The sequence below is a fragment of the Bradyrhizobium sp. SZCCHNR1051 genome (assembly GCF_032489615.1).
In the GTDB taxonomy this organism is placed as follows: domain Bacteria; phylum Pseudomonadota; class Alphaproteobacteria; order Rhizobiales; family Xanthobacteraceae; genus Bradyrhizobium.
This window is the reverse complement of record NZ_JAUEYJ010000010.1, coordinates 168,812-226,482: the sequence shown is the minus strand read 5'-3', so window position 1 is coordinate 226,482 and position 57,671 is coordinate 168,812. Positions and strand designations below refer to the sequence as shown.

The window sequence follows — 57,671 nt, the reverse complement described above, 5'->3', positions numbered from 1 at the left end:
CTCGCCGAGCGTGCCGGCATGAGCACGCGGCATTTCACCCGCGCCTTCGTCGCCGAGACCGGCACCACGCCGTCGAAGGCGATCGAGCGTCTGCGGCTGGAAGTGGCGCGCGATCGGGTGCAGGCCTCGCATCAGCCGATCGAGCTGGTGGCGGAAGCGACCGGCTTTCGCGATCCTGAGCGGATGCGTCGCGCCTTCATTCGCGCCTTCGGCCAGCCGCCGCAGGCCCTGCGGCGCGCGGCACGCGTCACCACCTGACCTGCATCAGTGGACGAGGAGCCGCGGGCAGAGATCCTCGTCGGCAATTGAAACAATTTAAAGTTGTGTCACATGCAGGAAACGCTCATAGTGAGCGCATTGCCACTGTTCATGGAGGATACGATGCGCGTATTGCTTTACCTGATTTTATTCGTTGCTGCCGCGGTCGGCGGTCTCGACAGCGCTTTTGCGGCGAAGGCCGAACTCACCGGAATGTGCGTCTGCAAGAAGGGCGGCAGCGTGCTGAGCACCTATAGCGAGACGCAATGTGTGAAGAACGATCATGCGGGCTGCACGTCGGTGAAGGTGGCCTGCGTGAACGCCAATGCCGCCGCATGCCGCACGGCCGGCGGCACGATCTCCCAGTCGACCAAGACGTGCAGCGTCGGCGCCAAATGCTGAGCAACTGATTTTATCAGCTTCGCTCGGACGGTTCCGAACGTCTGAGGTAACAGGCAGTCCCGCGCGGCGGACATCGGCGCATGTCCGTCCGCGTGTTGGCATCGGCAGGTCCGGGACCTATAGTCCGCCCCGCGAAACGAGGGGCAGACCAGGGCGCGATGCGTGTCACCATCATCACCGGCAGCGGGGCCGGCATCGGCGCTGCCGTGGCGCGCCGCCTGGCCGCGCCGGGGCAGGCCGTGATGCTGCACGGGCAGGGGGCTGACGAACCGGGTCTCGCGCGTCTGCGGGACGTCGCCGCCGCGTGCCGGGAGGCCGGCGCCGAAGCCGAGTTTCATTGCGGTGACCTGGCCAGGCAGGGCGTTGCCACCGGTTTGGCGGCTGCGGCACGAACGCGTTTCGGCCGGATCGACGCGGTGGTGCATGCCGCTGGCTTTGCCGACCGCCGCAGCTTTCGCGATCTGCCGTGCGACGGGCTCGACCGCTCACTCGCAGTGATGCCGGCGGCCTTTCATGAGCTCGCCAGCGCCGCGCTCCCTGACCTCGTGCAGAGCACTCATGCGCGCGTGGTCGCGATCTCCAGCTTCGTCGCGCACCGCTTCGTGCCGGGCGGCATCTTCCCGGCCTCGGCCGCCGCCAAGGCGGCGCTGGAAGCGCTGGTGAAATGTCTGGCCATCGAGCTGGCTGCGTGCGGCGGCACGGCGAATGTCGTCGTGCCCGGCTATACGCGCAAGGATGCGGGACGGCTCGGCTCGCTCGATCCGGCCGCGTGGCAGACGGCGGCGTCTGCCAATCCGCAACAGCGCCTCGCCGAGCCCGACGACATCGCCGCGGCTGTCGCCTTCTTGCTGTCGAAAGATGCCGGCCACGTCACCGGCGCGGTGCTGCCGGTCGATGGCGGCCTGACCCTGATGTAAACGGCGGATGGATCGAGAGACGATGGAGCGTGTGCAGCAGACAGCCGACGTGGTCGTGCTGGGAGCGGGGATCGTCGGCGTCTCCTCCGCCTACGCCATCCGGGAGCGTGGGTTCTCGGTGGTGCTGGTCGACCGCAAGGCGCCGGGCGAGGAGACATCGTATGGCAATGCCGGCATTCTCTCCTCCGGCTCGATCCTGCCGCTCAACAAGCCCTCGCTGTTCTCGGCGCTGCCGTCCTATCTCGGCAATCGGAGTGCGGCCGTGCGCTGGGACCCATCGTGGACTCTGCGCAACCTCGAATGGGTGCTGCGCTTCCTCGCCAATGCCGTGGAGTCCCGCGTCAAGCCGCGCGCGACCGCGCTGCATGGCCTGATCGGCGCGTCGCTGACGCTGCATCGCGACTGGATCGTCCGGTCTGGCGAGCCGCAGCGCATCCGCGAGACTGGCTGGCTCAAGGCGTGGCGCAGCGATGCGATCGCAGCCGCCAAGGCCGAGCAGGCGTTCCTGGCCGAATACGGCATCAAGAGCGAGCTGCTCGACCGCCAGGGCATCTCGGCGCTCGAGCCGAATTTGCTGCCGGTCTACAAGGTCGGCCTGCTGCATAGCCAGACGGCGTCGGTCGATTCGCCCGGCAACGTCACCAAGGCCTATGCGCGCATGTTCGAGGGCGCGGGCGGCGTGCTGCGCCAGTCCGAGATCAGGGCCTTGCTGGCCGACGGCGATGGCTGGCGCGTCGTGCTCGGCGACGGCGAGATCCGCGCCCGCCAGGTCGTGGTCGCGCTCGGGCCGTGGTCGCCGGACATTCTCAGGTCGCTCGGCTACCGCGTGCCGATGGCGTTCGAGCGCGGCTATCACCAGGAGTTCACACCCAATCCGGCGCGCATGCTGCACCGTCCGATCCACGACGCCGAAGGCAGCTTCCTGATGACGCCGATGGAGAACGGCGTGCGCGTCACCTCCGGCGTCGAGCTGACCGATCGAGATGCGCCGTCGAATTTCGCCCAGCTCGAACAGGTGGTGCCGCTGGCGCGCGGCGTGGTCGAGTTCGGCGAGGCTGTGGCCCAGCCCTGGCGCGGCGCGCGGCCGACCTTGCCGGACTCGCTGCCGATGATCGGGCCGGCGCCGCGCCATTCCGGCCTGTGGCTTGCATTCGGCAATCAGCACATCGGCTTCACCACGGGGCCGGCCACGGGCGCGGCGATCGCCGCGATGATCGCGGGCGAGACGCCGTCGTTCGACGCCTCCGCCTTTGCTCCGAGCCGGTATCTGTGAGGGGCCGCGACCGCGTCACGCCGGAGCTGCGATGAACTATACCTGGGATTTCGCCATCCTCGCCAAGTACAGCCATCTGTTCTGGGTGGGGCTCGGCTGGACCATGGCGTACACGCTCGGCACCATCCTGCTCGGCTCGGTGATCGGGCTCGTCGTCGGCATCGTCAGGCTGCGCCGTCCGGTCGTGATCGACTGGCTGCTGATCGGCTATATCGAGCTGTTCCGCTGCACGCCGCTGCTGGTGCAGATCATTTGGTTCTACTACGCATTCCCGGTGGTGATCGGCATCAACATTCCGGCGCATGTCGCCGCCGTCACCGTGCTGTCGCTCTATGCCGGGGCGTTCTATGCCGAGATCGTGCGCGGCAGCATCGAGAGCGTGCCGCGCGGGCAGTGGGATGCTGCACGCGCGCTCGGCTTGCGTCCGTGGCGGATGATGCGGCTCGTGATCCTGCCGCAGGCGCTGAAGCCGATGCTGGCGCCTTATGTCAACCAGTCGGTGACGCAGTTGAAGAACACCTCGCTGGTGTCGGTGATCGCGGTGCCGGATCTCGTCTACAACGCGACGCTGATCAATGCCGACACCTACCGGCCGCTCGAGGTCTACACCATCATCGCGCTGATCTATTTCGCGATCCTGTTTCCGGCGACGCTCTTGGGCCGCCGCTTCGAGCGCGGCATGACCTACGACAAGGCGTGAGGCGATACACCATCGAATGCCTCCGTCATTGCGAGCGAAGCGTAGCAATCCAGGGCGGCACGCGCGGTCCTGGATTGCTTCGTCGCTGCGCTCCTCGCAATGACGCTAGGAGAGAGCGTGGCTTCGCTTAGATATTCACCTCGACCGGCACGTCCTCGGCCTTGACGCCGGCCAGCCCCAGGCCCTTGACGAACCATTCGCGCATCTGGCCGATGCCGCGGTTGTAGTCGATCCACACCGCGAGGAAGTCGCGCCAGCGCTTGTCGGCCTCGCGGCGCACGCCCATGCTGGAGGGGATCGCGACCGAGGGCGACTGCAGGATCTTGTAGGTGCCGAGATTGGGGTTCTTGGCGATCGCGGTGAGGCCCAGGATCAGCGCGTTGACGACGACGTCGACGCGGCCCGAGGCCATCTCCAGCATCACCTCGTCGCGCGACTTCAGCGACTTGATGGTCGCGTTCGGCGCAAAACGGCGCGCCACCGCCTCGTTGGCCGAGCCGACGTCGACGGCGATCTTCACTTCCGGCTTGTTGATGTCGGCCCAGGTCTTGGCCTCCATCCCCTTCTTCAGCATCGCGCCGAACGGATGCGGAAACACCGTGCCGCAGAAGTCGATGACCAGCGCGCGCTGCGGCGTCGGGTTGAGCGCGAAGCCAAGATCGATCTTGCCGGCCTGCAGGTCGAGCACCGAATTGCCGTAGGTCGACTCGACATATTCGAGTTTCACGTCGAGCAGCTTGGCGATGTCGTTGGCCATCTCGATCGAGAAGCCCGACCACGTGCCGGAGGCGAGGTCCTTGTTGAAATAGGGCAGCTCGCCCGGCAGCACGGCGATGCGCAGCACCTTGTTGGCGCGGACGCGGTCGAGCGTGTTGTCGGCCGCTTGCGCCGAGGCGGGCGTCGTCGTCATGGCGGACGCGAGCGCGGCACCGGATCCGATGGCGAGCGCGTAGCGCAGCGCATCGCGGCGGTCTTCGGAAATTTTCTGATCGTCTGACGTGGTCACATAATCCTCCTGCACCAACAGCCACGGAGCGTAGCGCTGGCCTTGCACGCCAGCAACAACCATGTCGGCCTTGATAGTAAGCGGCTGGCCGTCGCGTCATGCCGAAGCGGCCGCATGCCGTTGCTGCTTTGCCTCATTCCGATGCAGGGCTGGTCAAGCCGTGATCGGTCCCGCCAGATGGAAGCGCCTTGGGACGCAGGCGCTCGGCGAGCGGCCGCAGCAACTGCGGGGCAAGGTGAATCGGGAACTGGCTCATCGCGAAATACAGCCAGGTGGTGCCCGGGATCGCGCCCTCGGTCGCCGCCAGCATCAGCCCCATGTTGCGCAGCGACACCATCATGCCGAGCGCCATGGCGCGTTCGCGGCCCGCGCCGCGAAACAGCAGCATCGTGGTACCAAGCAACAGCAAGAACACGGCGAAGGCGAGCAGCGCCAGTCCCAGCATGCGGAACGGGCTCGCGGCCAGGTCGGCCAGGAAATGAGCCATGATGGCGGAGGCGAACACGAACAGGATGAGGACGTTGAGGCCGTCGATCGGCGCGCGATGGCGGCGGATCGTATCGATGCCGAAGGCAAGGCGGATCGCGGCGGCCGCAGCCAGCGCGCCCGCAAGGATGGCGGCGAGCTTCAGCCCGAGCGCGGCCGGAGACAGTGACAATGTCTCGCCCAGGAACACATAGGCGAACAGCGGTGCCGTCAGCGGCACCAGCGCGGTCGAGGTCACCAGCGTGATGAGAACGAGCGTCGCGTCGAGCCCCATCAGCGCGGCGAGCGCGGGCGAGGCCATCATCGGCGAGGCCGTCCCCTGCAGCATCAGCGCGAGATACAGGTCGGGTGCTGTGGCATCGACGCCCGTGATGCGCCCGATCGAGCCGACCAGCGCCGGCACGGCGATCGTGGTCCAGGCCGTCGCGGCCACCACCAGCAGCGGGCGGCGCAGATGCGCTGTTAGCATCGCGACGTCGACGCGCATGAACGAGATGCAGAGCAGCAGGAAGATCGCGTGCGTGACGTAGGGTCGCGCCAGCTCGCCGAGCGGCGGCACGGCGATCGCCAGCAGCAGCACCGCGACGATGGCGCGGGTGCCCTGATTGCCGAGCCAGCTCAGGGCCTGCAGAGGAAAAGCGAGAGGCCCGAAGGACGGCATCTTTATCCGAACGCTGTGAATCAATGAACGCGCGAACCATGCGTTGGCCGCGCGTTCATGCAAAGTCACATCTGGTTACGGACGATGTCGGCGCCTGCTCATCACTGCGCGCTGGAGCCGCCGACCACGATCTTCTCGTTGAGCTTGAAGTCGACGGTCTGCACCGTCTGGTCGATCTCGGCATTGGGCATGCCGAGCTGCTGCGAGATCAGCTTCACCAGAAGGTCGACGCGCTCGATGAACGGCGCGCCCGCGGCGACGGCGCGCGCGGCCGACGACGGCTTGAGCAGGCTCTCGGCCGCCTTGGCGTATTTCTCGAACGGCACCTGGTCGCTCGGATCTGCGCCGAGCTTGCGCGCGATGGCATCGACGTGCTCGTAGATCGATTTCGACTGGGCGAGATTGCCATGAACGGCATCGCGGATCGCCTGCGGCTCGCCGCGCGTGATGCAGCGATAGTTGCCGGTGAGCAGCATCGACCACTTCGCCAGCGGCACGAACAGCGAGTCGAACACCTTCAGCTTCACCGGCACGTCCTGGCCGTCGAGCTTGACCGCGTCGATGTCGCGCTCCAGCTCACGCAGCAGCGCGTTGTGCTTTTCGTCCTCGAAGGCGGCGGCCTTGAAGTTGGTCGGCAGGCCGACATGCAGCACGTTGGCGGCTTCCTCCGGCGGACGGAAGGCCTGCGGATCCGGTGAGCACAGCGTGACCAGCCCGGGCGTGAAGCGTTCCCACACCGCGGGGTTGGTGTAGGCCTCGTCGAGGTCGACGTTGGCGAGCGCCGGGATGCGCTTGAGATAGGGCAGCGGCGGCATGTTCATGATCGACAGGCACGGCAGCCTGGCCTCGGCGATCTTCACCATCAGCACGCGAATGGTGTGGTTGGTGTATTGCGGCTCCTGCATCGCAAGACCAACCAGGTCGTAGCGCGACAGGTCGACGCTATCCGGCGTGGCGGCGTCGAGCTTGCCGGGCAGGTCGCGCGAGAAGATCGAGCGATGCGCCGGCTCGTCGCGCAGCTTGATGCGGACCTCCGTGCCGTCGCGGTTGATCAGCTCGGCGGTCTTCTTGCGGCAGACCAGCGTCACGTTGTGGCCGGCCATCAGCAGCTTGGTGCCGAGGAGGGAGCCGTAGGAGGCCCCGAGAATGAGAATGTTGCGTGCCATACCTTGGTCGTCCCCAGAGATCGGTTCGAGATTTTGCGTTCGCGTTTCTTGTTGGCGATCCAGCCGCACCGAAGAGCCCGTCAGGCGCCCCGGACGGGCGGACGGAGGCGGTAACCCATTGCCTCGGTTGCTGGCATACCAGAGCTTTCATCCCACGGAATGCGCCGTCTGGCAAGGTGCAGCGCACCCATGCGGCATCCGGCGCGTGTCACGGTGGGGGCTATCCGAGCGCAGATCGACCTTGCGGTTGGAGCTCGGCCGCTCAGCTCAGCGCCATGTAGCGCCCCGGCTTGTGGTTGATCGCGATGATGACGTTGACGATCACGATGCCGATGATCGACAGCGCCAGCCGGTTCACGGGGATGACGAAAAAGGCGGCGATCATGATCAGGACGTCGACCGCGAGCTGGAAGTAGCCGGCCCTGATCTTCCAGTGCTCCTGCAGATACAGCGCCAGGATGTTGATGCCGCCGAGACCCGTGCGATGGCGGAACAGCATCAGCAGCCCTGTGCCGGTCAGGCCGGCGCCGATGATGGTGGCATAGATCGGCTCGATCCACGCAATCTCCACCCAGGACGTCGTCAGGCGCGAGAACAGCGCCACAAGCCCGACCGCCAGGAAGGTGCGGATCGTGAACGGCCAGCCCATGCGCTTCACGGCCAGCACGTAGAAGGGCAGGTTGAGCAGGAAGAAGCTCAAGCCGAAGCCGTAGCCGCTGATATAGCTCAGCAGCAACGACAGGCCGGCGGTGCTGCCGACCAGCAGCACCGTCTTGCTGTAGATGAGCATGCCCAGCGAGACGAACAGCGTGCCGAGCGTCAGGGCCATTGCGTCTTCGTAGAGCTTGTGCCGTTCCTGGACGATCTCGGTCACGCTGTCATTCCTCGCCCGCGCTCGCTCAAAGCGACTTGAACAGGCCGGCGACGCGCGTCACGTCTGACAGCTTCAAGCCGGCGACATTGATGCGGCCCGAGGTGGGCATGTAGACGCCGCTCTTCTCACGCAGGGTCAGCACCTCCGCCGGGGTAAGTGGCAGCAGCGAGAACATGCCTTCCTGCACGCCGATGGCGACGGTGTTCGACCAGCGGCCGCCGAGCGCCTCGGCAAAGGAGCGGCGCAGCGTCGCTAGGCGCAGCCGCATCGACTCCAACTCCTCGGCCCAGTCGCGGCGCAGATCGGGGCTGCCGAGAATGGTCTTCACGATCGCCGAGCCATGGTCCGGTGGCATCGAATAGCTGGTGCGCGCGATCGCGACGAGATTGGAGCGCGCGGTGTCGGCCGCCGCCTGCGATGCCGCGACGGCGTAAAGAGCACCAGTGCGCTCACGATAGAGTCCGAACGACTTCGAGCAGGACACTGCGACGAGCGCTTCGGGGGCGGCCGCGATCAGCATCCGCAGACCGGCCGCATCGCCGTCGATGCCGGCGCCGAAGCCCTGATAGGCGGAATCGATCAGCGGCACGAGGCCGCGCGCTGTGATCATGGCGGTGATCCGCGTCCAGTCGTCGGCGCTGAGGGGAGCGCCGCTCGGGTTATGGCAGCAGGCATGGATCAGGACGGCATCGCCCGGCTGAGCGCGCCGCAGCGCGTCGAGCATGCTGTCGAGCTGCAGGGTCTGCGATGGCACGTCGAAGTATGGATAGGTCTCGACCTCGAGCCCCGCCGCGGCGAAGATGCCGGCGTGATTGGGCCAGCTCGGCAGGCCGAGCCAGATCTTGCCGGTGCCGGCCTGCCGGATCAGATCGGCGGCGAGGCGGAGCGCGCCCGAGCCGCCCGGAGTCTGCACGCCTGCGGCATGGACCGATGGCGCGGGGCCGCCGACGAGCGACCACAACAGGTCGAGGAAGCGCTGGTCGCCTTCCGGCGCCACATAGCTCTTGCTGTCCTGGCTCTCCCAGATGATGCGCTCCGCAGCTTTCACAGCGCGGAAGATCGGCGAATGGCCGGCCTCGTCGCGATAGACGCCGACACCGAGATCGACCTTGTCCGGCCTCGGATCGGCTTTGAAGATGCCGATCAGAGCGAGCAGGGGATCATCGGGCTGGCGGGTCAAGCGGTCGAACATCGGGGCGATCCTATCGGAGGAGGGGCCTGCCAGACGGCCATAAGCCGTCCTTGGGGGCGACGGGACACTATCTCGGTTGCAGCGCAAAAACAGCGGACATTTCGGCGATGCTCCGCTTCGTCCGCTGCATGGGCGGCCGCTGCGCCCTCAGAACTGGCCGTGGCCCGCCTGAGCGAACTGAGCGACAAGCGTCAGCGACTGCCTTCTGAGCCAGAACGGGGCTCGGGAGCCGGCTGTGGGGGCTCGTTGGGGATCTTGCGCGCGCCCCTGGCGGCAAGCTGTGAGCGAACCCTGCCATCGACTTTGCGCCCGGTCGCACGTTGCCATTTCCGAAGCTCGGCCGCGGTCAGGATCATTTTCACGATCCGCTCGTCCGGGCGACTGCCGATCGTGTCGATGACCTCCTGAGCGCTGGCCAGCCATTCTTCGTAGGTGTCGTGCAGATCTGGGCAGATCCGCCTGATATCCTCCCACTCTTCGGGCTTGAACCAAGCCAGCGCAATCTCCAGAGTTGGCTCCATGTTTATCCTGCTCACCTGTCCGCTCTGGATGATATCTCAAGCTCGCGGAGTCCCGAAGCTCTGACGTCTTCTGGCGAGTCAGATGCGCGGCTTGGGCGCGGGCACCCGGTCGGAGTCGCCGGAGTTCGGTTCGCCTTTGGGTTCGATCAGGAGCACCTTGACCTCTTTGGCCGCGCGCGGCCGGTGGACGACCCCTTTGGGGACGATGAACAACTCGCCGGCCTTCACCGTCCGCGAAGGCTGCCCCTGAATGTCCATCTCCATCTCGCCTTCCAGGACCAGGAAGAAGTCATCCGTCGTGTCATGCTTGTGGAACGGGAATTCTCCCATGAACTTCACGACCATCACGTCATTGTCGTTGTAGTCCGCGATCACGTGCGGGTCCCAATGGCCTGAGAATTGGCTCAGCTTGTCGGCGAGGTTCACGGTCTTCATGCGGGAGTCTCCTGCTGCGAGGAATGAGATGTGAGCTGTCCAGTCGTCCCGCCCGGCTTGCACGAGATGTAGCTGCTGCTCGCGCGCGAGCAAGCCGATCTCACACGAGACGACTTCGGCCGCATGTGAGCACGATCCGCGAACTCGCGGGTCGTTGCGTTCTGAGCTCAGCGCGGTAACGCTCAGATGCCGCCGGGCCGGTCGAGCTGCTTCAGCCAGGCGCCGATGTCGCGCGCCGCGACATTGGCCTGGTCCAACAGCTTGCCCATCGTGAAGAAGCCGTGGAACTGGCCGGGATGCGTTCGGTAGGTCACCGCCACGCCGGCCTCGCGCAGGCGCCGCGCGTAGTCGTCGCCTTCGTCGCGCAGCGGATCGGCGCCGGCGGTGAGCACATAAGCGGGCGGTAGCCCCACCAGGCTTTCCGCCTTCGCCGGCGAGGCACGCCAATCGTGAATGTCGGCGACGCTGTTGAGATAATGGTCGCGAAACCAGCGGATCACCGAATGCGTCAGCAGCACGCTGGTCTCGGGCTCGCTGTGGGAGGGATGGCCCATCGAAAAGTCGGTGGCCGGATAGATCAGCACCTGGCCCGACAGCTTCGGCCCGTGGCCGTCGCGTGCCGACAATGCGACCACGGCGGCGAGATTGCCGCCGGCGGAATCGCCGCCGACGCTGAGCCTGGCGGCATCGATGCCGAGCGCGGCGGCATTGTCGGCGATCCATCGTATGGCCGCGACGGCGTCGTCGACCGCAGCCGGAAACTTGTGCTCGGGCGCGAGGCGGTAGTCGACCGAGATCACGATCAGTTCGCCTTCGTGCGCCAGCGCGCGGCATACCACGTCATGCGAATCCAGATTGCCGATCACCCAGCCGCCGCCGTGATAGAACACCAATCCCGGCGCAAGACCGTTGGTCTGCCGCACCGCCCTTGGCCGATAGAGCCGTGCCGGGATTGCGCCATGCGGGGCAGGGATGGCGAGGTCCTTGACGTCCGCAAGCTCGGGCGGCTCGGGATTGCTCACGACGCGCGCGGCCAGATAGTAGTCCCGCGCCTCCTGCGGTGTCAGCGTCTCATAGGCCGGCCGACCGCCCTCCTGGAACGCCTTGTAGACGGCGGCGGCATCGGCATCGAGCTGAACGGGCATTGCAATCGACCTGTGCGTTGAGGGGACGTCAAGCGGCGGTGCGGCCACCATCGACGGTGTAGGCGGCGCCGGAGACGTAGCTGGCATCGTCGGAGGCGAGGAAGGCGACGATCGAGGCGACCTCTGCGCCCTGGCCGAGTCGGCGTGCGGGGACGCGATCGACCACCTTGTCGGCCGGAACCGCGGCGCCGCTGCGCCCTTCGATGATCGCGCTCAGCATGCGGCTCTCGATCAGCCCGGGGCAGATGCAGTTCACACGCACATTAGTCCCGGTGCACTCCCAGGACGCGCTCTTGGTCAAGCCGATGACCGCGTGCTTGCTGGCGCTGTAGACGGCGATCTGCGGCGAGCCGATCAGGCCGGCGATCGAGGCGGTGTTGATGATCGAGCCGCGGTTCTGCTTCAGCATCACCGGAAGCACGTGCTTGAGGCCGAGGAAGACGCCGACGACGTTGACGTCGAGCACGCGACGGAACGCCTCCAGCGGATACGCGGTGATCGGCTTGATCTCGCCTTCGATGCCGGCGTTGTTGAAGAACACGTCGATGGTGCCGAACCGATCGCACGCTTGTCGCACATAAGCCGCGACCTGGTCCTCGTCGGTGACGTCGGCGGCCACGGCGAGCGCCTCGGCGCTTGCGGGCAGGGCGGCCGTCGCGGCGGCGAGATCGGCCTCGCGCCGGTCCACCGCGACGATGCGGGCACCGCGTGCGGCCAGCAGCCGCATGGTCGCGGCGCCGATGACGCCGGCCGCGCCGGTAACGACGGCCACCCTGCCGTCGAGACGGATCGATTCAGACATCGGTTTCCTTCCCTTTGACGCCGGTTCCGATCCGGCTCTTGATCACGACTATCTCATTGGATGAACCGGCTGACCAGCACGCGGAGCGCTGGCAGCTCGCCCTTCCCCCGCCGTATTCGACATGTTAACGGGAGGGCTGATCGAGAGCGGCGGATGGGTCATGACGCGATTTGATTGTCCCGAACCCCGATTCGCCTGATAAAGCCGCGCGAGATGCACCGAACAATCGTCCTGACCGGTATCGTGGCATTGCTGGCCGCCACATCCCTCACGCTGTCCGTGCCGGCGCGCGCGCAGATCGGTACCATTTTCTCCGATCCCGTTCCGCGCCCGCCGGGCAACATTCCGCGCCGTGGCGAGCCGATTCCGCCTCCCGAGGAAGAGGAGGAGGTCCCGGAGCTGCCGCAGGGTCGGGTGCTGCCGGCGCCGACCCGTCCGCCGCCAGGGCAGGGCGCCGCCCTGCCGGGCCCGGTCCAATCCCAGCCGCTGGCGCCGCCGCCGGGAACGACGATCCTGCCGCAGAACAATCCCCCGGTCGCGGCCGTGCCGCCGCCCGGCCAGGCTGCGCCCGGTCAGCGGCAGGCACCGGCACGCGGCGCCCCCCAGAATGCGGCGATCCCGCCGAACGGCGCGGTGCCGCAGACGCCGGCCACCATCCAGCCGGGTGACGAGGTCGTGACCGAGCCGCCGGCGCAGAAGATCGTGAACAAGAAGGCGAGCTTCTCCGGGCTCGACAAGATCACCGGCCGCATCATCAATTTCGACGAGGACATCGGCGAGACCGTGCAGTTCGGCGCGCTCCGGGTGAAGACCGACGCCTGCTACACGAGGCCGGCCACCGAGGCCGCCAACACCGACGCGTTCGTGCAGGTCGACGAGATCACCTTGCAGGGCGAGGTGAAGCGCATCTTCTCGGGCTGGATGTTCGCGGCCAGCCCCGGCCTGCACGGCGTCGAGCACCCGATCTACGACATCTGGCTGGTTGACTGCAAAGAGCCGCAGACCACGGTCGTCAGCGCCGCGCCGGATCAGAAGCCGACCGCGGCGCCGCAGCCGGCACAGAAGCGGCCGCCGCAGCAGAGGCAGGCGGCTCCCAGGCCGCCATCGCCGCCGCAGCAATATCAGACCCAGCAGGTGCCGCCACCGCCGCCGCCGCCCCAGGCGGGCGGACCGTTCGGCGGAGTGTTCAGATAACCGGGCTCAGCCGCGCGCGGCGACGATCGCCAACGCTTCGGTACCCGGCATCGGCCGATCAACCGCCAGCCTGGCGAAATTGGCGGCCGGTCCCCTCAGGGCCTTTTCGAGCAGCACGGTGTAGCGCCGGCGCGGGATCTCGACGGCGCCGAAGGTCTTGAGGTGCTCGGTGACGTATTGGGTGTCGAGCAACTCGAAGCCGCCGGCGATCAGCCGCGCGACGAGATGCACCAGCGCGACCTTCGAGGCGTCGCGGGTGCGATGAAACATGCTCTCGCCGAAGAAGGCGCGGCCCAGGCTGACGCCGTAGAGGCCGCCCACAAGCTCGCCATCCTGCCAGCATTCGACGCTGTGGCAATGGCCGAGCGCGTGGAGGCCGCTGTAGAGCTCGCGGATACGCTTGTTGATCCAGGTGTCCTCGCGGCCGGGCTGCGGCTCGGCACAGCCATCCATCACCGCCTTGAAGGCCTGGTTCACGGTCACGGTGAAGGTGTCCGATCGCACCGTGCGCGCAAGGCGCGAGGCGACGCGAAAGCCGTCGAGCGGAATGACGCCGCGCAGCTCCGGCTCGACCCAGAACAAGGTCGGGTCGTCGGCGCTTTCGGCCATCGGGAAGATGCCGCAGGCATAGGCACGCAGCAGGACCTCGGGCGTGATCTCGGACGCTGCAGAGTCGCGCGTATTCATGGGATCAGCATAGCAGGCCGACGTCGGGTGCGCGATGGTCGCGTGCCGCCTGCGTCGGCTCAGCCGACCCCAGCAGCCGCGGGCTTGGGAGCATCTTTTTCGAGGCGGAAGCGGACCACGATCTTGGTGCCGGCATGGCTCGGATCGGGGCCGACGGTGGCATCGAGCTTGGTCGCCATGGCGCTGACGATGCGCTGGCCCATTCCGGTCGAACGCGGATCGCTGGTTGCGTTGAGGCCGACGCCGTCGTCGGCAATCGACAGCACGATGTCCTCGCCTGCAAGCTTCAGCTCGACATGGATCGGGCCCGGCCCATCGGGGTAGGCGTATTTGACCGCGTTCATGACCAGCTCGTTGACGACGATGCCGATCGCGACCGCGCGATCCGGGTCGATCTCGACCGGCTCCGCCTTCAGGGTCAGCCGCGACATCCGGTTGCCCTCGGCCGAGCGGCGCAGGTCGTCGAGCAGCGAATCCAGATACTGGTTGAGCAGCACGCTCTTGAGATCCTGAGACGTGTAGAGCCGGCGGTGCACCTGCGCCACGGCGGCGACGCGGCCCATCGCATTGGTGAGCGCGGCCTTGACGTCGTCCTGGGTGCTGGAGTTGGCCTGAAGATGCAGCAGTGAGGCGATGATCTGCAGCGAATTGCCGACGCGGTGATTGACCTCGCGCAGCAGGACCTCGCGTTCGGCCGCCAGCGCCGCGTAGCGGTCGCGTGACGCCCGCACTTCGGCCTCCGCCTCGTCGCGGGCCTTCTGCAGCCGTGCCTGCCGCACCGCGCCTTCGGCTGCGACCTGCAGCAGCGGGACGAACTCGCCCTGCACGTCCTTGACGAGGTAGTCGGCTGCGCCCGCCTTCAGGGCCGTGACCGCGATCTTGGAATCCTGCGAGGCGGTGACGAACACCACCGGCGGCGGTTCGGGCAGCGCCATGATGCGCTCCAGCGTCTCGAGCCCGTCGAAGCCGGGCATGTACTGGTCGAGCGCAACGACGTCGATCCCGCCGCGCTCCAGCCGCTGCAAGCCCGAGCTGCCGTCGGCGGCGTGTTCCACCGTGAAGCCCAATCGCTTGAGCCCGCGCTCGACCAGCCGCGCCAGCGCCGCGTCGTCGTCGATGTAGAGCAGCGTGGGGGCGGCGGAGCTCATGCGGCGGGCGGAACCTGGATGACGGAGAAGAACAGACCGAGCTGGCGAATGGCGTTGGCGAAGCTTTCGTAGTTGACCGGCTTGGTGATGTAGACGTTGCAGCCGAGCTCGTAGCAGCGCTTGATCTCCTGCGAGTCGTCGGTCGTGGTCAGGATGACCACGGGCGCGCTCTTCAGGAAGCTGTTCTGCTTGACCATCTTGAGGATGTCGATGCCGGTCATGTCCGGCAGGTTCAGGTCCAGCAGGATCAGCAATGCTTGCCCCTTGTGATCGAGGCCGGTGCCGTCAGCACCCAGCAGATACTTCACGGCATCTGTACCGTTGGTGAACGGCTTGATCTCGTTGTTGACTCCCGAGCGGCGGATGTTGCGCTCGATCAGGCGGGCGTGGCCTTCGTCGTCCTCGATCATGATGATCGTCACGGGCATGGTCATCGGTCTGAGTTCCGAGTTGAGGCGTTCCAGTTGATCGGGAGCGTGATGGTGAACGTGCTGCCCTGGTCGAGCTCCGACGCGACCGACATGGTTCCGCCGAGCCGGCGCACCAGCGCACGGACATGCGCCAATCCGATCCCCTGACCCGGACGGTCCTGGGTCCCGGCGCGGCGGAACAGATCAAAGATACGTTGGTGATCCCTGGGATCAATCCCCCGGCCATTGTCCGTGATCTCGAAGATGGCGAAACCGAGTTTGGTGCGGGCGCGAATGGCGATGTCGCCGGCAACGCCGGGCTTCAGATATTTGATCGCGTTGTCGATCAGGTTGGAGAAGATCTGCTCCAGCGCAAGGCGGTCGCTGACGATGGCGGGCAGCGGCTCCACGCGGATGGTGGTGTTGGTTTCCGCAGCCTGATGCGCGAGCGTCGAGACGATGCCCTCGATCAGCTCGCGGGTGTCGATGCGCACCGGCACGAACTCGCGGCGGCCTTCGCGGGTCAAATTGAGGATGGCGGTGATGAGCCGGTCCATTTTTGCGATCGAGGACTTGATGAAGCCCAGCGCCTCGGTGAAATCCTCCGAGAGTTGCTTGTCGGCGCCTTCCAGCTCCGGCTCGGTGCCTTCGGCGGGCGGCGGCGCGTCCGACACCGCGCGCGCGAGCGCCGCGATGCGCCGGAAGATGTCGCTGCGCAGCTCGTCGAGCTCGCTGGTGAAGCCCATGATGTTGACCAGCGGCGAGCGCAGATCGTGGCTCACGATGTAGGCGAAGCGCTGGATCTCCTCATTGGCCTCGCGCAGGTCCGCGGTGCGCTCGTCGACGGTGGCTTCGAGGTTGAGGTTGCTCTCGCGCAGCTTGGCCTCGGCCTCGTCGCGGGCGCTGGTCGAGCGGCGCACAAGGAGCAGCGAGATGACGGCGAGCAGGACGACCAGCGCCGAACCGGCGACAGTGACGATGGTCGCGAGCTGCTGGCTTTCGTCGGCATTGGTGGTTCGCACCGCCAGCAGGCGTTCCTCCTCGGTGCGCATCGCCTCGGCGGTGGTACGCATGGTCGTGCTGCTGTCGATCGATGCGGCATCGCGCACCAGGGCCACCGCACTGGGAAGATCGCCGGACGCGACGAGAGCCTTCTCCCGGTCGAATTGCGCCAATCGGGTCTCGATGATGCTGCGCAATCTGGCGAGGTTCGCCACCTGAGCCTGGTTGTCGGCGAGGAGCGTCGCAAGCTTGTCGAGCACGGGCCGGATCGCGGCAACGGCGGCTTCGTGATCTCTGAGAAAATCCGGGCCCTGGGTCAGCAGGTAGGCGCGGGCGCCGCTCTCGGCGCGGCGGACCTCGAGCAGCAGCGCATTGATCTGGTTCTCCGCCTCGATGGTGTGCACCACCCAGGCGCTGTCTCTGCGGGCCTTGTTGACCAGCAGCACCGAGGCCGTGCTGACGACGACCAGCACCAGGAATCCCGCCGACAACAGCAGGATTTGTCCTAGCGTGCGCCTCTGTCTGATCTCAGGCGCCACCGCTCACTCGCATGCCGATTGAAATACCTGCCCCCTCAGCGGAACCGCCGACAGAGCAGAACGTCGTGCAGACCGAAGAGTTCCCGCCGGGCCGCGGGATTCTTCAGGTGCTGCTCAGTCCGCGTTCTGGCCGGCGAGATACTGCTCGAGCCAGTGGATGTGGTAGTCGCCATCGATGATGGCGGGCTCGCGCACCAACGCCCGGAACAGCGGCAGGGTGGTCTCGATGCCGTCGACGACCATCTCGTCCAGCGCCCGCCGCAGCCGCATCAGGCACTCGACCCGGGTCTTGCCGTGGACGATCAGCTTGCCGACCAGCGAGTCGTAATAGGGCGGGATCACGTAGCCCTGATAGACCGCCGAATCGATGCGGACGCCGAGGCCGCCCGGCGGGTGGTACTGCAGGATCTTGCCCGGCGAGGGCCGGAAGGTGACGGGATTTTCCGCATTGACGCGGCACTCGATGGAGTGGCCGTTGATGACGACCTGATCCTGCGTCATCGGCAGGTCGCCGCCGGCCGCGATGCGGATCTGCTCCAGCACGAGGTCGATGCCGGTGATCATCTCGGTGACGGGATGCTCGACCTGGATGCGGGTGTTCATCTCGATGAAGTAGAACTCGCCGTCCTCATAGAGGAATTCGACGGTGCCGACGCCGATATATTTCAGCTCCTGCATCGCCTTGGCGACTGTCTCGCCGATCTTGGCGCGGCTGGCCGGGTCGAGCACCGGCGAGGGGCCTTCCTCCCAGACCTTCTGGTGGCGCCGCTGCAGCGAGCAGTCGCGCTCGCCGAGATGGATCGCGCCGCCGCGGCCATCGCCGAGCACCTGGATCTCGATGTGGCGGGGCTTCTGCAGATACTTCTCGAGATAGACCGAAGCGTCGCCGAACGCGGATTTGGCCTCGTTGGCCGCGGTGGTCAGCGCCAGTTGCAGGTCCGCCTCGGTGTGGGCGACCTTCATGCCGCGGCCGCCGCCGCCGGCGGCCGCCTTGACCAGCACCGGAAAGCCGATCTCCTTGGCGATCGCCATAGCGTCCTGGTCGGGCGTCACCGCACCGTCGGAGCCGGGAACGACCGGAATGCCCAGCCGCTTGGCGGTCTTCTTGGCCTCGATCTTGTCGCCCATCAGGCGGATGTGTTCCGCCTTGGGTCCGATGAAGTGCAGGTTGTGGTCGGCGAGGATCTCGGCGAAGCGCGCGTTCTCCGAGAGGAAGCCGTAGCCGGGATGCACGGCGTCGGCGCCGGTGATCTCACAGGCGGCGAGCAGCGCGGGGATGTTGAGATAGCTGTCCTTCGACGGCGGCGGGCCGATGCACACGCTTTCGTCGGCGAGGCGGACATGCATGGCATCGGCGTCGGCGGTGGAATGCACCGCGACGGTGGAGATGCCGAGCTCCTTGCAGGCCCTGAGGATGCGAAGGGCGATTTCGCCGCGATTGGCGATGAGGATCTTGTCGAACATGGTGCCTCGGGCGCGAGTGGCGAGTAGCGAATAGGGAGTAGCGAATAGGGAACGGACGGCTATTCGCTATTCGCCATTCGCTACTCGCAATTATTCAATGATCACCAGCGGCTCGCCGAACTCAACGGGCTGGCCGTCCTCGACCAGGATCTGCGTCACCGTCCCGGCGCGCGGTGACGGAATCTGGTTCATCGTCTTCATCGCCTCGATGATCATCAGGGTCTGACCGACCGACACCTTGGAGCCGACCTCGACGAACGGCTTGGCGCCGGGCTCGGGCGCCCAATAGGCGGTGCCGACCATGGGCGAGGGCACCACGCCGGGATGTTTGGACAAGTCCGCGCCGGCGGCTGCCGCCGTCGCAGCTGCGACCAGGGGAACGCCAGCGGCGACCGCTCCGATGGACGAATGGACGGCCGCCGCAACGGTCACGTTGCGGGCAACGCGGATGCGAAGGCCGGCACGCTCCAGCTCGATCTCGGTCAGGCTGGTCTCATCCAGCAGCGCTGCGAGCTCGCGAATGAGCTGGCTGTCTTCGGATTTCGCGATGGTCTTGTCGTCGGGCTGGGGCGCCATGATCTGATCCGGAACGTTGGGTGGCGTGAGGACTGTGACGTCAGGCTTGCGCTAGATGTCGGTCTGCGTATCGGCTTTGGCGCCGATCTTGGCGGCGAGGCCAGTGATCGCGAGCCGGTAGCCGTCGATGCCGAAGCCGCAGATCGAGGCAAACGCCGCCTTCGCGGTGAAAGAATGGTGCCGAAAGCTCTCGCGAGCGTGGATGTTGCTGATGTGCACTTCAACGGTGGGGATCTTCACCCCCATCAGCGCGTCATGCAGGGCAATGGAGGTATGAGAGTAGGCGCCGGCATTGAGGATGATTCCGACCACACCGCGGCTGCGGGCCTCATGGATGGAGTCGACCAGCACGCCCTCATGGTTGGACTGCCGGCACTCCGCCACCAGGCCGAAGCGGGCAGCCGTCTCGACGCAGAGCCGTTCCACGTCGGCGAGGGTGGCGTGGCCATAGGTCTCCGGCTCGCGGGTGCCCAACAGGTTGAGGTTGGGTCCGTTGAGGACATAGATCGTGTTGTGAGCGGCGTCGGCCATTCCCATCCCGGCGGTGTGGCGGCAGTGGGCGGCGTTATAGGTAACAAAGCCGCCAAGGGGAAGCCTTTCGGCAGCCAGGCCGGCCGTTCGAGGCTTGGTCCGTCACACGAAAAAACCGTCTTAAGTGTGCGAAATCGCTGATTAACCAGGTTTGTCCACCGGGCTACACGGGCTGCGTGTGATCGCCCTTGCGTGCTCTTTGTGCAATAGATTTGCGCAATAGAATGGGGCGGGCATTACTGCCCGCCCCATGTCCTCATCGCCTGCCTGGTCGGGATCAGGCGTCGAGAACTGCGACGATCTCGTGCGTGCGAGGATCGATTACGATGATCTGCTCACGAACCAGGATGAAGTCATATCCGCGCCATTCCGGATAGATCGTCACGACTTCGGCCGGGAGCCGGTGGAAGTGAACGTCGCGCGGAACCCGGGTGCCGACCGCGATGTTGAAGTTCACGTTGGTCACCGGCTCGACGCGCTGGTTGCGGATCACGCTGGTGATCTTGGTGCGCTGCTCGGTCGTGAGCTTGGCGCCGGCGCCGGCCAGTCCGGTGGTGGTCTGCGACCGGTCGCTGCCGGTCTTGGTTTCGGCGTTCGTGCTGGTGCCGCTCTTGCTGTCGCGGCTCTCGGCCTTCATGCTCTTGGAGCCCGCCTTGTCGCTCTCGGAGGTCGCGCCCTTGGCAGTCGGACCCTTCATGCCTTCCTCGGCGCGCTGGCCCTTGGTCGCACCAGACTTCTGATCCGACTGGCTGGAGCGCATGTCGGACGCGCCGCCGGCCGCAGGCGAGGCGCTGTCGCGATGCATCGTGCCGCCGGGCGCGTTCATGCCGCCGGACTGTCCAACTGCCCCGCCCGCACCGCCGGCGCTCTGCGCATGAGCAAAACCTGCACCCGCCAGGAGCGCGATTGCAGCAACTGATACCATCAAGCGATTGGTCATCCTCTATCCTCCTCGTATTGGCACTGCCCGCGCCGACAACGGCAGGAGGTAGGAGTCGTTCCGTGCGTCTCCGATCGTTCCGGAAAAATGTCGCAGATCGCAACTTTATGAACGGATGCTCAGGGTCATGAATGCTGCATGACGACGACGGCGATCAGTTGCGCGTTGATGGCGACCTCGCACGAGCTACGCGCCGTGACGTTCGCGCGCGTAGCGGAGGAGCGCCAAGAATCGATAGAGGCCGTGCACGAACTTGCCATAGGGCATCGTGATGAAGATCGCGAACACCGCACCGAGATGGACCGCGAGCAGCACGCCCATCGTGCTGGTCTCGCGAAGCACGAGGAGAGCGAGTCCGGTCGCGCCGGTGAGGACGAGCATCGCCAAGAACGCGACATCCATGCCGCGGCTGCCGCCGTCCATCATCGCCGGCTCACGCCTGCGCTTGGCGGCGTAGAGTCCGAGCGGACCGACCACGATGCCTATTCCGCCGAGCGTGCCGAGCACGACGGGTAGATCCCACAACGGATAGGGCGCCTCGCGGTGCAGAAGATAGTGATAGAGCGTCGCGACGCTGGTCGATGCGAAGCAGAGCACGAAGCCCCAGAACGTCAGATGGTGATAGAACCGCCGGGTGTCGCGCGGCCGCTCATCCTCGTTGTAGCAGCCGACGCCGCCGCCATCGAGATAGCGCAGGCTGCCTGCGTCGCGAACGGCGCGCAGCAGTGGACGTGAGCGCGTCAGGGTCGAGCTCGGCTCGCCGATGTCATTCCAGAAGGCCCGAGCGCCCATGATGATGGCGATGATGGCCCACAGGAAGGCGGCGCCGAACAACAGCGCCATCGTGTTGTGAGGCATGAGCGCGTAGAACGATCCCGGGCCGTGCCGGCTTGCAAACAGCGCGGCGGGATCGTTGAAGGCCACGAAGCCGAGGACGAACGCGGCCATGCTGATGACCGCGATGAGCGATATGGCAAGGCCGTTGCGCCTGAACAGCGGCGCCAGCGCGGGCGGCCAGGCATAGTCGGCGTAGCTCTCGTGCCGCACCCGGGCCAGAACGGACGGGACGCGAACGTCGAATTCGTGCGGCGGCGAGAATTGGCAGTCGACGTAGCAGGCGCCGCAGGCATGGCAGAGATTGGCGAGATAGTTGAGGTCGCCGCCGGTGAAGGCGCGGCGCATCTCCATCGCCGGAAACACGGCGCAGAGGCCCTCGCAATAGCGGCAGGAATTGCAGATCGTCATCAGCCGATCCGCCTCGGTCAACGCCTCACTGCGCTGCATGTGTCGCTGCTCCCCGGCCCGCGATGCGGCCGAACACGCTGCCGATCGTCATGCCGATGCCCGCAGCATAGCCGCGGCCGAGCACGTTGCCGGCCATGATCTCGCCGGCGGCGTACATGTTGTCGGCTGGCCCGCCGGCCTTCATCATCATCCTTGCCGCTTGATCGACGCGCACGCCGAGGTAGGTGAAGGTGATGCCGGGCCGGACCGGATAGGCGTAGAAGGGCGCTGAATCGAGACGGCGCGCCCAATGCGATTTGGGCGGCGCCAAGTTCTCGGTGCGACAATCGTCCAGGATGTCGGGATTGAAGCTGCCGGCGCGCACCGATGCGTTGAATTGCGCGACGGTGGTGGTCAGCTTGTCGGGATCGAGGTCGAGCTTGCCGGCGAGCTCGGTGATGCTGGCCGCCTCGATCGCGGGGTAAAGCGATGGCATGAACAGGTTCGCCGATTTCGCGTCGAAGATGATGTAGGCAATCTGGTTCGGCTGGGTCGCGACCAGGCGGCCCCAGATGGCGTAACGCTTCGGCCAGACGTCCTCGCCTTCGTCGTAGAATCGCTCAGCGTTGTTGTTGACGACGATGCCGAACACGACGCAGTCGAGCCGCGTGATGATGCCGCCGTCATATTTGGGCGCCCGCGCATCGATCGCCACCGCATGGCATTGGGTGGGGTCGCCGATACTGTCGACGCCGGCGCCGAGCAGCATGTCGAGCACCGTGCCGCGATTGTTGGGCGTGCCGCGGATCAGGAAGTTGCGGGCGATCTCGCCCCAGCCCTCGACCAGCTTGTCGATGTTGGATTCGAAGCCGCCCGCGGCCGCCACCAGCGCCTTGCCGCCGATGCGCATCCTGCCGTTGCCGTGCTGCACGATCGCCGCGCGGAAGCGGCCGTCGTCCATCTCCAGCCCCACCACCTCGGCCTCGTAGCGCACGTCGACGCCGAGGAGCTCGGCGGTGAGATACAGCGCATTGAGCATGGCCCGGCCGCCGCCCAGGAAGAACGAGTTGGTCCGTCCTAAGCTCAGCGTTCCGCCGAGCGAGGGCTGGAAGCGCACGCCCTGTTCGACGATCCAGTCGAGCATGTCCTTGGATTCGCGGATCATCAGCCGCGCCAGTTGCTCGTTGGTCTGGCCTTCGGTGACGCGCAGGAGATCGTCCCAGAACTCGTCCTCGGTGTAGGGGCCGCTCAACGTCGCGGTCGCCGCGTCATGGGCGCAGCGCATGTTGCGGGTGTGGCGCGTATTGCCGCCGCGATAGAACTTCGAGGCGGCCTCCAGCACGATGACCGAGGCCCCGGCGCGCCGTGCCGCAATGGCGGCGCAGAGGGCCGCGTTGCCGCCGCCGGCCACGACGACGTCGTAGGTCACGGGATGGTCGACGATATCGCTCTGATCAGTCATCGCAGGCCCTTGCGAACGCAAGGCGGCAGGCCCTGGATCGGCGTGCGTCCGCACAGCCACGCCATCGGCATGGCAGCCGTCGGCCTAGCGACAATGGACGGTGCTGAAGTGCCGGCTGCGGAAGCATGTGTTCGTATACTATTGTATACGAGTACATGCAAGAGATGCTGTTGTTCGGAACAAGGTTGTGAGACAGTGACCCCATGTCCTCGGAATCGCCATCGCTCACCATCGATCGTGACAACGTCTCTCTCGGCGAAGCGGTATTTCGTGCGCTGTGCCATGCGCTGGAGAACGGCCTCTATCGCTCCGGCGATCGACTGCGTGAGGATGAGGTCGCCCAGAAGCTGAACGTCAGCCGCACGCCGGTCCGTGAGGCCTTCGGCAAGCTGGTGGCCAAGGGGTGGGTGCAGCCGGCTGGTGGCCGCGGCCTGATCGTGCGAAGTCTCGACGAGAATGAAATCCTCGAGCTGTACGCGATGCGGGAGATTCTCGAAGGCGCCGCGGCCCGGCTCGCCGCGCAGTATGCCGTGCCGGCCGAGATCGCGGCGCTGCGCGACATTCATGCGCGCTTCGTCAGCGGGGAGGGCGACGCCGTCGAGCTCGCGCGGCTGAATCGGCTGATGCACGGTGCGATCCAGCGCGCCGCGCGCAACCGCTATCTCGATGCCGCCCTCGAGGACATGCATGTGGCGACAGCGCTGCTGGGAACCACAACGTTTGCGGCCGAAGGACGTCCGGCAACGGCCGCGGCCGAGCATGGTGAGCTGATCGAGGCGATCGCGATCCGCGATCCCGATCGGGCCGAGGCGATTGCACGCGGCCACATCCGCGAGGCACTTCGAACCCGGCTCGGAATGAAGCTGACGGGATAGGCGAGGGCGGCGGCGCCACCGGTCTCTTGCTTCTTCACCGGCTCACGGCAAAAGCAGAAGGCCGGCTGATACAGCCGGCCTTTGATTGATCTCGTGATGGCGAGACGCTTTGACAGATATGCTCAGCAGCTCGCCTTGCCGCAGCGGGCCGTGCTGATCTTCTCGCGCAGGCCCTCGACGCCGACGGCGCCGATCACGACCTGCTTGCCGATCACGTAGCTCGGCGTGCCGTTCATGCCCATCTCCTCGGCGAGCTTGAAGTTCTCCTCGATCGTCGCCTTGGCCTCGGGGCTCGCCATGTCCTTCTCGACGCGGGCCATGTCGAGGCCGAGTTCCTTGGCCACCGCGAGCGCGTGGGCCTTGTCGGCCTGGCCGCGGCCGCCCAGCAGCTTCTGGTGGAAGTCGAGATATTTCTGCGGGGCCTGCATCCGAACGGCAACCGCGACCTGCGCGGCCTCGACCGAGCCCTGGCTCAGCACCGGAAATTCCTTGAGCACGACCTTCAGCTTCGGGTCGCTCTTCATCAGGTCCATCATGTCGGCCATCGCGCGCTTGCAGTAGCCGCAATTGTAATCGAAGAACTCGACGAAGGTGACGTCGCCATCCTTGTTGCCGAGCACGACACCGCGCGGCGAGTTGAAGATGGTTTCGGCGTTCTTGCTGATGCTGGCCTCGTGCTTGGCCGCCTCGGCCGCCGTCTGGCGCTTCTGCAGCTCGGCCATCGCCTCTTCGAGCACCTCGGGATGCGCGATCAGGTAGTTTCGGACGATGGTCTCGATCTCGCCACGCTGGCTGTCGGAGAAGCTCTCCGCCGACGCGAGCTGAGGCACGCCGCAGAGCGAAAGCGCGAACAACATCGCGGGAATGAGCGTGCGGACTGACGGCATGAAGGAGGTCCTCTGGGTCAAATGATCGGGTCCTTGTCGATGGTCGTGATCGGTATCTTGATATTCTGGATCGGATGATAGCAGTAATTCAAAACTTCAACGGGCGCCAACCCCCGCTGTCCGACACATTACTGGCCGGAAAGCGGCTTTGCCGTGACGATGTCGTCGGCCTTGACCCAGCCCGGCGACCCTACCGCGAAGCGGGTTTTCGCACGCGAGGCAAGCTCGCGCGCCGTCTTGTTGTCGCCACGCAGGAAGGCGGCCTGCGCCGAGGCGAGATCCGCCTCCGCATAGTCGCCCTTGCGGCCATAGGCCATCGCGAGCTGGGAATAGCCGAGCGGTGCCTCGGATTCGCGCGCGACTGCCGCGCGCAGGATCGAGATCGCCTCGTCAGTGTAGGCTTTGTTCTCGGATGCCACCAAGGCCTGACCAAGTAACATCTCGATGAGCGGAGCGTTATTGGACAGGTGCACCGCCTTGCGCAGCGGGGCGATCGCCTCAGTGGGACGGCCGCCCTCCAGCAGGGCCTGGCCACGGACCTCGTAGAAATAGGCGTTGTTGGGTTGCACCTGGATCAGGGCGTCGATCTGGCTCAGGGCGCTGCGCAGGTCGCCATGCAGGTAGGTGGAGATTGCCCTGGCGTAGCGGGCGGGCAGGCTGGTGTCCGACAAGGGATATCGCCGTGCCACCGTGTCCGGCCGTTCCATGAAGGCCGAGATCTTGGCCCGGACCATGTCGTGGCGGAGCTGCAGCGCGGGGTCGTCCTTCTTGTCCCAATAGGGGCTCTGGCGCGCAAGGCCCTCGAGCGCCTCGACGCGATCGGCCGGCATCGGATGTGATTGCAGATAGGGGTCGGCGCCACGCGCGGCGAACAGGCTCTCATTGGTGAAGCGCTTGAACGTCTCGTACATGCCCTTCGGCGATTGCGCTGCCGCAGTGAGGAATTTCACCCCCGCACGGTCGGCGTTCTCCTCCTGCTGGCGCTGATACGACAACAGCGAGCGGCGGATGACCTCGCCCGGCGCGGACAGCGTCGCGGCGCCGGCATTGGCGAGGCCGCTGCCGCCGCCGCGCGCGCCGACGGCGAGGGCGCCGGCGCCGAGAATGGTGGCGATGATCATCTGGGTCTGGGCGGTGGCGAGCTGCTGGCGCAGCTTGGCGAGATGGCCGCCGGCGAGATGGCCGGTCTCGTGCGCGAGAACGCCGATCAGCTGGTTCGGATTTTCCGACTGAAGGATCGCGCCGTAATTGACGAAGATGCGGCGGCCGTCGGCAACGAACGCGTTGAAGGACGCATCGTTGATGATGACCATCTGGATGTTCTGCCTTTCGAGTCCGGCGACGCGCAGGATCGGCCGCGTATATTCACGCAGCAGCACCTCGGTCTCGGTGTCGCGCAGGATCGGCGGTCCCTTGCCTTGCTGCGCCGACGCAGGCGCGAGCGGCGCCAGCGTCACGGCCGCAGCGACGACCGCGGCAAGCCCGCCGGACAGTTTCTTGCGAAGCACGATACGGAGCGACATCAGGCGATCTTTGCAATTGGCGCGAGGCTCGAGACGGGCTATTGCCCACCAAACGGCGGAATGCGGCTCATCTGCGGCGAATGAGGCCCATGGGCTGACCTCGACCGGTTCACGGAGCGGGTCCGAACAGCCGGGGTCAATAGCAGATATCGATGGTGGATGCGACAGTGATACCGACATTGGAACAGCGGATCGCCAACCTGACGGCGCCGTCCGCGCGCAGCAATGTTCCGCCGTTCATGGTGATGGACGTGATGGCTGCGGCCGAGCGGATCGAGGCGGGCGGCGGACATGTCATCCACATGGAGGTCGGCCAACCTGCGGCGCCTGCGCCGCGAGCGGCCATCGCGGCCGCGCACGCTGCGCTCGATCAGGCACGCATCGATTACACCTCGGCGCTCGGCCTGCTGTCGCTGCGACAGCGAATCGCGCGGCACTATCGCGAGACGCACGCTTGCGAGATCGATCCGGCGCGGATCGTGATCACGACGGGATCCTCGGCCGGATTCATCCTCGCGTTCCTGGCGATGTTCGAGCCCGGCGATCGCGTGGCCGTGACCGTGCCTGGCTATCCGCCCTATCGCCACATCCTGACGGCGCTGGGCTGCGAGCCGGTGCTGATCGAGACCACGGCGGAGAACCGTCACGCCCTGACCGGCGAGGCGCTGCTTGCCGTTCACCGCAAGACGCCGCTGAAGGGCGTGCTGGTGGCAAGTCCCGCCAATCCGACCGGCACCATGATGTCGCGTGAGGCGCTGGGCGGCGTCATCGCAGCCGCACGCGATGCGGGCATCCGCTTCATCTCCGACGAGATCTATCACGGTCTGGACTACGCGTTTCCGGCGGTGACGGCGGCGGAGCTGTCGAGCGAGGCCCTGATCATCAACTCGTTCTCGAAGTACTTCTGCATGACCGGCTGGCGCATCGGTTGGATGGTGGTGCCGGATGCGCTGGCGCGGCCGATCGAGCGTCTGCAGCAGAACCTCGCGATTTCGGTTCCGACCCTGTCGCAGATCGCTGCGGAAGCGGCGTTCGACGGCCGGACCGAAATGGAGGCGATCAAGCACGGTTATCAGGAGAACCGCCGCATCCTGATCGAGGGTTTCCCGAAGGCCGGCCTGACCCGCTTTCTGCCCGCCGACGGCGCGTTCTACCTCTATGCCGACGTGTCCGACTTCACCTCCGACAGCTTCGACTTCGCCAAGCGGATGCTGGAGGAGACCCATGTTGCGGCCACGCCCGGCGTCGACTTCGATCCGATCCACGGCCGCAGCTTCGTGCGCTTTTCCTATGCGCGTTCGGCCGAGGACATGCGCGAGGCCGTCTCCCGGATCGCCCGCTGGCTCGCGTAGGGCGGGCAGGACGTCGGCGCCCTGGCGCGCGGCGACATCCTGCAGGTGCTGCTTTCGCGATCCCGTTCGGCTTCGCGCTGATGGCGCGCGGCGAGCGCGGTCAGCGGCCGCGGGACGTGATCGACGATACGGCGCATGCGGTGTTCGGCGTCATCGCCATCGTCATGAAGTCGGCGCCGGTCGGCGCATTCGGGGCCATGGAAGAACGTCATATGAAAACGCCCGGCCATCTGGCCGGGCGCTTTGCATTGAAGCGTCGGAAAGCGGGGGGCTTACTGCCCGCCACCGAAACGGCGGGACCACCAGCCGGCCCGGCGCGGGGCCGCAGGGGACGAGGAATCGGTGGCCGCCGGCTCGGTGGCAACCGGCTCGGACGCAGCGACGTCGACAGCCGGAGCGGGCGCGCTGCTCTCGGCGACGTTGACGGCCGAAACCGCGCTCTCGGGCCTGGGCTCGGTGAGGAAGCTGACCTTCTCGCGAACCGTCGAACGGCGCGGGGTCTTCTCGGATTCCGTCTTCGGAGCCTCGGTCTGCTGCACTTCGGGTTGTCGAGGAGCAGCCTGGGGCACGGGCACGGAGGCGTCAGCGATGGGCTCATCGGCCTCGGCTGCGGCCGCCGCATGGACCGGCGCCGCGGGTTCGGCCGGTTCTTCCTCGTCGTGGCGGGAAGCGCCATTGCCGTCGAAATCGGCCACGGCGGCTTCTGCCTCCGATGCCGAAGCCGGCGCGAGCTCGTCGCCGATTGACGCGGCGAGACCTTCTTCCGCGCCACCGCGCCGACGGCGACCGCCGCGGCGTCCACGCCGGCGCGGACGCCGCTCGCCGCCAGGCTGATCCGTCTGCTCGCCTTGGGCGAACGCAGGCTGTTCCTCCGACTCGTCGTCTTCGCCGTCGGAGTCCTCGGCTGACTGCTCGGCGGCAAGGCCCGGCTCTGCGGGCTGCAGTCCGGCCGTTCCTTCAGGCAGCGTGCCCTCGCGGGTCTCGCCGCCGCGGCCGCGCCGGCGCCGTCGCCGCTTGCGGCGCGCGCCGTCCCGCTCGCCTTCGGCAGCGCTGCCGTCGGCCGCATCCTCGGACAGGCCTTCGGTCTCCTCGGTCTCGACCTCGGATTCCGTCTCGATGTCGAACGTCTCCTCGTCGTCGAAGACTTCCTCGGCCACCAGCGGCGGCGCGGAGGCCTGCGCCGCGAGCAGCGCCTTGGCGGCCTCCAGCGTATGCACCTGCTCGCCGCGATCGATGATGAAGGATTGCTGGCCGCTCACAGTCGGATCGGCGATGACCGCGAGCGACACCTTGAAGCTGTTCTCAAGGTCGCGCAAATGGCCGCGCTTGTGGTTGAGCACGTAGAGCGCCACCTCGGTGCGGGTGCGGACCACGAGGTTGTGGGTCGCGCCCTTCATCAGCGTCTCTTCGAGGCTGCGCAAGAGCTGCAGCGCCACCGAGGATACCGAGCGCACGTGGCCGGTGCCGCCGCAATGCGCGCACGGCTCGGTCGAGCTTTCCAGCACGCTGGCGCGGATGCGCTGGCGCGACATCTCCAGCAGACCGAAATGCGAGATGCGGCCGACCTGGATGCGCGCGCGATCCTGCCGCAAGCAGTCGGACAGCTTGCGCTCGACGGAGCGGTTGTTGCGCTTCTCGTCCATGTCGATGAAGTCGATGACGATCAGCCCGGCGAGGTCGCGCAGCCGGAGCTGGCGCGCCACTTCCTCGGCGGCCTCCATATTGGTCTTGAGCGCGGTGTCCTCGATGTGATGCTCGCGCGTAGCGCGGCCGGAGTTCACGTCGATCGAGACCAGCGCCTCGGTCTGGTTGAGCACGATATAGCCGCCCGAACGCAGCTGGACGGTCGGCGAGAACATCGCGTCGAGCTGGCTTTCGACGCCCATGCGCGAGAACAGCGGCTGGCCGTCGCGATACTGCTTCACCGCCCGGACGTTGGTCGGCATCAGCATCTTCATGAAGTCGTGCGCCTCGCGGTAGCCGGCTTCGCCGGCCACCAGGATCTCGTCGATCTCCTTGTTATAGAGGTCGCGCAGCGAGCGCTTGATCAGCGAGCCTTCCTCGTAGACCAGGGTCGGGGCCTGCGACTTCAGGGTCATGTCGCGGACCGTTTCCCACAGCCGCAGCAGATATTCGAAGTCGCGCTTGATCTCGGGCTTGGTGCGGTTGGCGCCGGCGGTGCGCAGGATGACGCCCATGCCCTCGGGCACGTCGAGGTCCTGCACCACTTCCTTCAGCCGCGAGCGGTCCTGCGCCGAGGTGATCTTGCGGCTGATGCCGCCACCGCGCGCCGTGTTCGGCATCAGCACGGCGTAGCGGCCGGCCAGCGACAGATAGGTCGTCAGCGCCGCGCCCTTGTTGCCACGCTCCTCCTTCACGACCTGCACCAGCATCACCTGGCGGCGCTTGATGACCTCCTGGATCTTGTACTGGCGGCGCGGGCGGAAGGTGCGCTCAGGCACTTCTTCCAGCACGTCATCGCCGCCGACGGATTCGACGAGCTCTTCCTCGATCTCCTCGCCGTCGTCCTCGTCGTCCTCGTGGTCGCCGGACCCCGATTCAGCGCCGTTGTCGTCGCCCGGCACGATCGTGACGCCGTTGCCGTCATGCTCGGCTACGGGCGCGCCGTCATCGTGGTGATCATGTTCGTCGTGATCGTGATGGTCATGGTCGTCATGGTCATGTTCGTCATGACCATGCTCGTCATGATCATGGCTTGCATGGTCATGTTCTTCGTCGTGCTCTTCCGCGGCGACAGCGGGGCTGGCCGCCTCGGCAGAGGTCGCGTCGCCGTTCTGCGCGACCGCGGTGTCCGCGGCTTCGCCGGCGGGCTGTTCGGCAGCCGCCACACGGTCCTGCGCGGCGACGGCATCGTGCGGCTCGTCGGCCTGGTCGCGCGATTCGTCGGCTGCACCGTGGTGAGCTTCGCCCGGCGCGTCCTGACCCTGGGCCTTGACCGGGCCCTCGGAGAAGCCCTGCGCCTCGCTGGGATCGGTCGCGTCGGCGTGCGGCCGATCGTCGTCCTGCGCATAGGCGTGGTGCTCATGCGCCTCGTGGTCGGCCTCATGCCCTTGGGTCTGGGCAGGGAGGCCTGCCTCGGCGGCCTCGACGATCTCGCTCTGAACCCGTTCGCCGCTGCCGCGGCGTCGCGAACTGCGGTGCCGGTTGCGGCGGCGATTGGAGCGGTTCTCGCTTTCCTCTTCGGCTTCGCGATGCGCGCGCTCCTCGGCCTCGATCAGAGCCTGCCGGTCGGCGACCGGGATCTGATAATAGTCCGGATGGATTTCGCTGAAGGCCAGGAAGCCGTGGCGGTTGCCGCCATACTCGACGAAGGCGGCCTGCAGCGAGGGCTCAACGCGGGTAACCTTGGCCAGGTAGATGTTGCCGCGGAGCTGCTTGCGTTGGGCCGTTTCGAAATCAAATTCCTCGACGCGGTTGCCGCGGACGACAACGACCCGGGTCTCTTCCGGGTGGGTAGCATCGATCAACATCTTGTTGGGCATATTGGAACTCTTGGAGGCGACGGGCGCGATTGGCCGCGAGCGCGTGGCGCGCTGTCGGATGACGCGACGGTCCACCTGATTCGGGGGTGAGGGGAAGGCCTAAACGCAGCTGGTCGCGCCGCGCCAACCCTGATGCCGGCGGGGCGATTGGCCGGGCAGGGGTCTGGCCCCGCATCGGCGCGGATCGTCCGCTGGTCATGGTTGGCAACTCAGTCTGGCGCATCAAGCGTCGGCCCGTCTGGAATACGTGGGCGGCAGCGGGTGCCGCCTTGCTCTGTTGCCGAAGGCCAGATTGCGCCGAAACGCTTGCCTGGATCGAATACCCACCCTGTCACGGGTGCGGTATCAGGCTATACCGTGTCTGACCTGGTGCCCGGGCGGTCTCTGCGAGGAGGCGCCTGACAGGCGCCACTCGGCTCGTGACCGGCTCTCCGTTGCGGCCGCGCGGGATCGCGCAGGCTTTGGTGGAGCGTCGGAAAGGCGCTGGAATCTCCGCCACGATCGAGGACCCGATACCGAGCACCCCGATCACGAAGCTTCCGGCGTTTCACCGGGAGGTTGAACGCGACACAACCGGCAGTAAGGATTAGCCTTCAGCCCTTCGTACATACGAGGAATGGTCAGGTCGCGCAAGCGAAGCGTCGCGGAACCGCAACAATCGGTGGCCTTTAACGAAAATGACAAAATTTGGCGGTTAACCCCTGGGATTGGTTGCGGTAAGACCATCCCGCGGAGGCATCGATTTGGCAGCTGGCCGGGCGAATTACCTTTCTTTGCTGGGATGCGCGTCGCTGTGCGTCACGCAAATGTTATGTGCGGCCGTCATTCCGGCCCGCGCCCAGAGCGGGCCGGTCGGCCAGGTGCCGCCTGCCGTGGTCGGGCCAGGGTTCCCGATCGCCACCGATGCGCGGGTCGCCGGCGATTCCCGACAGACCCGATTCGTGCTCGATCTCGACCGGACGGTGCCGTTTCGAGCCTTCCTGCTCAGCGAACCCTATCGCGTCGTCGTCGACCTGCCCCAGGTCAGCTTTCATCTGCCCACCGGAGCCGGGACCAGCGGCCGGGGTTTGGTGAAGGCGTTCCGCTATGGGATGGTGATGCCCGGTGGGTCCCGCATCGTGTTCGATCTCACCGGCCCGGCCCGAATCGCCAACTCCACGGTGCTGGATGCCGCCAACGGTCAGCCGCCGCGGCTGGTGCTCGAACTGGAGGAGGTCGACGAGGCGACCTTCGCCCGCGCCATCGGCAGCGACAGTCGTCTTGCCGCCAGGCCTGCCGATTCGAGTTCCGCGACGGCGTCGGTCGCTGTCGCAGGAAACCCTGCGCCGCCGGCAGTCCGGCCGCCGCCGACCACGGTTGCCATCGCCCCCCCTCCGACGGACGGCCCGCCGGACACCCGGCCCGTGATCGTGATCGACCCCGGTCATGGTGGCGTGGACTACGGCACACAGGGCGGGGAGGTGCCGGAGAAGAATCTGGTGCTCGCCTTCGGCCAGGCGCTGCGCGACCGGCTGGAACGGTCGGGCAAGTTCCGCGTGGTCATGACCCGCGACGACGACACCTTCATCCCGCTCGGAGACCGGGTCCGCATCGCCCAGAAGCAGTCGGCGGCGCTGTTCGTCTCCATCCACGCCGATGCGCTGCCGCGAGGTGAGGGCACTGCGCAGGGCGCGACCATCTACACGCTGTCCGACAAGGCGTCCGACGTCGAGGCGGAACGGCTGGCCGAGGCCGAGAACCGCGCCGACCAGATCGGCGGGGTCAATCTGACGGAGGAGCCGGCTGACGTGGCCGACATCCTGATCGATCTGGCCCGCCGGGAAACGCGGACGTTTTCCAACCGGTTCGCCCGTCTGCTGATGAACGACATGAAGACGGCGGTGCATATGCATAAGCGCCCGCTCAAATCGGCCGGTTTCCGCGTGCTCAAGGCGCCCGACGTGCCATCCGTGCTGGTCGAACTCGGCTATGTCTCCAATAAGGGCGATATGGGAAACTTGGTCTCCGACGCATGGCGGTCGCGCACGGCGGACGCAATGGCGCGGGCGATCGATGCCTTTCTGGCCAAGCGCATCGCCAATGCGGGCCCCGACAGGCCGGACAAGCCGGGGCCGGTACGCGCAAAGCCCTAGTTTGGCCACAGCAACATCCCTATAAACGTGCTGCGAGGCACCCGGAATCAGTGAAGATTCCTTCTCGGCAGACTTGTGATAGGCTTGACCGCTGATAGGCTTGACCGTGCGTTTCTCTGGCATGGGTCACGCGGCATTGCAGCCGACCGTGTGATTTTTGGCGGTAGCGCCCGTGGGTGCGCCGCGTCCGAGCCGAGAGACGAAACAAGAGTTGGAACGGATATTCGCCGATGCGCTTTCTGGTGCGGTTTTTGGGCTTCCTGTTCGCGGCCGGTACCGTCTTGTTCCTGGTCGGTGTGGCAGCAGCGGCCGGCCTGATCTGGCATTTTTCCAAGGACCTGCCTGATTACTCCCAGCTGCAGGATTATGAGCCGCCGGTGATGACGCGCGTGCACGCGGCCGACGGCTCGCTGGTCGGTGAATATGCCCGGGAGCGTCGGCTGTACCTGCCGATCCAGGCGGTTCCCAAGCTCGTCATCAACGCCTTCCTCGCCGCCGAGGACAAGAACTTCTACGAGCATGGCGGCATCGACTTCACCGGCATGGCGCGCGCTGCCGTGGTCTACGCCCAGAACTTCGGCTCGAATCGCCGCCCGCAGGGTGCCTCGACGATCACGCAGCAGGTCGCCAAGAACTTCCTGCTGACCAACGAGGTATCGTTCGCCCGCAAGATCAAGGAAGCGCTGCTGGCGATGCGCATCGAGCGCACCTACTCGAAGGACAAGATTCTCGAGCTCTATCTCAACGAGATCTATCTCGGCTCCGGCGCCTACGGCATCGCCGCGGCGTCGCTGGTCTATTTCGACAAGTCGGTCAACGAACTGACGGTGGCCGAGGCCGCCTATCTGGCGGCTCTGCCGAAGATGCCGGGCAGCCTGCATCCGATCCGGAATCGCGACCGCGCCATCGAGCGCCGCAACTACGTCGTCGATCGTCTGCTTGAGAACGGCTGGATCAAGCAGGCCGACGCCGACAAGGCGCGCAAGGACCCGCTGACGATCGCGAGCCGCAACACCGGCGCCCACATCTTTGCAGGTGAATATTTCGCCGAGGAAGTGCGCCGTGACATCTTCGAGCGTTATGGCGAGAAGAAGCTCTACGAGGGCGGCCTGTCCGTCCGGACGACGCTCGATCCGAAGATCCAGGTCATGGCGCGCAAGGCCATGGTCGCCGGACTCGTGAGGTACGACCAGGAGCAGGGCTATCGCGGGCCTGTCTCCAAGCTCGATACTTCGGGCGACTGGGGCGTCAAGCTCGCGGACATCAAATCGCTCTCGGACATCTCACCGTGGCGGATGGCCGTGGTGCTCGAGACCAGTGACCAGTCCGCCCGCATCGGATTCCAGCCGCCGCGGGAGCTTGGCGGCGCCGTCAGCAAGGAGCGCCAGACTGGCCTGATCACGCTCGACGGCGTGAAATGGGCGCGGGCTGCGACGGCCAATGGCCGTGGCAAGGTGCCGACGTCGGTCGCCCAGGTGCTGCAGCCGGGCGACGTGATCTATGCGGATCCGCTGTACAAGGAAGGCAATCCGGTCGAAGGCCAGTATCGCCTCGAGCAACTGCCCGAAGTGTCCGGCGCGATGGTTGCCATGGACCCGAATACGGGCCGTGTGCTCGCGATGGTCGGCGGCTTCTCCTTCGACCAGAGCCAGTTCAACCGCGCAACGCAGGCCTACCGGCAGCCCGGATCGTCATTCAAGCCGATCGTCTATTCGTCAGCACTCGACAACGGCTATACGCCGTCGACCCAGGTCGTCGACGCACCGATCGAGATCGACCAGGGGCAGGGTGGCCAGGTCTGGCGCCCCGAAAACTTTACCAACGGCAAGTATCTCGGGCCCACGACCTTGCGCAACGCGCTGCGCCTGTCGCTGAACACGGTGACCGTGCGTCTGGCGCAGGACGTCGGCATGCCGCTGATTTCCGAGTATGCCAAACGGTTCGGAGTCTATGACGAACTGCCGAATTACCTGTCCTACGCACTCGGTGCGGGCGAAACCACGGCCATGCGCATGGTCACGGCCTATTCGATGATGGCCAATGGCGGCCGCCGGGTGAAGCCGACCTTGATCGACCGGATCCAGGATCGCTACGGCCACACCATCTTCAAGCATGATGCCCGCGAGTGCCGCGGCTGCGACGCGCCGGACGGCTGGAAGAATCAGAGCGAGCCGCAACTGGTCGACCGCCGCGAGCAGGTGCTGGATTCGATGACCGCCTATCAGATCACCTCGATGCTCGAGGGTGTGGTGCAGGCGGGTACGGCAACCGTGCTCAGGGAGGTCGGCAAGCCGATCGCCGGCAAGACCGGCACCACCAACGAGGCCAAGGACGCATGGTTCGTCGGCTTCTCGCCGGACCTCGCCGTCGCGATCTACATGGGTTACGACAAGCCGCGGCCGCTCGGTAAGGGTAATGCTGCGACCGGCGGTCATCTGGCCGCGCCGATCGCAAAAGATTTCATGAAGCTCGCGCTGGCCGACAAGCCGGCCACGCCCTTCAAGATCCCGGCTGGCATCAAGCTGGTGCGTGTCGACGCCAAGACCGGCATGCGGGCGAGCCCGGGCGACGGCGGCCGTACCATCATGGAGGCGTTCAAGCCTGGTACGGCGCCGCCGGACAACTACTCGGTCATCGGTGTCGCCGACGCCGATGGACGTGTGATGCCGTCGCAGGGCGGCGGCCAGCCTGATGCGGGCAGCTTCATCATCCGTCCGGGTACCGGGAGCCTCTACTAGGCCGGCGAAACTGTGCTGGTGCGGTGCAGAGCGATTGCGCTTTGCGCAGAGCGCCGTTACATCCCCCTGTGAGAGATGATGCCGCGGCGCTTCGAGCCGTGGCCTGAAGAGAGCGACATGCGCGCCGAAATCGAGAAAATCGTAGAAGAGATCAAGCAGTCGGTCGGGCTGCTGAGGAGGCATCTTTGACGTCGAGACATCGACGGCAAGGCTCGCTGAGCTGAACAAGCTCGCCGAAGATCCCAATCTCTGGAACGACCCCCAAAAAGCTCAGCGGCTGATGCAGGAGCGGACCTCGCTGGAGGATTCGCTGACCGGCATTGGCAAGGTCGAGCGTGAGCTCAGCGACAACATCGAGATGATCGAGCTCGGCGAGGCCGAGAACGATCCGGGGGTCGTCACTGAAGCCGAGAATGCGCTCAAGGAGCTGAAGAAGGAGGTCGCGCGGCGCGAGCTCGAGGCGCTGCTGTCCGGCGAGGCCGACAAGTTCGACACCTATCTCGAGGTCCATGCCGGCGCCGGCGGCACCGAGAGCCAGGACTGGGCGCAGATGCTGCTGCGCATGTACACGCGCTGGGCCGAGACCCACGGCTTCAAGGTCGAGTATCTCGAAGAATCGCTGGGTGAAGAAGCCGGCATCAAGTCCGCGACCATCCAGATCTCCGGCCATAACGCCTATGGCTGGCTGAAGACGGAAGCGGGCGTGCATCGCCTGGTCCGAATCTCGCCGTTCGATTCGAATGCGCGGCGCCACACCTCGTTCTCTTCGGTGCAGATCTTCCCGGTCATCGACGACAGCATCAAGATCGACATCAAGGAGTCCGATGTCCGCGTCGACACGATGCGGTCGGGCGGCGCCGGCGGCCAGCACGTCAACAAGACCGAATCGGCGGTGCGGCTGACGCACATCCCGACCGGCGTTGCCGTGGTCTGTCAGGCCGGTCGCTCACAGCACAAGAACCGCGCTCAGGCCTGGGACATGCTGCGCGCACGCCTCTATGAGATCGAGTTGAAGAAGCGCGAGGAGAAAGCGGCGGCCGACCAGGCGGCCAAGACCGAGATCGGCTGGGGTCACCAGATCCGTTCCTACGTGCTGCAGCCGTATCAGATGGTGAAGGATCTGCGCACCGGCGTGCAGACGTCCGACACCGCCGGCGTGCTTGACGGCGATCTCGACGAGTTCATGGCGGCGACGCTGGCGCAGCGCGCGTTCGGCACGACGCCAGGCGCTGCGATCGAGGACGTCGATTGAGCGTGGCGCGCGTTGCCTTCATCGGGCTCGGGCGCATGGGCCATGGCATGGCCGGTCGTTATCTCGACGCAGGCTATTCCGTCGCGGTCTGGAATCGCAGCCGGGCGAAGGCGGAGGATCTGATCGCGCGCGGCGCGCGCTGGTCGACCTCGCCAGCTGATGCGGCAATCGATGCCGATGCGGTCGTTACGATGGTGGCTGATGACGACGCCTCGCGCGCGGTGTGGCTCGGGCCGGATGGCGCCGCGGCCACCATGCGGGTCGGCACGATCGCGATCGAATGCTCGACCGTGTCGCGCGACCATGCGCTGCGCCTGTCGCGCGAGCTGGATGCGCGCGGCGTGACCTATCTCGACTGCCCGGTGACCGGGCTGCCCGACGCGGCCGCGAGCGGCAAGCTGACCTTGCTGGTCGGCGCCGACGTCGCCGATCTCGACCGCGCGCGGCCGTATCTGGCGCCGATCGGCTCGACCATTCGCCATTTCGGGCCCGTGGGCGCCGGGACAGTCTACAAGCTGATCAACAACCTGCTTGGCGCGATGCAGATCGCAGGTCTTGCGGAGGGGCTCGCAATCGCCGAGCAGGCCGGCCTCGACATGAAGCTCGTGCTGGAGGCGATCCAGAGCGGCGTCGCGGCGAGCCCGCAGGTGCTGCGCCACGCGCCGCGCATGATCGCGCGCAACTTCGCCGATGCCAGCTTCACGGCGGTGCTCCGTCACAAGGATGCAGCCTATGCGCTGCAGCTCGCCGAGCAGCTGCTCGGTGAGCGTCCCGTCATGGCCCAGGCAGCCGTCGACGCCTATGCGCGGGCGAAGGCGGCGATGCCGGATGAGGACGAAGGCCGCATGATCGAGCTGGTCTCGCGGCCGAAAGATACGCGGTAGAGCGCGACGTCTGCGCCGACGGAAAGCGGGTGGACCTTGCTCCGCTTCATCTGCAACGTTCACGCGGACATTGAACAGCGGTTTGCGGTGATGACATCCCCGAACGACAGGATGGACACGCGGGATTGGTCGCTGCTTGGGCTGCTGTCGCTGCTCTGGAGCGGATCTTTCATCTTCAACGGCCTTGCCTTGAAGGAATTGCCGCCGCTGACGCTGGTGCTGCTGCGCATCGTGTTGGCGGCCGCGATCCTGCTGCCGCTGTTGCGACTGCGCGGGCTCGGCTTTCCCAAGGGGTTTGCCGGCTGGCGACCGTTCTTTGCCGTGGCGCTGTTCAACAATGTCGTGCCGTTCTGCCTGATCGTGATCGGCCAGACGTTCATCACCTCCGGCCTTGCCGCCGTCCTCAATGCGACGACGCCGCTGTTCACGATCGTGGTGATGGCAGCCGCGGGAGAGGAAAGGCTGTCGGCCCGGCGGGCAGCGGGTCTGGTCGTAGGCCTCGTCGGCGTCGTGATCCTGCGAGGTGGGCCGGGGCTCGACGGCTCGGCAGGCGGCTACGGCTTTCTGTTCGGTCTCGGCGCGTCGCTCAGCTACGGTATCGCCGCGCTGCTGGTGCGCCGCCATCTCGCCCATTCGCCGCCGCTTGCGACCGCCACCTTCCAGCTCTCGGCTTCCAGCGTGATGATGCTGGCCATCGCCGCTGTCGTCGACCAGCCATGGCGTCTTCCAATTCCCGGACTGCAGACCTGGCTCGCGGTCATCGGGCTTGCGGCGCTGTCGACGGCCTTCGCCTATATCGTGTTCTTCCAAATCCTGCGCCGCTCCGGTGCAACCAACGTGATGCTGGTGACGTTGTTGATCCCGTTGACGACGATCCTGCTCGGGTCGCTGGTGCTCGGCGAAAGCATCTCGTTGCGGGAGATCGGCGGTGCGCTGGTGATCGGGAGTGCGCTGCTGGTGATCGATGGTCGCATCTTCAGCGTCATTCGTCCTTCGCCGCGACCGTCCTGCTGAACCGCTCGCGCACGATCACTTCGTGCCGAACATCCGATCGCCAGCATCGCCGAGACCGGGCACGATGTAGGCGTGGTCGTTCAGCTTCTCGTCGATCGCGGCGGTCCAGATCGGAATGTCCGGATGCTCCTTCTCGAATTGCGCGATGCCCTCAGGTGCCGCCAGCAGGCAGACGAAGCGGATGTCGCGGGCGCCGCGCGTCTTGAGGAGTTCGGCCGCCGCGCAGGCCGAATTGCCGGTCGCCAGCATCGGGTCCATCAGGATCACCGTGCGGTCCGTCAGGTCCTGCGGCGCCTTGAAATAGTACTCGACGGCCTGCAGCGTCTTCGGGTCACGGTACAGGCCGATATGGGCGATGCGCGCGGACGGCATCAGCGCCAGCATGCCGTCGAGGAAGCCGACGCCGGCGCGCAGGATCGGCGCAAGCGTCAGCTTCTTGCCGGCGATCTTCGGCGCCTTCATCGGCGCGATCGGCGTTTCGATGTCCACCAGCTCGAGCGGCAGGTCGCGCGTGACCTCGTAGGCCAGCAGCATGCCGATCTCGTTCAACAGCTCACGGAAGCCCTTGGTCGAGCGGTCACGCTCGCGCATCAGCGAGAGCTTGTGCTGGACCAGCGGGTGATCGACGACGTGAACGTTCGTGTTTGCCATGCTTCAAGTCCAGCGGGATCGGAGATTCTGTGGAAGATGGATGCGCGCCGGCCTCATGGCAGCACCTCGCGGCGATCGGCGAGCATGGCCTCGGCCTCGTTGCGGCGCTCCGACAACAGCCCGGCGCTGGCGTCCTGGATCAGGTTAAGCAGAACCTGCGCATCGCTGAGCCTCGGCACCGTCACATAGTCGGCGCCGGCGTCGTAGAGATCGTTGACGTCCGCGAGCAGGTCGGCGGTGGCGACGATCTTGGCCGTGGCATTAATGCTGCGGACGTGCCGCACCAGCTTCTCGTTGTTGGCGCCCTTGAGCAGCGAATCCGGGATGCTCAGGATGATCAGCTCGGCCTGGCCGACCCCCGCATGAACCAGCGTGTCGACATTGCTGATGTCGCCATAAGTCACCTGGATGCCGCGATCGGACAGGGTGCGAAACACCACCGGATTGAAATCGACCACGCCGATCTGCTCCAGCAGCGCCGGCTGGCTGCGCTCGATTTCGCTGAGGAGGGCGCTGGCGGTGCGGAAGAATCCGAGCAGCACGATCGGACGCCCGGCGCCGTGTCCGCCCTCGTGGCCGGCCTCGCCATCCTTGCTTGCATCGAGGTCGCGCAGACCGATCCGCTTGAGCAGCGGGATGCTTCGCCGCGCGATCGGATCGGAGCGGACGATGACGAAGGTCGAGAGCACCGCGAGCAGCACGAAGGCAAAGGACGCCGCGCTCGACGTGCCGTTCTTGAGGTGACCGGCGGCGGCTCCGGTCTGGATCACCACCAGCGAGAATTCGCTGATCTGGGCCAGGTTGAGCGCCGGCAGCAGGCTGGCGCGCAGGCCCTGCCGCATCATGTAAAGCGGCGTGAACGTGGTGAGCAGCCGGCTCGCCACCGTGAACAGCGCGATCACCAGCGCCAGCCCGACAACGGACATCGTCGGGATCGGGATGGTCATGCCGAGCGCGACGAAGAACAGCGTGATGAAGAAATCGCGCAACGTCGTGACCTTGGCGGTGACGTCGAGCGCATAGGGGAAGGTCGATAGCGAGACGCCCGCGACCAGCGAGCCCATCTCGCGTGACAGGTGCAGCCTTTCTGCGATCTCGCCGATCAGGAAGCACCAGGCCAGCGCGCCGAGCAGGATCAGCTCCGGGGTACGCGCGATGCGATGGAACACCGGCGGCAAGACGTAGCGGCTGAGGAGCAGGGCGATCGCGACCAGCGTGCCGGCGCGGGCGAACGACAGCAGGATCACGCTGACATGGAGGTCGTCGAGGCTCGGCTGTACCGCCAGGAACAGGATCGCGAACACGTCCTGCAGCACGAGCACGCCGAGCGTGATGCGGCCGGGAAGGGTGTCGAGCTCGCGCTTCTCGTACAGCACCTTGACGATGATGACGGTCGAGGACAGCGCGCAGGCGACGCAGAGATAGAGTGCGTCGTAGCTCTCGGCGCCCATCCGCATGCCGATCGCGACGAAGAACAGGATGCCGAGCGCGGCGCCGCCGAGCAGCTGGACGCCGCCCGCGATGAGAATCACCGGGCCGGCGCGGATGATCTTCTTGAGGTCGATCTCGAGCCCGATCATGAACAGCATGAAAATCAGGCCGAGCTCCGAGATCACCGAAATCGACTCCTGGGACTTGACCCAGCCGGTGCCGAAGGGGCCAATGGCGAAGCCCGCGACCAGATAAGCGAGAATCGAGGGCTGGCGCCATTTATGCGCCGCCAGTCCAAGCACCCACGCAAACAGGATGCAGAGCGTGATGTCGCCGATCAGTTCATGCATGAAGCAACCCCCGGGGGGCAACTTATGTCGTGCCGCCGCGCAAGGAAACCCGCAATCTGTCACATCCGGACCGGCGCATTCGCGCTGCTGCTCATCGCAGCTGCTGCGGCCGGCGCGGCGCAGGCCGCCGACGACGTGACCGCCGCTTTCGCGAGCTCGCTGACGCCAGTTCCGGCGGAGCCCGTCACGGTCACGGGCGCCGTCTATGTCCCCGTCTATTCCAGCGTCGCGATGACCCCGGGCCGGGTCCAGGCCGATTTCTCGGTGACGCTGAGCATCCACAACGCCTCCGAGCAGCGGCCGCTGATCGTCCGGCGCATCAACTATTACGATACGGCCGGCACGCTGGTGTAGGCGCATCTGCGCGAGCCCGTCGCCTTGAGGCCGTTCGCGACCGTCGAGGTCTTCGTGCCCATCAAGGACACCCGCGGCGGCACGGGCGCCAATTTCGTCATCGACTGGGCCGCGACCGGTGAGATCGCCGAGCCCGTCGTCGAGGCGCTGATGGTCGGCGGCATCGGCGCCGGCCATTACGCCTTCATCAGTCAGGGCCGCCCGATCCGGCTGACCGGGCGGTGAGCGCGGGGCGGCTCAAGCCGCCCGCACGTTGCCGAGGAAACGGTCGACCTCCTGCCGCAGCCGGTCGCTTTCCTGTGACAGCGACTGCGCCGCCGACAGCACGTTGCCCGAAGCAGAGCCGGTCTGCGAGGCGCCGCGCTGGACGTCGACGATGTTGGTATTGACCTCGGTGGTGCCGCGCGACGCCTCCTGGATGTTGCGCGAGATCTCCTGCGTCGCCGCGCCCTGCTGCTCGACGGCGGCGGCGATGGTCGAGGAGATTTCCGACAGCCGCTCGATCGTCGTGCTGATCTCCCGGATCGCCGACACCGATTCCTGCGTCGCCGCCTGGATGCCCGAGATCTGCTGGGCGATCTCACCGGTGGCCTTCGAGGTCTGCTCGGCGAGCGCCTTGACCTCGGACGCGACTACGGCGAAGCCGCGGCCGGCATCGCCGGCGCGCGCCGCCTCGATGGTAGCGTTCAGCGCCAGCAGGTTGGTCTGGCCGGCGATGGTGTTGATCAGCTCGACCACGTCGCCGATCCTCGCAGCTGCCTTCGAGAGCTCGTTGACGCGGTCGTTGGTGGTGCGTGCCTGATCGACGGCGCCGTTGGCGATGCGCGCCGATTCCTGCACCTGGCGGCTGATCTCGGTCACCGACGAAGTCAGTTCCTCGGTGGCCGAGGCGACCGACTGCACGTTCGTCGCGGCCTGCTCGGACGCGGCGGCCACGGTAGTGGCGAGCTCCTGCGAGCGCGTCGCGTTCGAGGTCAGCGTGCCGGCGGACGTCTCGAGCTGCGACGACGCCGAGGATACCGTCTGCACGATGCCGCCGATCGCGCTTTCGAATTCGCTGGCGAGCTTGTTCATTCCGGCCTTGCGCTTGACCTCGGCCGAGTGCTGCACAGCCTTCACTTCCTCGCTGTTGAAGCGGACGATCGCCTGCACGGTCTGCAGGTTGCGCAGCGCCTCGCCGAGCTCGTCGTCGCGCTCCACCGGGATGCGGTTGTCGAGCTTGCCCTGGCTGATGTTCTGCATCGCGTCGTTGAGCACCTTGAGCGGCCGCAGCACCGCGCGGATGCTCTGCAGGCTGAACGTAGCACCGATTCCGATACCCGCCAGGATCATCACCGAAATGATCGCGAGCACCACCAGATATTGTCTCTCGGCCTCCTCGTAGAGCGCCTTGCCTTCCTTCACCTGGATCTGAACGAGCTTGTCGAGCTCGTGCTTGGTGGCCTCGAACAGATCATGCCCCTTGGTGGCGATATGCTGGCTCGCCTCGTCGAACTTGCCCTGCTCGAGCAGAGCCAATCCTGGCCTGATGCCTTCCTCCAGATAGGCCTTGCGCCTGATCGCGAAGGCATCGGCGACGATCTTCTCCTCCGGCGTCAGGTAGCTCGCCATGTAGTCGGCCCACACCTTGGTGATCCTGGCGCTGTTTCCGTCCACCAGCGCCCTGATGCCGTCGATCGGTTTTCCGGCCTTGCCGTTCGCCGCCGCGGACTGTTGCGACGACATGTTCTGCAAGGTGCGATCGTTGATCTCGAGCAATTGCGCCAGCGGGATCGTGCGATCCTCGTACAGCGACTTCATGGCGACGTTGGTGGAGCGGGTCGAGAGCAGGCCGGCCGCGCCGATCATCAGCATGAACACGCCCAGCACCGCGGCCAAGGTCGTCAGGCGCGCCCTGAGCGTACCCGTGAACAGCGACAGGCGGTCGAACACCGAGCGGCGGCGGATGACGCCCGCGCTGATCGCGTAGCCCTGCGCCTTGTTCTGATTCAGCAGCCCGTAGACCTTCTCGGCCTCGGCGCGCTGCTCGGCCGGCAGCTTGGTGCGGATGGAGGTGTAGCCCGTGATCTCGCCATTCTCGCGGATCGCCGACGCGGTCGCCTGCACCCAGTAGAAGTCACCGTTCTTGCGGCGGTTCTTGACGGCGCCGGCCCACGGCTTGCCTTGCTTCAGCGTGTCCCAGAGGTTGGCGAATGCGGCCTCCGGCATGTCGGGATGACGGATGATGTTGTGCGGCTGGCCCATCAGCTCGTCCGGCGTAAAGCCGGCGGCGTCGACGAACTGGTCGTTGAAATAGGTCAGCTTGCCCTTGAGATCGGTGCGCGAGACGATCAGCGTCTCGTCGGTGATCGGGTATTCATTGGACGTGACGGGTAGATTCTTGCGCACGGATATGAACTCCAGCTGCCCAGTCGTATTCGGTGTCGGAATGCCAACCTTGGAACTAACAAGAGGCCCCAATCCGTTAAAGGTTGCGTAAAAGATGGGCACCGTAGGACTACGCGTTGTGCATTGCAGTGGGGCGGGAGCTGGGCACCGCCTCAAACAACCAGCAATTGATACCGCATGCGAAATGCCTCGTGACGCATAAGCGTCCGAGCTTTGGGCAGCGAGCCCTCGAAACGAGGGCGCAGGGAATGCCGGGTGAAGGCCTCACCCATGGCCCGCCTGCGAAAAAAATGCAGGCGGCAGGTACCACAGGCAAAGCCGTAGCCGGCATTCCCTGCGCAATGGCTTTAACAACTTATACGCGATCTCCCCGGGGACCGGGCTTTCTTGCCCCCGTCATCCGCGCCGTGACTCTATCGGCACCGGCACGAACTTAGCGCCAGCATCGGGGCGCCAGGACCACGCGACTTCGTCGTCCGCGAGCGGCCATGCCCGTCGTGCATCGCAGCCCACGTCCACCGCAGCCCGCCCCAACGTCCGTGACGACGCGTACGCCCCTCGCAACGAGGCGGGATGGGGAGATCATACATGATTTCTGGAAAAAAGAAACAGCAAAATGGCGTGGGGGTATTCGGCTAAAGGGATGATGCCGAGCATGGGCCCGTTCAGCCGAATGATGGCGTTTCGGCGAACATGGTGCTAAGAGCGAACCGAGCATCCTGCTGGCGGAGCCGTCGTCTCCGTGTTCGCCGCGAACAGGACGGAGCTGCGCATGAGCACCGGAATCAGTCGAGGTGTGTTTTGGGCAGGCGGTTTCGTGGCCGCGCTCGCGACGGGCGCTGCCGCGATCGTGCTGGCGCCTGGTATCGATCTCGACCTTTCGATCTTCAAGCGTGAGCCGTCGGCCGCAAGCCCGACGGATGCTGCAGCACCGCGAGCGGCGTCTGCCCCAGCGGCTCCGGGCCGCGCGGTGGTGGAGCAGGAGCCGGCAGACCCGGGCGGCGCGAAGCAAGCTGCGGCCGCGCTGGCGACTGCCCGACAACAGGCTAGCGGTCTGGCAGCGCTGTTGGCGCCGGTCGCGCCAGCCGCTCTCGACAGCGACGAGCCGTCGTTCGACGTGGTCAGCGTGGAGCCCTCGGGGGAGACCGTGGTCGCAGGCCGGGCCGCGCCCGGCGCGACCGTCGAACTGCTGCGCAACGGCGAACCGCATGCGCAAACGGTTGCCGATCGATCGGGACAATTCTCCATGGTTCCGCCTCCCTTGCCGGCTGGAGCGTTCGACCTGACCCTGCGGTCACGGCAGCTCGACGGCCGCGAGGTGTCATCCAAGCAGAGCGTGGCCGTCGTGGTCGACGCCCGAAAGCAACCGCCTACGGTCGCGTTGATCGCGCCGGACCAGCCGACCCGCGTGCTGTCGAAGCCTGAGGGGGCGACGCCTCAGGCCGTGGCGATAGAGGCCGTGGACTTCGAGCCGAACGGAAATCTGCGCGTCAGTGGACGGGCCCGGCCCGGCGCGACGGTGCGGCTCTATCTCAACGATCGCCTGGTCAGCTCGGCCATTGCCGGTGCTGACGGTCGTCTCGCGGCGACCATCAAGGACGCCGCCTGGGGCAGCAAGGACCGGTTGCGGCTCGACGAGGTGGATGCCAAGTCGGGCACGGTTCAGGCCCGCGCGGAAGTGCCTTTGAACGTACCGGAGACGCTGACCACGGCCTCGCTGCCCGCGGCCGCCGGCCAGGGGAGCGCAGCCGCTCCCGCGAGCGCAAGCGCTCCAGGCGCGCGCACGCAGCTTGCGGCGGCATCGCCGGCCGACCTCAAGGACATGGCGGCATCACCCGCCCGCGGCGGTGGCGCCAGGACGATCACCGTGTCGCGCGGCGACAGTCTGTGGCACATCAGCCGGCGCCTGCTCGGCGAGGGCACGCGCTATGCGGTCATCTACCGTGCCAACCGCGAGCAGATCCGCCGGCCCGATCTGATCTATCCCGGCCAAGTGTTCGTGCTGCCGGCCAAGCGCTAGGCGGGGCTGAACTGACCGCTCGCGCAGATCCATGGTTGAACCATCGCTGTCATCGTCCGCGAAGGCGGACGATCCAGTACGCCGAAACGTCGCGGTTCGCATCTTCTGCCGCGGAATACTGGATGCTCCGCTTTCGCGGAGCATGGCGAGGGTGGAGACGGCCAGACTTCCACCGCCCATCAATTGCCGGCTCTCAGGAAACGGTGTCTAGGCGAGCGGCTCATGAGCCAGCTCCCCCAGCCGTTCGACGCTGCGCTCGATGCGTGCGTCCCAGTCGTGGCTGCAGCTCAGCCGCAGGCAGTTGCGATAATCTGATGTCGCCGTGAACAGGCTGCCGGGCACGAAGCAGATGCGTTCGCGGATGGCGCGGTCATAAAGTGCGTCGGAATTGAACTCCGCGGGCAGCTCCAGCCAGAGCACGAAGCCGCCTCTGGGGTCGGTCATCCGCGTCTCCTTGGGGAAGCTGCGGTCGACAGTGCGGCGCATGCGGTCCATGTTGGCGGCGAACACCTTGCGGATGCGCCGCAGATGGGCGTCGTAGCCGCCGGAGCCGAGGAAATCCGCCATCGCCTTCTGCGGCAAGGCCGCGCCGCTCAGCGACAGCGCGAACTTCGCGGCAAGGATCTGATCGTGGCGGCGGTTGGAGGCGAGCCAGCCGATGCGATAGCCCGGCGCGATGGTCTTCGAGAACGAGCTGCACAGGATGATGTCGGCCTTCGGGGCGATCGCGGCGAATGGGTGCGGCCGGTCGTCGCCGAAGCTGATGTCGCCGTAGATGTCGTCCTCGATCAGCGGCACGCCGTGGCGCGTGAGCACGCGGATGATGGCGGCCTTGCTGGCATCGTCGGTGCGCGTGCCCAGCGGATTGTTGAAGCTCGAGGCGAGCAGGCAGGCGGCGACGCGGCGCGCGCCGAGCGCCTTGTCGAGCGCGGCGACGTCGACGCCACGGGTCGGATCGGTCGGCAGCTCCAGCGCGCGCAGGCCGCGGGCTTCGAGCACCTGGAGCAGGCCGAAATAGGTCGGGGATTCGATCGCGACCGCGTCGCCCGGCCGGGTGGTGACGCTCAAGGCGATGTTCAGCGCCTCGGTGCAGCCGTTGGTGATGAGGACGCCATCGGGCGGCACGGCGTGGCCGAGGCGCAGTGCGCGCGCGGAGATCTGCGCGCGCAGCTCGGCATCGCCATGCGGATCGGCGTAGATGTTGTAGTGGCGGCCATGGACGCGGGCGCAGCGGGCGAGATGACGGTCGAGCCGCTCGGCGGCGAGCAGGCTGGCGCTCGGGAGGGCGCAGCCCAGCGGCGCATAGGTCGGGTCGCCGGCAAAGGCGAGCACGCTGAAGACGGGACTGGAGACGGCCACCGGGTTGGCGCGCTGCGGCGGCTGCGACGCGGTCGGCAGCGCGCGCTGCCGGTGGCTCCGCTGCGTGACGTAGAAGCCGGATTTCGGCCGGGCTTCGAGCACGCCGCGATCTTCCAGCAGGCGATAGGCCTGCACCGCCGTGGTCAGACTGACGCCGTGCTGGGCGGCGAAGGCGCGCACCGAGGGCGCGCGCATGCCCGGACGCAGGACGTTGTCGTCGACCAGCGCCGTGAGGTGGCCGGCGAGGGCTTCGTAGAGCGGCGAAGACGGGGTGCGCTGGTCCATACAGATCATCCAATCGCAAATCTGTACTGGTGGCAATCGGGCGTCTCTGTATCTGTCATCCCAGCCCCCCGGGCGGTAGCTTGAGCGCATCACTCGGAGCTCAGCCATGCCGCACGTGCCCAGCCGTTTCCCGTACAACGACATCATCAGCTTGACCTCGCAGCCGGTCCGCTACGATCTCGCCGAGAGCATCGGCCCGGATCTTGGGCTTGACGACCTGCTCGCGGACGGGCTCGGCGACGCGCTGACGGATGTTGTGCTGAGCTATGGTCCGACCGAAGGCCACCCCGAGCTGCGCGAGCTGATCGCCGCGCGACATGGTGTCGGCGCTGACGACGTCATCACCACCGTCGGCGCCATGCAGGCGCTGTTCCTGACGGCCTTCGTTCTCAGCGCGCCCGGCGCGGAGGTCGTGATCGGACGTCCTGCGTTTCCCAACGCGCGCAACGTGCTTGCGTCGGTAGGCCTGCGCGTTCTCGACCTGCCGCTGCATTTCGATGACGGCTATCGTCTCGATGTCGGCCGCCTGCGCTCGTTGCTGACGGCGCGGACGCGGCTGGTCAGCCTGGCCTCGCCGCAGAATCCGTCCGGCGTGGCGCTGTCCGATGCCGAGCTGCGCGAGGTGCTCGCGGCGATGGACGAGATCTGCCCCGATGCGTTCCTGCTGGTCGACGAGACCTATCGCGAGGCCGTGCATGGCGAGGCGGAGCCGCGTGCGAGCGTCGTCGCGCTGGATCGACGCATCATCAGCTGCGCGTCGTTCTCGAAATGCCATGGCGCGCCGGGCATCCGCACCGGATGGGTGATCACGCGGGACGAGGCGCTGCGCGCACAGCTCGTGCTCGGCAAGTTCAACACCACGATATCGAACTCGGTCGTCGATGAGGCGATCGCGCGATCGATCCTGCGGAATCTCGACGGGATCATGGGCGAGCGGCGCCGTCATCTTGCCGAGGGTCTGGCGCACCGCCGGCTTCGTTGCCGCCCATGCCCGCCTGCTCGAATGGATCAGGCCGGATGCGGGCGCGCTGTGCTGCATCAGGCTCAGGCGCGAGATGTTCGAGGACGCGGCGGTGGCGCGCTTTCATCGCGAGCTGGCCGATCGCGAGACTCGCGTCGGTCCGGGATCGTGGTTCGGCGACGAGGCGCGGGTATTCCGTCTCGGCTTTGGCGTGCTCGCGTTGCCCGAACTCGACGAGGCGCTGCGGCGCGTCTCACAGGCGCTGAAATAGGCGTCCGTTATGGCGGTCGATCAGCCGTCATTGCGAGCGAAGCGAAGCAATCCAGGGCTGCGAGTGCGACTCTGGATTGCTTCGTCGCTTCGCTCCTCGCAATGACGGTGCCCCAAGATGACCTTTCGCCAAGCGGCGGGCCTCTTCTCAGTTGGATCGGTCACTCCCCAGTTTCGGTTATCGAAACCGCCCCCCTGACCTCGCGCATTTGCGTTACGATGGCTGCACGCATTGTCTCACGAGGTGTCCATGCACGATCTCACCCGCTGCGTTCAGCATCCTGCCGTGTCGCATGACGGCTTCACGTCGCTGGCCGTTCCCACCTATCGCGCCTCGACCATCGTCTATGACGATCCGCAGGACTTTGCCGGGCGCGCCGCGCGCGGCCTCGACGGCTACACCTATGGCCTGCACGGCACGCCGACGACACGGACGCTGGAAGCGCAGATCACCGCGCTGCATGGCGGCGAGCGCACGGTGCTGGTGCCGTCCGGACAGGCCGCGGTCGCGATCACGATGCTCGCCGTGCTCAAGCCCGGCGACACCGTGCTGATCCCCGATCACGTCTATCCGCCGGTGCGGCATCTGTGCGCCAATTATCTCGCCTCGCGCGGCATCGCGCATCGCGTCTATGATCCGCTGATCGGCGCCGGGATCGCCGATCTCATCGACGCCAGCACCAAGCTGGTCTGGCTGGAGTCGCCGGGCTCGGGCACGATGGAGGTGCAGGACGTGCCGGCGATCGCGCGGGCCGCGCGGGCGCGGGGCGTGCTCACCGGTTGCGACAACACCTGGGCGAGCCCGCTGCTGTTCAAGCCGCTGGCGCATGGCGTCGATTTCGCAGTGGAGGCGCTGACCAAATATGTCGGCGGTCATTCCGACCTGCTGCTCGGCTCGATCACGGTTGGGGATCTCGGCCTGCGCAAAGCGCTGAAGGAGGTGCTCGGCGTGCTCGGCATCGGCGTCTCGCCGGACGAGGCGGCGCTGGCGCTGCGCGGCATCGAGACGATGGGCGTGCGCATGGCGCATTCCGGCCGGGTCGCGCGCGAGTTCGCCGAGCGCCTGCAGGCCGCGCCGGCGGTCGCGCGCGTGCTGCATCCGGCGCTGCCGTCCTGTCCCGGCCACGAGATCTTCGCGCGCGACTTCAAGGCCGCGAGCACGGTGTTCAGCCTGGTGATCAAGCCGGAGTTCACGGCGCGAATTAATCCGGCGCTCGGCCATGTCCGCCTGTTCGCGATCGGCGCCTCCTGGGGCGGCACCCACAGCCTGATCGCGCCGATGGATGTGGTCGCCGACCGCACGGTGCGGCCGTGGAATGCCGCGGAAGGATTGGTGCGGCTCAGCATCGGACTCGAGGAGCCGGGCGAACTGTGGGACGACCTGTCGCGCTTTCTGGATGCGCTGGTGGCGGGCTGATCAGCCAGCGCTCAACCTGATCCCCGCGCGCAAGAATTTCTGCGGGTCGACGGCTTCGCCGTCGATGCGGGTCTCGTAGTGCAGATGCGGGCCGGTCGAGCGGCCTGTCGAGCCGACCTCGCCGATGATGTCGCCGATCTTCACCTGCTGACCGATCTTGACGTTGATCTCGGAGAGATGGCCGTAGCGGGTGGAGAGGCCGTTGCCGTGATCGACCTCGACCATGCGGCCATAGCCGCCGGCCCAGCCGGCATTGACCACCTTGCCGTTCGCTGTCACGCGAACCGGATCGCCGGTGGCAGCACGGAAGTCGAGCCCGGTATGCATCGCGGGACGGCCGAGGAACGGATCCGAGCGCACGCCGAAGCCGGAGGTGAACTCGACCTCGCCGATGACCGGCTTGCGATAGGGTACCAGCGACAGCGCGCGGTTCATCTTCTCGACCTGGGCGCGGGTGATGCTGATGCGGTAGAGCTGACGCTCGAACGGACCAGATTCGGCGCCGAGCTTGACCGGCACGAACGGGCCGCCCATGCCGCCCTTCGGCGCGGCCGCCTCGATCTGACCCATGTCGAGGCCGAGGTCGGTGATGACGCCGCGCATCCGCCGCAGCTTCGATTCCAGCGTCTCCTCGGCCGAGGACAGCATCGCGATCTGCCGCGCCTCGACCTGGTCGAGCGAGCGCGTCAGCCGCGTCAGCACGCTGTCGACGCCGGCGAGCTTGGTCGACGGGTTCGGCTGCGCATTGGCCATCACGGGGCTGCGCGATTCGAGCCGGGCCTCGCGATCCGGCGGCGCGGTGAAGATCACGGTGTCGCTGATCGGCGACGGTTTTGGCGCGGACGACGCCGACTCGGTTGCCGCGGGTCCGCGTGCCGGCAGACGGATCGAGCCGGTCACGTCGGGCATGCTACCCAGCGCGGTGGCGCGACCCTCGAGCGCGGTCTGGCGCTTCAGAATCTGGTCGAGCTTCTGGTCGAACTGTTCCTGGTCGAGCAGCTGGCGGCTGGTGGCGCGGTCGACCTTGGCGCGCAGCTCGGCGATGCGGTCCTCATAGGCGTATTGCATCTCGGCCTGGCGCGCGATCAGCCGCGTCAGCACGTCGTCGCGGAAGGCGAAATAGGTCGCGGTCGCCGCCGACCAGAGGCCGAGCAGGCTGACGGTGCCGACCACGATCCAGAACACCACGGGGCCGATGCGCACCTGCTTGCCGGCATGCACCAGCGTGTAGTCGCTCTGCGATGCGGCCGCGACCTGCGCCGGATGGCTGACGGGTGCACGCCGATGGTGGTGGGCGTGCCCGCGATCATGAGGATGGTGCTGGGGATATTCGGCGTGATGGCCGGAACGATACGACATCGGCACTCCCGCGCCGGCCGGAGATCGTCATTCCAGCGGCGTCATTTACGGGAGCGATTTGACCTCTGCATGGTTAATTTTCCGCCAACGCCGTCAGGCGCATTCTCAGAGCGCGCGCGTCGCCGCCAGCACCGCATCGGCGTGGCCGTCGACCTTGACGTTGCGCCACACTTTGGCGACGCGGCCGTCGGCGCCGATCAGGATGGTGCTTCGGATGATGCCGAGGAACTTGCGGCCATAGAGCGACTTCTCGCCCCAGGCGCCGTAGGCCCCCAGCATCTCGTGCGTCTCGTCCGAGATCAGGGGCACGGCGAGATCGTGCTTGTCGCGGAAATTGTCCTGTGCCTTGACCGAATCGGCGGAGACGCCGAGCACGGCGGCGCCGGCGGCGGCGAAGTCCTTCGACAGGCGGGTGAAGTCGATCGCCTCCTTGGTGCAGCCGGGCGTATTGGCCTTGGGATAGAAGAACAGCACGAGCTTCCGGCCGGCATAGTCGGCCAGCGAGACGGTTCCGCCGCCATCGCGCGGCAGCTTGAAGGCGGGCGCCTTGGCGCCCTCGGCGAGGCCCGTCCCGGCCGCAGCCGGCGTCGCGGGCTTGGCCTTCGCCGCCCCGGTTTTGATGGGCGCGGCTTTGGTCGTCGCGGTCTTGGCGGAGGTCGTCTTGGCGGCTTTCGTCAATGTCGGTTTGGCCGTCTTCTTGGTGGCCTTCTTGGCCGCGGTGGCAAGCCGGTTCCCATCAATCGCCCCGTAGGACGCCGGGTTGGAGGATTTCTTTTGTGATTCCTTTGACATACGCCTTCCTTTCGTCGCTTTCGGCGGCTCAAAAATGAAAGTATCTCGGTTCTTGTCCGGTGTCCCGGGATCGATCTGGCATCCGTGCTTCGCGGCGCGCAGGGGATCACGCCTCTTGCGATGAAGGGAAGATCATGGCTACCAGCAGGCGTGAGCACCAGCGCAGTCGAGCACAGTGCAATGACGACTCTCGTACCGTCCGGATCAGACGCTCCACCAAAAATTTCGTCTGGCGGTGGAGCGGCGCCGGTCCGCTGGCGCGAGCAGGTGGGCAAACCTGACGGCGGTGGGGTATGGTGACGGGGATTTCGCGCGTCGTCCGCGCCGCCGGCGTACCGCCGGTAGGCGTGTTGACAGCTCCCGCCGAAGCGTGACGGGATCATTGGGGGATCGGGCCCTGCCGGCAGTGAGCACGCGCGCTGCGTGAACGGGCGGGGCTACACCGGCGACCGACCTGGCCGAGGCCAGATTGGCACGAAATATTTCGGACACGAGGGGCCGGCACCGAGAGGCAATGGCAAGACAGACATCACCCCACCGGCCCCATCTGCAAGCGGACACCCAGGGCCAACAGTGGGATGAGGCCGACTGGGATGTGGCCGACCAGTACGAGGCCGCCGCCGAGCCCGACGAGAGGGCCGGGCAGCGCGGCCGCCGCCTGTTGTCGCGGTCCGATTCGGGCGAGAGCACCGGTCGATTCGGCGGATCGCGCCCGCGCGTGCCGGGCGGCCGCATGGTCAAGCGGGTCGTCGTCACGTTGGCATCGCTGATGCTGCTCGTGGGGCTCGGCTTCGCCGGCCTGTGGCTGCGGCTGGGTGCGGGCCCGATCAGCCTCGATCTGGCGACGCCGTGGCTCGCGGCGGCGATCGAGGACAATATCGGCCACGGCAACACTGTCGAGGTCGGCGGCACCCAGATCGAGCGCGCCGGCCGGATCCGGATCGCGGTCCGGATCCGCGACATCATCGTGCGCGATCAGGATCACGCCATCGTCGCCAGCGCGCCAAAGGCCGAGGTGCGGCTGTCCGGCGCTGCGCTGCTGATGGGCCAGCTGCGCGCCGAGAGCCTCAAGCTGGTCGACGCCGAGCTCGCGATCCGCATCACGCCGGACGGCACCGTCACCGTATCGACGGGTGAGACCAACAAGCCGCTCGCGACGGGCGTCGCCTCCAAGCGCGACGCCGGCCTGCCGCCGACATTCCCGCGGCCGGGACAGGCCGCGCCACCGCCCAATGCGCCGGGACCGCAGGCCGGCTCGCAGCCGTCAGCACCGACCACTTCGACTTTGCCTGCGACTGCCGCGCCGGCCGCGCCCCAGAACGGCCTGCTGGCCGGCCTCGACTGGCTCGACAGCCTCAGCCTGACCGGGCTCGATGGCCAGAACCTGAACGAGATCGGGTTGAAGAACGGCGTGCTGGTCGTCGACGACCAGCAGCGCGGCAACAAATGGACGTTCGAGAATATCAGCCTCAGCCTGCGCCGGCCGTCCGGCGGCGGGGTGGCGCTGAGCCTCGGCGAAGAGGGCGCCAGGCCGTGGCAGCTGCGCATCCTGGTCGGGCCCCAGGCCAACGGCGTGCGCACGGTGGACATCAAGGCCGACAAGGTCTCCACCAGCAACATCCTGCTGGCGATGCGGCTCAAGGATCTCACCTACATGGCGGACCTGCCCATGAGCGGCGAGATCAAGGGCGAGCTCGCGCGCGACGGGCTGCCGACCTATCTGCGCGGCAAGATCAACATCGGCGCGGGCAAGATCATCGACACCGATACGCCCGACTATCCGATGGCGATCGACTCCGCCGAGATCAGCATGGAATGGGATGCCGGGCGCCGCGTGCTGGTCGCGCCGTTGAAGGTGATCTCGGGCGCCAACCGCGTCACGCTCAACGCCAATCTCGAGCCGCCGAACGACACCGCAAACGACTGGCGGCTGGGTCTCAACGGCGGCACCATTCTGCTCGGCGCCATCGAAAACGAGCCGCCGCTGATCTTCAACCGCATCTCGATCAACTTCCGCTTCGACACCGAGGGCAAGCGCGTGCTGCTGACGCAGGCCGAGGTGTCCAACGGCGAGATCGGCGTCGCCGGCACCGGCAGCGTCGAGTATGCCGGCGAGCCGCGGCTGAAGCTCGGCTTCGCGGCGACGCCGATGCCCGCGCTGGCGATGAAGCGGATCTGGCCGGCGCTGATCGTGCCGGAGGTGCGGGCCTGGATCATCGAGCGCATCGAACGCGGCTCGGTGCAGCGGATCGATGTCGCGGTCAATTCGCCGACGCGCAACCTGCCGCGCAAGGGGCCGCCGATTCCCGACGATGGTCTCGACGTCAACATCGTCGCCACCAATGTCACCGTGCATCCGGTCGACGGCCTGCCGTCGGTGCGCGATGCCGACGTGAAGGCGCATGTCACCGGCCGCACCGCGACGGTGACGATCGGGCAGGGCGTCGCGGATACGCCGGCCGGACGCAAGCTCAACTTCTCCGACGTCGTGTTCGAAGTGCCGGACATGGCGCCAAAGCCGTCGCCGTCGCGGGTACGCATGCGCGTCGAAGGTCAGGTCGCCGCTGCCGCCGAGATCCTCGCCTCCGACCGGCTCAACGATCTGTCGTCGATGCCGATCGATCCCAACCAGACCAAGGGAACGTTCCAGGCCAGCGTCAATCTCGCGATGCCGGTCAAGGGCGAACTGACCAAGGCCGACACCAGCTACGCGGTCACGGCCGATCTCAACGGCTTTGCCGCCGACAAGCTGGTGATGAACCAGAAGCTCGAGGCTAACACGCTCAAGATCGTGGCCAACACCGCCGGCTATCAGGTGAAGGGCGACGTCAAGATCAACGGCCAGCCGGCCACGCTCGACTATCGCAAGCCGACCGAGGGCGACGCCGACATCAAGATGCAGGCGATCCTCGACGATGCCAGCCGGGCCCGGCTCGGCATGGATCTGGGCACCGCGATCACCGGCAACGTGCCGCTCAAGCTCAATGGCAAGATTGCTGGCTCCAGCGATCGCGACAGCCGCATCGGCGTCGAGGCCGATCTGACCCAGCTCAAGCTCGACAACCTGCTGCCGGGCTGGGTGAAGAATCCGGGCAAATCGGGGAAGGCCACCTTCAACGTTGTCGCCAAGCAGCAATCGACACGCTTCGAGGACATCAGCATCGAAGGCGGCGGCGTCTCCATCAAGGGCTCGCTGGAAGTCGACCAGAACGGCGACCTGATGAACGCCAACTTTCCGACCTATTCGCCGTCGGAAGGCGACAAGACGCAGCTCAAGGCCGAGCGCGGCCAGGACGGCGTGCTGAAGCTGTCGATGCGTGGCGACGTGTTCGACGGCCGCGGCTTCCTGAAGTCGGCGATCTCGGGCACCAACAAGGACGCCGACAAGAACAAGGCGCGCTCGAACCTCGACTTCGACGCCGAGGTCAAGCTTGGCGCCGTCGCCGGCTTCAACGGCGAGGCGCTGCGCAGCGTCGACGTCAAGCTCTCCAGGCGCGGCGGTGCCTTCAAGAGCTTCAATCTGAGCGGAAAGGTCGGCCGCGACACGCCGGTGACGGCCGACCTGCGCATCGGCCGCGAGGCGCCCAGCGCCGATCCGCGGGCACGCCGCCAGGGCCGCGAGGTGATCTATCTGGTGACCAATGATGCCGGCGCGCTGCTGCGGTTCGCCGACGCCTATTCCAAGATGGCAGGCGGCGAGCTGGAGCTTGCGATGGAGCCGCCGACGGCCGACACCAGCCCCAAGGAGGGCCTGGCGATCGTTCGCAACTTCACCGTTAGGGGTGAGCAGGCGCTGGACCGCGCTGCCTCAGGCGCCGCACAGGGCGCCTCGCAAGGCATCGCCTTCACCATGCTGCGCGCGGAGTTCACGCGGCAGAACGGGCTGCTCTCGATCCGCGACGGCGTGGTCAAGGGACCGACGCTCGGCCTGACCATCGAAGGCAGCATCGACTACAACGTCAACCAGGTCCGGGCTTCGGGCACGATCGTGCCGTTGTACGGGCTGAACAACATGTTCAACCAGATCCCGATCGTCGGCCTGTTCCTCGGCGGCAGCAATGAGGGGCTGTTCGGCGTGACCTACGAGGTCGTCGGCACGCCGAGCCAGCCGGTGGTGCGCATCAATCCGATCTCGGCGATGCTGCCGGGCGTCACGCGCAAGATCATGGACTTCAACACCGGCAGGCAGCAATACCCGCCGGCGGAGCTGCCGCCGAACAATTGACGCTGCTGGCCGCGTCGGCGTTTGGCGACGCCATTGTGGCGGATCGAAGCGGTCAGGCGGCTCTGACGCCCGCAAGGAAGGTGTCGACCTCGCGGGAGAGCTGCTCGGCCTGCTTGGAGAGGTTGCCGGCGGCGATCAGCACGTGGCCGGCGGCGCTTCCGGTCTCATTGGCCGCCGTCGAGACGCCGCCGATGTTGGCGGTGACCTCGCGGGTGGCCTGCGCCGTCTGGGTGACGTTGCGCGCGATCTCCGCCGTGGCGGTTCCCTGATCCTCGATCGCCGATCCGATCGTCGCGGCGATCGCCGACACCTCCTCGATGGTCAGGGTGATGCCGTCGAGCGCGCCGACCGCTTCCCTGGTCGCGTTCTGGATCTGGGCGATGCGGTCGCCGATCTCCTGCGTGGCCTGCGCGGTCTGGCTGGCCAGGCTCTTCACCTCCGCCGCGACGACGGCAAAGCCGCGCCCGGCTTCGCCGGCGCGCGCGGCCTCGATCGTGGCGTTGAGCGCCAGCAGGTTGGTCTGGCCCGCGATGCTGGAGATCAGCTCGGCAACGTGCTCGATCTGCTTGGCGCCGTCGGCCAGTGCGCGAACGATCCCGTCGGTGTGGCGTGCGCTTTCGACGGCGCGTCCGGT

At 66.6% G+C, this 57,671-nt stretch carries 45 protein-coding genes and 4 pseudogenes (2 of these 49 running past the window's edge); 20 read left to right on the top strand and 29 right to left on the bottom strand.

What is annotated here, in order from left to right; genetic code table 11:
• The 5 genes from QW868_RS14765 to QW868_RS14745 form a co-directional block, all read left to right on the top strand.
• Positions 1-258, top strand: partial view of a GlxA family transcriptional regulator gene (locus tag QW868_RS14765; RefSeq protein ID WP_315737754.1) — the final stretch only. The gene continues 684 nt to the left of window position 1, outside the view; only the last 258 of its 942 coding nucleotides appear in the window; the start codon falls outside the window, past its left edge; its stop codon occupies positions 256-258.
• 72 nt (positions 259-330) lie between these two features.
• Positions 331-660 (top strand): hypothetical protein, encoded by a 330-nt coding sequence (locus QW868_RS14760; RefSeq protein WP_315774619.1) that lies wholly within the window; start codon positions 331-333, stop codon positions 658-660.
• Positions 661-818: 158 nt separating this feature from the next.
• Positions 819-1,577 (top strand): SDR family NAD(P)-dependent oxidoreductase, encoded by a 759-nt coding sequence (locus QW868_RS14755; RefSeq protein WP_316230825.1) that lies wholly within the window; start codon positions 819-821, stop codon positions 1,575-1,577.
• 22 nt (positions 1,578-1,599) lie between these two features.
• Positions 1,600-2,850, top strand: a complete 1,251-nt coding sequence (locus QW868_RS14750; protein WP_316230824.1) for an FAD-dependent oxidoreductase — start codon at positions 1,600-1,602, stop codon at positions 2,848-2,850.
• 31 nt (positions 2,851-2,881) lie between these two features.
• Complete coding sequence (locus QW868_RS14745; RefSeq protein ID WP_315755635.1) at positions 2,882-3,550, top strand: amino acid ABC transporter permease; 669 nt, start codon at positions 2,882-2,884, stop codon at positions 3,548-3,550.
• Between the two features lie 127 nt (positions 3,551-3,677).
• Here the strand turns inward: QW868_RS14745 and QW868_RS14740 are convergent, their stop codons facing one another.
• From QW868_RS14740 to QW868_RS14700, 9 genes are all read right to left on the bottom strand, one after another.
• Positions 3,678-4,556, bottom strand: a complete 879-nt coding sequence (locus tag QW868_RS14740) for a transporter substrate-binding domain-containing protein (RefSeq protein ID WP_315737759.1) — start codon at positions 4,554-4,556, stop codon at positions 3,678-3,680.
• A gap of 133 nt (positions 4,557-4,689) precedes the next feature.
• Positions 4,690-5,703 carry a Na+-dependent transporter gene (locus QW868_RS14735; RefSeq protein ID WP_315780643.1) on the bottom strand — a complete coding sequence of 338 codons (1,014 nt, stop codon included), beginning with the start codon at positions 5,701-5,703 and terminating at the stop codon, positions 4,690-4,692.
• A gap of 101 nt (positions 5,704-5,804) precedes the next feature.
• On the bottom strand, positions 5,805-6,869 hold the full coding sequence (locus QW868_RS14730) for a ketopantoate reductase family protein (protein ID WP_316230823.1): 1,065 nt from the start codon (positions 6,867-6,869) through the stop codon (positions 5,805-5,807).
• Positions 6,870-7,131: 262 nt separating this feature from the next.
• A complete protein-coding gene (locus QW868_RS14725) occupies positions 7,132-7,743 on the bottom strand; it encodes a YitT family protein (RefSeq protein WP_315755632.1) in 612 nt (203 codons plus the stop codon).
• A gap of 25 nt (positions 7,744-7,768) precedes the next feature.
• Positions 7,769-8,935 (bottom strand): amino acid aminotransferase, encoded by a 1,167-nt coding sequence (locus QW868_RS14720; RefSeq protein WP_315737762.1) that lies wholly within the window; start codon positions 8,933-8,935, stop codon positions 7,769-7,771.
• A gap of 191 nt (positions 8,936-9,126) precedes the next feature.
• A complete protein-coding gene (locus QW868_RS14715; RefSeq protein ID WP_316230822.1) occupies positions 9,127-9,456 on the bottom strand; it encodes a hypothetical protein in 330 nt (109 codons plus the stop codon).
• Between the two features lie 78 nt (positions 9,457-9,534).
• The gene (locus QW868_RS14710; RefSeq protein ID WP_315798562.1) at positions 9,535-9,891 is read right to left on the bottom strand and encodes a cupin domain-containing protein; all 357 of its coding nucleotides are present in this window, start codon (positions 9,889-9,891) and stop codon (positions 9,535-9,537) included.
• A 182-nt stretch (positions 9,892-10,073) separates the two neighbouring features.
• Positions 10,074-11,036, bottom strand: coding sequence for an alpha/beta hydrolase (locus QW868_RS14705; protein ID WP_316230821.1), 963 nt, complete (start codon positions 11,034-11,036; stop codon positions 10,074-10,076).
• A gap of 28 nt (positions 11,037-11,064) precedes the next feature.
• Entirely contained in the window at positions 11,065-11,838 is a 774-nt protein-coding gene (locus tag QW868_RS14700) for an SDR family oxidoreductase (protein WP_316159872.1), read from the bottom strand.
• 213 nt (positions 11,839-12,051) lie between these two features.
• Between QW868_RS14700 and QW868_RS14695 the strand changes: the two genes are divergently transcribed.
• The gene (locus QW868_RS14695) at positions 12,052-13,032 is read left to right on the top strand and encodes a DUF2155 domain-containing protein (protein WP_316230820.1); all 981 of its coding nucleotides are present in this window, start codon (positions 12,052-12,054) and stop codon (positions 13,030-13,032) included.
• Positions 13,033-13,038: 6 nt separating this feature from the next.
• Here QW868_RS14695 and aat read toward each other — a convergent pair whose 3' ends face one another.
• The 10 genes from aat to tcuA form a co-directional block, all read right to left on the bottom strand.
• Entirely contained in the window at positions 13,039-13,719 is a 681-nt protein-coding gene (aat, locus tag QW868_RS14690; protein WP_316230819.1) for a leucyl/phenylalanyl-tRNA--protein transferase, read from the bottom strand.
• Between the two features lie 59 nt (positions 13,720-13,778).
• Positions 13,779-14,867, bottom strand: a complete 1,089-nt coding sequence (locus QW868_RS14685) for a sensor histidine kinase (protein ID WP_315737768.1) — start codon at positions 14,865-14,867, stop codon at positions 13,779-13,781.
• Entirely contained in the window at positions 14,864-15,301 is a 438-nt protein-coding gene (locus tag QW868_RS14680) for a response regulator (RefSeq protein WP_315737769.1), read from the bottom strand. The genes QW868_RS14685 and QW868_RS14680 overlap by 4 nt, the downstream gene beginning before the upstream one ends.
• Positions 15,298-16,818, bottom strand: coding sequence for a sensor histidine kinase (locus QW868_RS14675; protein WP_315811120.1), 1,521 nt, complete (start codon positions 16,816-16,818; stop codon positions 15,298-15,300). Before QW868_RS14675 ends, QW868_RS14680 begins: the two co-directional genes overlap by 4 nt.
• Before the next feature lie 114 nt (positions 16,819-16,932).
• A complete protein-coding gene (gene accC / locus QW868_RS14670; RefSeq protein WP_315737771.1) occupies positions 16,933-18,282 on the bottom strand; it encodes an acetyl-CoA carboxylase biotin carboxylase subunit in 1,350 nt (449 codons plus the stop codon).
• A 90-nt stretch (positions 18,283-18,372) separates the two neighbouring features.
• Positions 18,373-18,858: an acetyl-CoA carboxylase biotin carboxyl carrier protein gene (gene accB / locus QW868_RS14665; protein ID WP_315737772.1), complete on the bottom strand. Its 486-nt coding sequence runs from the start codon at positions 18,856-18,858 to the stop codon at positions 18,373-18,375.
• A 51-nt stretch (positions 18,859-18,909) separates the two neighbouring features.
• Positions 18,910-19,389, bottom strand: a complete 480-nt coding sequence (gene aroQ, locus QW868_RS14660; RefSeq protein ID WP_315755619.1) for a type II 3-dehydroquinate dehydratase — start codon at positions 19,387-19,389, stop codon at positions 18,910-18,912.
• Positions 19,390-19,666: 277 nt separating this feature from the next.
• Positions 19,667-20,329, bottom strand: a complete 663-nt coding sequence (locus QW868_RS14655; RefSeq protein WP_315737774.1) for a DUF1236 domain-containing protein — start codon at positions 20,327-20,329, stop codon at positions 19,667-19,669.
• 186 nt (positions 20,330-20,515) lie between these two features.
• On the bottom strand, positions 20,516-21,613 hold the full coding sequence (tcuB, locus tag QW868_RS14650; protein WP_316230818.1) for a tricarballylate utilization 4Fe-4S protein TcuB: 1,098 nt from the start codon (positions 21,611-21,613) through the stop codon (positions 20,516-20,518).
• A complete protein-coding gene (gene tcuA, locus QW868_RS14645; RefSeq protein ID WP_316230817.1) occupies positions 21,600-23,015 on the bottom strand; it encodes an FAD-dependent tricarballylate dehydrogenase TcuA in 1,416 nt (471 codons plus the stop codon). Before tcuA ends, tcuB begins: the two co-directional genes overlap by 14 nt.
• Before the next feature lie 203 nt (positions 23,016-23,218).
• On the opposite strand from tcuA, the gene QW868_RS14640 reads away from it, so the two are divergent.
• The gene (locus QW868_RS14640; protein WP_315737777.1) at positions 23,219-23,890 is read left to right on the top strand and encodes a GntR family transcriptional regulator; all 672 of its coding nucleotides are present in this window, start codon (positions 23,219-23,221) and stop codon (positions 23,888-23,890) included.
• A gap of 122 nt (positions 23,891-24,012) precedes the next feature.
• Here QW868_RS14640 and QW868_RS14635 read toward each other — a convergent pair whose 3' ends face one another.
• Both QW868_RS14635 and QW868_RS14630 read right to left on the bottom strand, forming a co-directional pair.
• Positions 24,013-24,777 (bottom strand): DsbA family protein, encoded by a 765-nt coding sequence (locus tag QW868_RS14635; RefSeq protein WP_315737778.1) that lies wholly within the window; start codon positions 24,775-24,777, stop codon positions 24,013-24,015.
• 128 nt (positions 24,778-24,905) lie between these two features.
• On the bottom strand, positions 24,906-26,300 hold the full coding sequence (locus tag QW868_RS14630) for a M48 family metalloprotease (protein WP_315737779.1): 1,395 nt from the start codon (positions 26,298-26,300) through the stop codon (positions 24,906-24,908).
• 152 nt (positions 26,301-26,452) lie between these two features.
• Here QW868_RS14630 and QW868_RS14625 point away from each other — a divergent pair, with 152 nt between their 5' ends.
• Entirely contained in the window at positions 26,453-27,652 is a 1,200-nt protein-coding gene (locus tag QW868_RS14625) for a pyridoxal phosphate-dependent aminotransferase (RefSeq protein ID WP_315755614.1), read from the top strand.
• A gap of 12 nt (positions 27,653-27,664) precedes the next feature.
• A pseudogene (locus tag QW868_RS14620) lies at positions 27,665-27,852 on the top strand (cation:dicarboxylate symporter family transporter); the annotation flags it as partial.
• Positions 27,853-27,924: 72 nt separating this feature from the next.
• On the opposite strand, the gene QW868_RS14615 reads toward QW868_RS14620, so the two are convergent.
• Positions 27,925-31,155 (bottom strand): Rne/Rng family ribonuclease, encoded by a 3,231-nt coding sequence (locus QW868_RS14615; RefSeq protein WP_316230816.1) that lies wholly within the window; start codon positions 31,153-31,155, stop codon positions 27,925-27,927.
• A gap of 806 nt (positions 31,156-31,961) precedes the next feature.
• Here QW868_RS14615 and QW868_RS14610 point away from each other — a divergent pair.
• From QW868_RS14610 to QW868_RS14590, 5 genes and pseudogenes are all read left to right on the top strand, one after another.
• Entirely contained in the window at positions 31,962-33,287 is a 1,326-nt protein-coding gene (locus tag QW868_RS14610) for an N-acetylmuramoyl-L-alanine amidase (RefSeq protein ID WP_315738309.1), read from the top strand.
• Positions 33,288-33,517: 230 nt separating this feature from the next.
• Positions 33,518-36,025, top strand: coding sequence for a penicillin-binding protein 1A (locus tag QW868_RS14605; protein WP_315737782.1), 2,508 nt, complete (start codon positions 33,518-33,520; stop codon positions 36,023-36,025).
• A 117-nt stretch (positions 36,026-36,142) separates the two neighbouring features.
• Positions 36,143-37,277, top strand: a protein-coding gene (gene prfB / locus QW868_RS14600) for a peptide chain release factor 2 (RefSeq protein WP_315737783.1) whose coding sequence is annotated in 2 segments (ribosomal slippage) — positions 36,143-36,211 and positions 36,213-37,277 — 1,134 coding nt in all. Because the reading frame shifts where the segments join, the coding sequence is not laid out codon by codon here.
• Positions 37,259-38,161, top strand: a pseudogene (locus QW868_RS14595) (NAD(P)-dependent oxidoreductase); the annotation flags it as partial. The gene prfB and the pseudogene QW868_RS14595, both read left to right, overlap by 19 nt.
• 111 nt (positions 38,162-38,272) lie before the next feature.
• Positions 38,273-39,175 carry a DMT family transporter gene (locus QW868_RS14590; RefSeq protein ID WP_410051298.1) on the top strand — a complete coding sequence of 301 codons (903 nt, stop codon included), beginning with the start codon at positions 38,273-38,275 and terminating at the stop codon, positions 39,173-39,175.
• 15 nt (positions 39,176-39,190) lie between these two features.
• Here the strand turns inward: QW868_RS14590 and upp are convergent, their stop codons facing one another.
• Both upp and QW868_RS14580 read right to left on the bottom strand, forming a co-directional pair.
• Positions 39,191-39,826 (bottom strand): uracil phosphoribosyltransferase, encoded by a 636-nt coding sequence (gene upp / locus QW868_RS14585; protein ID WP_315755610.1) that lies wholly within the window; start codon positions 39,824-39,826, stop codon positions 39,191-39,193.
• A 53-nt stretch (positions 39,827-39,879) separates the two neighbouring features.
• Entirely contained in the window at positions 39,880-41,607 is a 1,728-nt protein-coding gene (locus QW868_RS14580) for a cation:proton antiporter (RefSeq protein ID WP_315755609.1), read from the bottom strand.
• A gap of 24 nt (positions 41,608-41,631) precedes the next feature.
• Here QW868_RS14580 and QW868_RS14575 point away from each other — a divergent pair.
• Positions 41,632-42,186 (top strand): annotated as a pseudogene (locus QW868_RS14575) (DUF3124 domain-containing protein).
• A 12-nt stretch (positions 42,187-42,198) separates the two neighbouring features.
• Here the strand turns inward: QW868_RS14575 and QW868_RS14570 are convergent.
• The gene (locus QW868_RS14570) at positions 42,199-44,349 is read right to left on the bottom strand and encodes a methyl-accepting chemotaxis protein (protein ID WP_316230813.1); all 2,151 of its coding nucleotides are present in this window, start codon (positions 44,347-44,349) and stop codon (positions 42,199-42,201) included.
• A 772-nt stretch (positions 44,350-45,121) separates the two neighbouring features.
• On the opposite strand from QW868_RS14570, the gene QW868_RS14565 reads away from it, so the two are divergent.
• The gene (locus tag QW868_RS14565) at positions 45,122-46,369 is read left to right on the top strand and encodes a LysM peptidoglycan-binding domain-containing protein (protein WP_316230812.1); all 1,248 of its coding nucleotides are present in this window, start codon (positions 45,122-45,124) and stop codon (positions 46,367-46,369) included.
• Between the two features lie 207 nt (positions 46,370-46,576).
• Here the strand turns inward: QW868_RS14565 and QW868_RS14560 are convergent, their stop codons facing one another.
• On the bottom strand, positions 46,577-48,013 hold the full coding sequence (locus QW868_RS14560) for a PLP-dependent aminotransferase family protein (protein ID WP_316230811.1): 1,437 nt from the start codon (positions 48,011-48,013) through the stop codon (positions 46,577-46,579).
• Between the two features lie 106 nt (positions 48,014-48,119).
• Here QW868_RS14560 and QW868_RS14555 point away from each other — a divergent pair.
• The 3 genes and pseudogenes from QW868_RS14555 to QW868_RS14545 all read left to right on the top strand — a co-directional run.
• Positions 48,120-48,857, top strand: a pseudogene (locus QW868_RS14555) (pyridoxal phosphate-dependent aminotransferase); the annotation flags it as partial.
• A 103-nt stretch (positions 48,858-48,960) separates the two neighbouring features.
• Positions 48,961-49,245, top strand: a complete 285-nt coding sequence (locus QW868_RS14550; RefSeq protein WP_316230836.1) for a hypothetical protein — start codon at positions 48,961-48,963, stop codon at positions 49,243-49,245.
• A gap of 249 nt (positions 49,246-49,494) precedes the next feature.
• Positions 49,495-50,661, top strand: coding sequence for a trans-sulfuration enzyme family protein (locus QW868_RS14545; protein WP_315737794.1), 1,167 nt, complete (start codon positions 49,495-49,497; stop codon positions 50,659-50,661).
• Here QW868_RS14545 and QW868_RS14540 read toward each other — a convergent pair whose 3' ends face one another.
• Both QW868_RS14540 and QW868_RS14535 read right to left on the bottom strand, forming a co-directional pair.
• Positions 50,662-52,020, bottom strand: a complete 1,359-nt coding sequence (locus tag QW868_RS14540; RefSeq protein ID WP_315780601.1) for a peptidoglycan DD-metalloendopeptidase family protein — start codon at positions 52,018-52,020, stop codon at positions 50,662-50,664.
• Positions 52,021-52,125: 105 nt separating this feature from the next.
• On the bottom strand, positions 52,126-52,812 hold the full coding sequence (locus QW868_RS14535) for a peroxiredoxin (RefSeq protein ID WP_316230810.1): 687 nt from the start codon (positions 52,810-52,812) through the stop codon (positions 52,126-52,128).
• A 514-nt stretch (positions 52,813-53,326) separates the two neighbouring features.
• On the opposite strand from QW868_RS14535, the gene QW868_RS14530 reads away from it, so the two are divergent.
• Positions 53,327-57,037: a DUF3971 domain-containing protein gene (locus tag QW868_RS14530; RefSeq protein WP_316230809.1), complete on the top strand. Its 3,711-nt coding sequence runs from the start codon at positions 53,327-53,329 to the stop codon at positions 57,035-57,037.
• A 52-nt stretch (positions 57,038-57,089) separates the two neighbouring features.
• Here the strand turns inward: QW868_RS14530 and QW868_RS14525 are convergent, their stop codons facing one another.
• Positions 57,090-57,671, bottom strand: partial view of a methyl-accepting chemotaxis protein gene (locus QW868_RS14525; protein WP_316230808.1) — the end only. Its footprint extends 1,116 nt past the window's final position; 582 of the gene's 1,698 nt are visible here — the last part of the coding sequence; its start codon lies off the right edge, out of view — the gene reads right to left on this strand; the stop codon is at positions 57,090-57,092.

Coding starts and splice junctions, on each gene's coding strand:
- QW868_RS14730 (WP_316230823.1), bottom strand. CDS start 6,869: ATGGCACGCAACATTCTCATTCTCGGGGCCTCCTACGGCTCCCTCCTC.
- aroQ (WP_315755619.1), bottom strand. CDS start 19,389: ATGGCCGACGCCGCTCACAACACGATCTATGTCCTCAACGGACCCAAC.
- QW868_RS14615 (WP_316230816.1), bottom strand. CDS start 31,155: ATGCCCAACAAGATGTTGATCGATGCTACCCACCCGGAAGAGACCCGG.
- QW868_RS14605 (WP_315737782.1), top strand. CDS start 33,518: ATGCGCTTTCTGGTGCGGTTTTTGGGCTTCCTGTTCGCGGCCGGTACC.
- QW868_RS14545 (WP_315737794.1), top strand. CDS start 49,495: ATGCACGATCTCACCCGCTGCGTTCAGCATCCTGCCGTGTCGCATGAC.
- QW868_RS14755 (WP_316230825.1), top strand. CDS start 819: ATGCGTGTCACCATCATCACCGGCAGCGGGGCCGGCATCGGCGCTGCC.
- QW868_RS14685 (WP_315737768.1), bottom strand. CDS start 14,867: ATGAGCTCCGCCGCCCCCACGCTGCTCTACATCGACGACGACGCGGCG.
- QW868_RS14625 (WP_315755614.1), top strand. CDS start 26,453: ATGGTGGATGCGACAGTGATACCGACATTGGAACAGCGGATCGCCAAC.
- QW868_RS14635 (WP_315737778.1), bottom strand. CDS start 24,777: ATGCCGTCAGTCCGCACGCTCATTCCCGCGATGTTGTTCGCGCTTTCG.
- QW868_RS14715 (WP_316230822.1), bottom strand. CDS start 9,456: ATGGAGCCAACTCTGGAGATTGCGCTGGCTTGGTTCAAGCCCGAAGAG.
- accB (WP_315737772.1), bottom strand. CDS start 18,858: ATGGCGCCCCAGCCCGACGACAAGACCATCGCGAAATCCGAAGACAGC.
- QW868_RS14655 (WP_315737774.1), bottom strand. CDS start 20,329: ATGACCAATCGCTTGATGGTATCAGTTGCTGCAATCGCGCTCCTGGCG.
- tcuB (WP_316230818.1), bottom strand. CDS start 21,613: ATGCAGCGCAGTGAGGCGTTGACCGAGGCGGATCGGCTGATGACGATC.
- QW868_RS14710 (WP_315798562.1), bottom strand. CDS start 9,891: ATGAAGACCGTGAACCTCGCCGACAAGCTGAGCCAATTCTCAGGCCAT.
- QW868_RS14750 (WP_316230824.1), top strand. CDS start 1,600: ATGGAGCGTGTGCAGCAGACAGCCGACGTGGTCGTGCTGGGAGCGGGG.
- QW868_RS14535 (WP_316230810.1), bottom strand. CDS start 52,812: ATGTCAAAGGAATCACAAAAGAAATCCTCCAACCCGGCGTCCTACGGG.
- QW868_RS14735 (WP_315780643.1), bottom strand. CDS start 5,703: ATGCCGTCCTTCGGGCCTCTCGCTTTTCCTCTGCAGGCCCTGAGCTGG.
- QW868_RS14590 (WP_410051298.1), top strand. CDS start 38,273: ATGGACACGCGGGATTGGTCGCTGCTTGGGCTGCTGTCGCTGCTCTGG.
- QW868_RS14680 (WP_315737769.1), bottom strand. CDS start 15,301: ATGACCATGCCCGTGACGATCATCATGATCGAGGACGACGAAGGCCAC.
- QW868_RS14530 (WP_316230809.1), top strand. CDS start 53,327: ATGGCAAGACAGACATCACCCCACCGGCCCCATCTGCAAGCGGACACC.
- QW868_RS14610 (WP_315738309.1), top strand. CDS start 31,962: ATGTTATGTGCGGCCGTCATTCCGGCCCGCGCCCAGAGCGGGCCGGTC.
- QW868_RS14700 (WP_316159872.1), bottom strand. CDS start 11,838: ATGTCTGAATCGATCCGTCTCGACGGCAGGGTGGCCGTCGTTACCGGC.
- QW868_RS14540 (WP_315780601.1), bottom strand. CDS start 52,020: ATGTCGTATCGTTCCGGCCATCACGCCGAATATCCCCAGCACCATCCT.
- QW868_RS14695 (WP_316230820.1), top strand. CDS start 12,052: ATGCACCGAACAATCGTCCTGACCGGTATCGTGGCATTGCTGGCCGCC.
- QW868_RS14720 (WP_315737762.1), bottom strand. CDS start 8,935: ATGTTCGACCGCTTGACCCGCCAGCCCGATGATCCCCTGCTCGCTCTG.
- tcuA (WP_316230817.1), bottom strand. CDS start 23,015: ATGACTGATCAGAGCGATATCGTCGACCATCCCGTGACCTACGACGTC.
- QW868_RS14760 (WP_315774619.1), top strand. CDS start 331: ATGCAGGAAACGCTCATAGTGAGCGCATTGCCACTGTTCATGGAGGAT.
- QW868_RS14745 (WP_315755635.1), top strand. CDS start 2,882: ATGAACTATACCTGGGATTTCGCCATCCTCGCCAAGTACAGCCATCTG.
- QW868_RS14640 (WP_315737777.1), top strand. CDS start 23,219: ATGTCCTCGGAATCGCCATCGCTCACCATCGATCGTGACAACGTCTCT.
- QW868_RS14565 (WP_316230812.1), top strand. CDS start 45,122: ATGAGCACCGGAATCAGTCGAGGTGTGTTTTGGGCAGGCGGTTTCGTG.
- upp (WP_315755610.1), bottom strand. CDS start 39,826: ATGGCAAACACGAACGTTCACGTCGTCGATCACCCGCTGGTCCAGCAC.
- QW868_RS14630 (WP_315737779.1), bottom strand. CDS start 26,300: ATGTCGCTCCGTATCGTGCTTCGCAAGAAACTGTCCGGCGGGCTTGCC.
- QW868_RS14560 (WP_316230811.1), bottom strand. CDS start 48,013: ATGGACCAGCGCACCCCGTCTTCGCCGCTCTACGAAGCCCTCGCCGGC.
- QW868_RS14580 (WP_315755609.1), bottom strand. CDS start 41,607: ATGCATGAACTGATCGGCGACATCACGCTCTGCATCCTGTTTGCGTGG.
- aat (WP_316230819.1), bottom strand. CDS start 13,719: ATGAATACGCGCGACTCTGCAGCGTCCGAGATCACGCCCGAGGTCCTG.
- accC (WP_315737771.1), bottom strand. CDS start 18,282: ATGTTCGACAAGATCCTCATCGCCAATCGCGGCGAAATCGCCCTTCGC.
- QW868_RS14705 (WP_316230821.1), bottom strand. CDS start 11,036: ATGCCCGTTCAGCTCGATGCCGATGCCGCCGCCGTCTACAAGGCGTTC.